Here is a 43,278-nt window from a genome sequence, read left to right on the forward strand (position 1 = left end):
GTCCCTCTCCCGAACGGGAGAGGGGACCCGCGCCCGGCCCGTGAATGTCGCGCCGTGCCCCGAGAGCCAGGCGGAGTTCGGAGAGCCAGGCGGAGCTCAGGTCGAGCGCCCGAGGCGCGCCTCGATCGCGTCCCAGACCGCGACCGCGAGGTCGGGCCCGCCGAGCCGCCGGATCGCCCGCAGGCCGGTGGGCGAGGTCACGTTGATCTCGGTCAGGTGCCCGTCGATCACGTCGATGCCGACGAGGATCAGGCCGCGCCGCCGGAGCTCCGGGCCGATCGTCGCGCAGATCTCGCGCTCCCGCTCGGTCAGGTCGGAGGCCGCCGCCGCCCCGCCCCGCACCATGTTGGAGCGGATGTCGTTCAGCGCCGGCACCCGGTTGATCGCGCCCATCGGCTCGCCGTCGACGAGGATGATGCGCTTGTCGCCCTCGGTGATCTTCTCCAGGAAGCGCTGCACCACCCACTGCTCGCGGAAGGTCGCGGCGAAGAGGTCGTACATCGAGCCGAAGTTCGGGTCGGTCTCCGAGACCCGGAACACCGCCGCGCCCCCGTGCCCGTGCAGGGGCTTCATGGCGACGGTGCCGTGCTCGCGCCGGAACGCCTCGATCTCCGCCTTGTCGCGGGTGATCAGGGTCGGCGGCATCAGTTCGGGGAAGTCGAGGACGAACAGCTTCTCGGGGGCGTTGCGCACCTCGGCCGGGTTGTTGACCACGAGGGTGCGCGGGTTCAGCCGCTCCAGGATGTGGGTGGCCGTGATGTAGGCCATGTCGAAGGGCGGGTCCTGGCGCATCAGCACCACGTCGGCCTCGGCGAGGTCGATCCGCTCGATGTCCCCGAGGCTCGCGTGCGCGCCCTCAACGTCGCGCACGGTGAGCGGCTCGACCCGCGCCGTCACGAGGCGGCCCTGCAGGGAGAGCCGGTCCGGCGTGTAGTAGAGGAGCCTGTGCCCGCGCGCCTGGGCCTCCAGGAGCAGCGCGAAGGTGGTGTCCCCGGCGATGCGGATCGCCTGGATCGGGTCCATCTGGACCGCCACGGTGAGGGCCATGTTCGTCGTCGATGCTCCGCGGTGCCGGGCTCACGGGGGACCGCCCCCTCCACGTCCCCCGGGACGCGGGGATATGTCAGTTCTCGGGCATCGATTTGCTACCCGTGCGCCGGTCGTAATCGCCGATGGCGGCGCGGCACTCGGGGGAGAGGCGCTTGCGGTTGCGCGTCATGCAGCGCTCGGCGTCGTCGCTGTTCGGGTCGACGCCCGCGCAGAGGCGGAAGTAGTCGTTGGCGCAGCCGAGCTGCAGGCCCTGGTCCTCGCGCTGCGCCTGGGCGGGGCCGGCCGCCAGCATCGCGAGGACGAGCGGGGCGACCCAGAGGGCGGCCGAACGGCCCGCGGAGAGGCGGTCTCGGACGGGGGTCCGGGAGTGCATCAGTCGTGGCATGTCCAGTCGCATCCAGCGGTGTCCTTCGCTGTGGATAGAGGGGACGGCATATCGGGCAATCCGTCGGCTAGGCAAGCCGCAGCCCGAGGCCGCGGTTCCGTGCGGCCGCACCTGAAACAAAAAGGCCTCGCTCGATGCGCGAGCGAGGCCGAGTACAAGGGAGGAAACGCCCGCCATGGGCGATGAGGAGCGATGCAAGTCACGAGCCACACCGCCCCGGCCCTCCGGTCGGGCGGCGCCGGGCGCGGGTGAAACGGACCGTTAACCATGCCGTGCTGATCTGTCCCCGCGCGGCCGAGCCCCGTCCGGATCCAGCGGAACGGGCACGCGGTCGAGGAGGCCGCGAGGTTTTGGGACACCCGTCAGGAATCGAGCCATGAAGCCCGACACCACGCAGACCGCGCCGAGCGTCGGCAACATCCTGGCCTTCCCGCCCGCCGGCGCGCGGCGGGCCCGCCGGGAGACGGCCGGCGAGGCGCGGGGCGAGATCCTGCTCTTCCTCGGCGTGCGCTACGAGCGCCTGCCCGAGCCCGAGGCGGTCCCGGCCCCGCGCCGCCGCCGCTCCTGAGGCCGCAGCCTCCCGTTTTCCCCGAGCGCCGGGATGCCGGCCCGCCCGGATGCCGAGAGCCGTTGCCGGATGCGAAAAGTCCCGAGATCCGCGCCCGCGCCGATGCGGGAACGCCCGCTGCCGGCCCCCGCCCGCCCCCGCCCGCTCGCGCTGCTGGCCTGCCTCGCGCTGCCGGCCTCCCTCGCGCTGCTGGGCGCCTGCGCGCAGGAGGGCGATTTCGGGCGGCCCAGGGCCGGTGCCTGGAACAGCCTCGTCGACGCGACCGGCACGCTGGCCGCCCGCGAGCGCGGCGAGCCGGCCTCCGCCTACCCCCTCACCGACGAGGAGCGCACCCTGCGCGACCGGGCCTGGCGCTTCCTGATGCCGGCGGCGGGCCGCGACGCCTTCCTCGACGCGCTCGCCAACCTCACCCGGGCCCGCGTGCTGCCGCCCGCCTGGCGCCCGGTGGACGTCGCGGCCTACCACGACACCCTCATCGCCGAGCCGTTCCGCTCGCCGGTCTCGCGCTACCGCCGCCTGTCCGAGGACGCGACGGCCGACGCGCGCCTGATCCCGCCCTTCGCGGCGGTGGCCGCCCGCGTCAACGACGCCGACGCCCTGCGCCTGCGCAGCCTGCCCTTCGTGAAGGTGCTCGACGACGCGGACGTGCGCCACGCCGCGATGCGGGTGGCCGAGAACCGCTGCCTGATCGCCTGGGTCCGCCTGGAGGCGGGGGCGCGCGCCGCGGGCTACCGCTACGCCCTGGAGCACCTGCTGATCGAGGTGCCCGGCCCCGAGGCGCTGCCCGTCGAGCGGACGCTCGCCGCCCTCGACGGGCGCCGCGCCCTCCTCGACCCGCTCCTGCCGCCCGACGCGGCCCTGCGCTGCGGGCTCGCCGGGCCGGAGGGGCCGGTGGCCGCGCTTCCCATCGTGACCAAGGACTGACGGCAGGACCGTCCCTGCGGGGGCGGGCCGGCGTCCGGCCGGCCTACTTGCCCGGCCTACTTGCCCGGCTCCTCGCTCGGGCTGTCGATCGTGCAGGAGACGGCCTGGACCGCCTCGTTCGCCGCCGCCCGCTGGCTCGGGAGCGCCGCGATCACCCGCACCGTGACGAAGCCCTGGCGCTCGGGCGCCACGATGCGCACATCGCGGCTCGGCTCGTTCTCGTCCTCGTTGGCGAGCGCCTCGTCGTACTGGGTGCGGGTCAGGATCACGAGGTCGAGGGCGCCGCGCACGGCTGCCTGGTCGGTCACCGCGTAGAAGGCGCCCCGGCGCCCGTGCGCGGCGAGCGAGAGCATCTGCGCGCCGGTGCGGGCCGAGACGCGCATCGGCCCGTCGTCGAGGTCGTAGGCGCAGACGCCGAGCGCCACGGCGGGGTCGGGGGTCGGCAGCCACGCCTCGGCCGGCGCCGGCTCGTCGGCCGTCGAGAGCGTGTAGAGGCGCTGCGGGTGGTCGAGGGTCTCGCTGCCGCGGGCCCGCGAGAGCGCGTCCGCCTCCGACAGGAGCGGGATCGCCAGCACCGTGACGATGTGGACGAGGCCGGCGAGCACGAGGCCGCACAAGGTCGCGTAGAGGAAGCGGAGTCTCATGCGCCGCAGCCCAGGCGGGTGATGGCGGGAAGCGTCTCGGGGTCGAGCGAGCCGGTGCCGGCGGCCACCGGCGTGTCGTAGAGGCGCAGCGCCAGACGGAGCGCCCCCGAACGGCCCGGGCTCGGCAGCCAGTTGCCGGCCTGCGCCTCGGGCGCGAGCAGGATCGCGAAGCGGCCGTCGCGCTCGCGCAGGATCTCGGTCGAGGTGAAGCCGCTGCGCAGGCTCGGCCGGGCAGGGTCGGGCGCGCCGCGGCCGGTGACCGTCAGCGTCCAGGCCCGGGCCGGCGGGGTGTGGCCGGCGATGCTGTAGCGGCAGCCGGCCTCGAGGCCGCGCCCGGTGTCGTCGGTCGTCGCGGAGAGCAACAGCCCCTCGCCGACCGCCAGCGGGATCTCGCCCCGGCGGGCGTTGACGGCGCGGGCGTAGGGGTCGGCGTTGGAGGCGCCGGCCCGCGGCCAAGCCGTCCACGGCCCCACCGTGACGCCGCCGAACGGGTAGCGGCCCCGCGTCGCCCAGTCGGCGCTGACGAGGCCGAGGCCGGCCCCGAGCCCGAGGGCGTAGACCACGAGGCCGACCCGCGAGGTCTTGCGCAGGAAGGCGCGCACGCGCCTCGCCAGCCCGGCGGCCGGGACCGGCATCCGGGTCCCCGTCCGGGGCGGGCGCGCGGGCGCCCGAATCGCGTCTGTCTCCGCCACGCTCGTCACCGTCGGTTCCTCAGCGGGTCTCGACGCGGCCGCCGGCGGGGCGGCTGCCCTCGGCGAGGCTGCCCGAGGCGGCCGGCTCCGCCGCCGCGGCGGGCCGGAAGCCGGTCTTCGGCTGGCCGGGGCCCGCCACCGCGGGCTCGACCGAGCGGAACAGGCCGTTGAGGCCGCCGATCACCTCGAAGGAGCGGCGCGAGAGCTTGCCCGCCGCCGTGGCCCCGCCGCCCGCGGGAGCGGCCGGGCCGCTCGTCGCCTGGGCGGCCGGGCGGCCGCCGTCCTTGAGGCCGGGCATCACCCTCAGCTCGATGCCCTGGTGGGCGCTCTCCATCACGTCGTGCCAGAGCATGGCGGGCAGCGAGCCGCCGGTCATCTTGTTGGAGGGGCTGTGGTCGTCGTTGCCGACCCAGACCGCCCCGACGTAGTTGCCCGTGTAGCCGACGAACCACGCGTCGCGGTAGGCGTTGGTGGTGCCGGTCTTGCCCGCCACCTTGACGCCCTCGATCTGGGCGCGCCGGGCCGTGCCCTCCTCCACCACCTTGTTGAGCATGAAGTTCATGTCGGCCACGACCTGGGTCGAGAGCACCTGCTCGGGCTTCTCGTCGTCGTGGCGGTAGATCACCTCGCCGGCGGAGTTCCGCACCTCCACGGCCGCGTAGGGCTTGGCCCGCCGCCCGCCGTTGGCGAACACCGCGTAGGCCGCCGCCTGGTCGATCACGGTGACCTCGGCCGAGCCGATCGGCAGGGAGACCGAGTCGGTGAGCGGCGTGGTGATGCCCATCCGGTGCGCCGTCTCGATGATCTTGGCGCGGCCCGCCTTCGCCGCCCGGGCCTCGTGGGTGATGCCCGTCGCCTTGCCGAGCGCGATCGAGATCTGGATCGGGATCGTGTTGATCGACTTCGTCACCGCGACCGTCAGGTTCGTGGCGCCCGCGAAGGAGCGCCCGTAATTCTGCGGGCACCAGTTGCCGATGCAGACGGCGCGGTCCACCACCTTGGTCTCCGGCCGGTACTGGCCCGAGGCGAGCGCCGCCGCGTAGACGTAGGGCTTGAACGAGGAGCCGGGCTGGCGCAGCGCGTCGGTGGCGCGGTTGAACTGGCTCTCGCCGTAATCGGCACCGCCCACCATGGCGCGCAGCGCCCCGTCGGGATCGAGGATCACCATGGCGGTCTCGTCGACCTCGTACTGGTCGCCGTACTGGCGCAGCACGTTCTCGACCACCTGGTCGGCCCGCTTCTGGATGCCGATGTCGAGGGGCGTCTTCACGGTCAGAACGCGGTCGTTGCGCAGGCGGCCCGCATCCGCCAGGCCCTTGATCTCGTTGAAGGCCCAGTCGAGGTAGTAGTCGGCGGTGATGTCGCGCTGGCGCGTCACCGGGGTGGCGGGGTTGCGAAGCGCCGTCTGGATCTGCCCCTCCGTGACGAAGCCCGCCTCCACCATGTTGTGCAGCACGTCCGCCGCGCGGGCGCGGGCGGCCGGCAGGTTGACGTGGGGCGCGTACTTCGTCGGCGCCTTGAACAGGCCCGCCAGCATGGCCGCCTCGGCGAGGCTGATGTCCTTCAGCGGCTTGCCGAAATAGTAGTCGGCCGCGGCCACCGCGCCGAACGTGCCGCCGCCCATGTAGGCGCGGTCGAGATAGAGCTTCAGGATCTCGTTCTTGGTGAGGTGGCTCTCGAGCCACAGGGCCAGGAACGCCTCGTTGACCTTGCGCTCGATCGAGCGCTCGTTCGTCAGGAACAGGTTCTTGGCGAGCTGCTGCGTGATGGAGGAGCCGCCCTGCGTGCCGCCGCCGCCGCGCGAGTTGTTGACCAGTGCGCGGGCCGTGCCGATCGGGTCGATGCCCCAGTGCTCGTAGAAGCGCCGGTCCTCCGTCGAGACCAGCGCCTTGATCATGATGTCGGGGAAGTCGTCGAGCTTGAGCGAATCGTCGTGCTTGATGCCGCGGCGCCCGACCTCGGTGCCGTAGCGGTCGAGGAAGGTGACCGCGAGGTCCTGGGCCTTCAGCCAGTTGTCGCTCGTCAGGTTGAAGGCGGGCTGGGCGAGCGCCAGCATCAGCACCGCGCCGGCGGTGCCGATCGTGACGCCCTCGCTCGTGAGGTCGAGCGCGACGCGCTTCCAGCCGCGCACCGAGAACACGCTCATGCGCTCCTGGAAGCGCTCGTAGGCCTCGCCCGTGGAGCGGCCGCTGTCGTAGAGGCCCGCGTTGACCCAGGCGTCGAAGGCGAGGGCCGCGTGCTTCACGCGCGTCAGGAGCGTCTTGGCATTCGGCAGGCGCACGGCGTGGTCCGGTTCCTCGGGCACCGCAGCGCCCTACTCTCTCTACCAAGCCCCGCGCCCGTCCGCGAGGCTTCAGGGCGCGTGTCGGTTGATATCCGCAGGCCCTCAACGCGCGGAGCGGCCGGACCGCCGCACGCGGCGCTCCTGAAGGGTCGCGTTAACCTTGATGCCGGATTGGGGCGCCGCGGTGGCAGCCGGCGCCGCGCCTTCCGGCCTCGCTTGCTCCGGCCGGAGGCTTGCGGCAGAGGAGCCCGAGGGGCCGGCCCGCGCGGTGCGGGCGGTCCTCCAGACCGACACGAGGACGAACCCGATGGGGGAGAGCCGGGCCCCGCGCCGCGTCCGCGCGGACGCCGCAGAGCCGTTCTGGCGCAGGAAGTCCCTCGACGCGATGACGCAGGCCGAGTGGGAGAGCCTGTGCGACGGCTGCGGGCGCTGCTGCCTGATCAAGCTGGAGGACGAGGACACCGGCGTCGTGCACCACACCGACATCGGCTGCACCCTCCTCGACGGGATCGGCTGCCGCTGCCGCGACTACGCGCGGCGCCAGAAGCGGGTGCCGGACTGCGTGCGCCTGACGCCGGAGGCGGTGCGCACGATCCCCTGGCTGCCGCCGACCTGCGCCTACCGCCTCGTGCGCGACGGGCTCGACCTCTACGACTGGCATCCCCTCGTCTCGGGCCGGGCCGCGAGCGTCCACGAGGCCGGCATCTCGGTGCGCGGGAGGCTCTCCGGCAACGAGGAGGAGTTCAGCGAGGAGGAGTTCCCGGAGCGGATCGTCGCCTGGCCCGGGCTGCGGCCGGGCGAGGAGGAGGAGACGGAGTGAGGGCGGGACGACAGCGCGGCCCGAGCGTCAAGTCGAACTCAAGTCAAGCTCAGGAACCTGCCCGGCCGCCCTTCGTTCCTCTGCCAAGTTGGCGGGCACGCTGAGATCAGCTCCCGTCAAGCTCAAGCAATGCAGGAGACGCGCGATGGGCCTCTTCACGACACCGATCAAGACGATGGATGACCTGTTCACGCATATGCTGCAGGACATCTACTATGCCGAGCAGCAGATCACCAAAGCTCTGCCGAAGATGATCGAGAAGGCGGGCGAGCCGCAGCTTAAGCAGGGCTTCGAGAAGCACCTGCGCGAGACCGAGGGGCAGGTGCAGCGCCTGGAGCAGGTGTTCCAGCAGCTCGGCAAGCCGGCCAAGGGCGTCGAGTGCGCGGCGATCAACGGCATCATCTCCGAGACCAAGGAGATCATGAGCGACGTCGGCGACCAGCAGGTGCTCGACGCCGCCCTGATCGCCGGCGCGCAGGCGGTGGAGCACTACGAGATCACCCGCTACGGCACCCTCATCGCCTACGCCAAGCAGCTCGGCCACAACAACGTGGTGAACCTCCTGGAGCAGACGCTCGGCGAGGAGAAGGCGACCGACAAGACCCTGACGGCGCTGGCGGAGGCCAACGTCAACCGCAAGGCGGCCTGAGCCGCCCGGACCGGGGCCGCGCGGTCAGAGCCGGGCGGCCCCGAGGATGCGCCCGTCCGCGGCCTGGACGATGACCGCCGCCTCCGACCCCGCCGCCGGGGACTCGCTGAGGCTCTGCGCGGCGCCGGTCCAGGCGCCGAGGTCGCGCACGGAGCGCACGACGTTGGCCTGCACGACCGTACGCCCCGCGTTCTCGCCGCGGGCGACGGCCGTCTCGTGCCGCGGATCGAACTCGATGAGGACGATGCGCCCGGCGCCGGTGCCGGCGCCGAGGCGGATGTCGAGCCGGCTACCGTCGCGGATCACGCTCACGGGCGCCCCCTCCTGGCGCTCGGCCCGGGCCTGCCCGATCGCCGCCGCGACCGCCTCGCGGCGCGAGCCGACGACGCTGCGGCGCCCGTCCACCACGAGTTGTGGCGTGAAGGGCGTGTCGCCGAGGCGCTCGGCGTAGGCCCGCTGGCGCTCGGTCGCCTCCGGCAGGGAGAAGGTGTCGCGCCAGTTCAGCCGGTTCCAGTAGGTGACGTGGAAGGCGAGCGGCAGCAGGTCTCGGCCCTCCCCGGCGAGTTCGCCCAGGAGCGCCTCGGCGGGCGGGCAGGACGAGCAGCTCTGCGAGGTGAAGAGCTCGACGACGACCGGCCGCGGCGCGGCCGCGACCAGCGCGGGCAGGAGCGCGGGCAGGAGCGCGGCGGCGAGGAGGACGAGGCGGGACAGGGCGGGCATGGCGCATGGCTCCCGGACGAGAGGGCACGCCTCCCCTTCGTATCGCGACCATCACGGTTACGCCGGTGATGGTCGGCGATCATCCGTGAGGCGGGCTCAGAGCGCGAAACGGTCGACGTCGCGCAGCAGCGCGACGAAGGCCCGCGCCCCGTGGTCGAGGGCTGCGCGCCCCGCCGCCTCCGTGCCGAGGCGGGCGTCGCCGACGGCGCCGGACGGGTGGAGGTCGCCCGCCTTCCAGGCGAAGGCGGCCGGGCGCCCGGCGCGCAGATGCGCGAAGTCGCGCTCCATCGCCACCGTGCGGGGGGTGAAATCCGCGACTGCCTCCCGCCGCACGAGGTCCGGCCGCAGGGCCAGCATCAGCGCCGTCTCGATGCCGCCGGCATGGATGCCGTGGCGGATCTCGGCGTCCGGGAACAACCCGGCCGGGTAGCCGAGCCGGCTCCAGGAGGTCGTCACGGCGACCATGCCGCAGCGCCCGCGCAACGCGCCCGCCACGAGGTCGATCAGCGCGCTGTTGCCCCCGTGCGAGGTGACGAGGACGAGCTTGCCGATGCTCGCCCGGTGCAGGCTCAGCCCGATCTCGGTCCAGGCCCGCAGCGCCGTCTCGGCCGTCAGCGTCAGGGTGCCGGGGAAGGCGTCGTGCTCGTCGGACTTGCCCACCGCCTGCACCGGCAGGGCCAGCACGTCGAGGTCCTCCGGCACGAGGCCGGCGACGCGGGCGAGGTAGCCCTCCGCGATGATCAGGTCGGTGGCGAGCGGCAGGTGGGGGCCGTGCTGCTCGATCGCGGCGACCGGCAGGACGGCGATGCTCCGGCCCCCGGTCGCGGCCGAGAAATCCTGCGTCGTCAGGTCGCCCCAGTGGCGGAAGGGCATGGCTCGGGCTCCCCGGTCCGGCGGCGGACGCTCCGCCCGCCGCTCCCGACGCCTCTAAGGGATCGGCGCCCCTGACAAAAGGCGCCCGAGAGAGCGCTCTCGCGCCGGGAGGCCCCGCCGGCCCTGTCGGCCCGGACCCTCAGCCCGCGCGGCGGGTGAGCCAGCCGAGGCTGAAGGCGGCGGCCGCCACGAGCAGGAGCGTGGCCGTCCTGTTGTCCTCGGCCCGGCGCGCGACGGCGCGGCCGCGGTGCAGGGCCTCGTCCCGGTAGTGCCTCCCGCGGGAGCCGAGATCCTCCGCGAGATCGCGCCCGCGGGTGCGGGCCTCCGTCACGAGGCGCTCGCCGTCCCGGCGCAGGCCCTGGGCGGTGTCGCGGGCCTCGCCGTAGGCGTACTGGGCGGCGCCGGCCACCTGATCGATCGCGCCCTCGACCTGCGGCACAGGGCGCCCGGCCACGGCGCCGACGGCCGTCTTCGCGCGGCCGCGCAGGTGGCGGATGCCGCCCTCGACCCGATCCCTGTTCATGTCGTCAACCTCGTCTCATGGGGGCGAGGGCCGGCGAGCCGGCCCTCCGGTCGTGTCGCGCGGGCGGCTCGGCGCCCGCCCCGCATCGTCCGTCAGATCTTCTTGACGGCGTCGGCGGCGCTCTGGGCCGCGCTCTTCACGCCGTCCTTGGCGTCGCCCACCGTCTTCTGGGCCTCGCCCTTCAGTTCCTGGGCCTTGCCCTCGGCCTGAAGCTTCTCGTTGCCGGTGACGCTGCCGACGCCCTGCTTCACGTTGCCGATCGCCTCGTTGGCGAGGCCCTTGATCTTGTCGGTGGTGCTGCTCATCGCGAAAGCTCCCTTGTCCGCGTTACGGGGCCGGCGATCCGCCTGCGCGGCCCGGGCTCCGGTCGAAGCCCGAGGCCGCAAGCGTGACCGCCGGCTCTCGGGGGGTCAGAACGGGCCCTGCTCCCGGATGTTCCATCACGAACCCGAGCGCACGGGTCATCTCCCTGACGCGGCACGGATCTGTCGCGCCGAAATACAACTCAGGCGCGAAGTCTCGGCGGTTGACGCAAATTTTTCCTGCGGCCGTCCCAAAAATTTTGCGCACGACTTCGGGGCCCGACTTCGGCGATGCTTGTGGAATGCAAAATGCGGTCGACCAGAAGGGTCGGCCGGACACGAAGCGACCCGAGGATGACGCCCCGAGGCCGGATCCGGCCGCCGCTGCCGCTCGCGCGGGAGCCGGCGCCGCTGCGGCCGCGGCGGGAGAGGAAGCCCGATCATGGCACGCTGGCTGCGCTACCGACACGCGGGAACGGAAGGCTTCGGACGCCTCGAGGGCGAGACGGTGCACGTCCACGCGGGCGACCTGTTCGGCGAGGCACGCCCCACGGGGCAGACCCTGCCGCTTCCCGAGGTCACGCCGGACCTGCCCTGCCGCCCCGCCAAGCTCATCGCCCTGTGGAACAACTTCCGCGCGATGGCCGAGAAGCAGGGCCTGTCCCACCCGGAGACGCCGCTCTTCTTCATCAAGCCGCAGAACTCCTACGCGGCGCACGGCGAGACGATCGCGATGCCGCCGGTCGCCGGCCGCGTGATCTACGAGGGCGAGCTCGGCATCGTCATCGGCAAGCGCGGGCGCGACCTGAGCCCCGAGGCGGCGGCCGGCCACATCTTCGGCTACACCTGCCTCAACGACGTGACCTCCCTCGACATCCTGCGGGCCGACCCGAGCTTCCTGCAATGGACCCGCTCGAAGGGTCTCGACGGGTTTGCGCCCTTCGGCCCGGTCGTCGCCACCGGCATCGAGCCCCTCGAGGCCAGCGTCGTGGTGCGCGTCGACGGGCGCGAGCGCCAGAACTACCCGCTCTCCGACATGCTGATGCCCCCGAACGAGATCGTCGCGATGATCTCGCAGGGGCTGACGCTGGAGCCCGGCGACGTGATCGCCTGCGGCACCTCGGTCGGGGCCGGCACGATCCCGCGGGGCGCGACCGTCGAGGTCGAGATCGCCGGGATCGGCGTGCTCTCGAACCGCTTCGTCTGAGGCCCCCTCCGCGAGGGCGGGGCGCCGCGGCGGCCCTCCTCACCGACACCCGAGGCCGCCGCCGCGCGGCTTCAACGACCGTCAGGAAGATCCCATGAGTATCGCGATCGTCGGCGCCGGCGCCATCGGCGGCCAACTCGGTGTGAAGCTCGCGCAGGCGGGCGAGAAGGTCACCTTCATCGCCCGCGGCGCCAATCTGGCGGCCATCCGGGAGAACGGCATGCGCCTCATCGACGAGGACGGCACCGAGATCCACGCGCGCGACGTGCGGGCGACGCAGTCGATGGCGGAGTCCGGCATCCACGAGGTCGTGCTGCTGACCGTCAAGGCGCACCAGGTCGGCCCGATCGCCGGGGAGCTGCGCCACATGATCGGCCCCGACACCGTGGTGGTCACCCTGCAGAACGGCATCCCGTGGTGGTACTTCGCGGGCGGCCACGGCGGCGACTATGCGGGCACGCACATCGAGTCCGCCGATCCGGGCGGCCTCATCGCCCGCAACCTCGACCCGGCCCAGGTGATCGGCTCCGTCGTCTACCCGGCCGCGATCCTGACCGAGCCGGGAGTCGTCAAGGTGGTGGAGGGCCAGCGCTACGGCCTCGGCGAGCTCGACGGCTCGAAGAGCGCGCGGGTGCTCGACCTCGCCGAGCGCTTCACCCGCGCGGGCTTCAAGGCGCCGGTCTTCGAGGACATCCGGTCCGAGATCTGGCTGAAGCTCTGGGGCAACCTCAGCTTCAACCCGATCTCCGCGCTGACGCACGCGACCCTCGTCGACATCTGCCAGTTTGCCGACACGCGGGCGCTGGCGCGGGCGATGATGGAGGAGGCCGAGACCATCGCGAACAAGCTCGGCGTCGGCTTCCGGGTCGGCATCGACCGGCGCATCGCGGGGGCCGAGAAGGTCGGCGCGCACAAGACCTCGATGCTGCAGGACGTGGAGAACGGCCGCGGGATCGAGCTCGAGGCCCTCGTCGGCTCCGTGATCGAGCTCGGCCGGCTGACGGACACGGCGACCCCGCACATCGACACGGTCTACGCCCTGCTGCGGCTCCTCGCCCGCAGCCTGGAGAGCGCGAACGGCCGCCTGTCGATCCAGCCGGCCTGACCTACTCCCGGCGCAGCAGGAACACCCCCTGCGCGCCGATCAGGTTCCAGACCCACCACGGCATCGAGAAGCGCATGCGGTGGCCCCGCGCGTCGAGCGCCGTGGCCTTCTCGATGTGCGCGCCGACGAGCCGGCACAGGCCGACGAAGTCGCGGATCGTGCAGTGGTGGATGTTCGGGGTCTCGTACCACGCCTCCGGCAGCATGGCGGTGACGGGCATGCGCCCGCGGAAGGCGAGCTCGGCCCGCACCCGCCAGTGCCCGAAATTCGGGAAGGAGATGATCACCTGCCGGCCGATGCGCAGCAGGTGCTCCAGCACGATGCGCGGGTTGCGCGTCGCCTGGATGGTCTGGGACAGGACCACCACGTCGAAGGCGCCGTCGGGATAGTTCGCGAGGTCCGTGTCGGCGTCCCCCTGGATCACCGAGAGGCCGCGGGCGAGGCAGGCGTTCACGCCCTCGCGCGACAGCTCAATGCCGCGCCCGTCGACCCCGCGCCGGTCGCGCAGGAGCGCCAGCAGGGTCCCGTCGCCGCAGCCGATGTCGAGGACGCGCGCGCCCGGCTGGACGAGGCCCAGCACCACGAGATGGTCGACGCGGGCGCCCCCGACCTCGCCGGAGCGCGGCAGCGCCTCGGCCGCGTCCCAGGGGGCGCCGGCATCCCCCATCGCCTCGGGCCGGGCGCTCACAGGCCGCGGGCCCGCGCGGCGGCGTCGATGAAGCCCTTGGCGGCCGAGAACATGGCGGGCTCGTCGAGGAGGAAGGCGTCGTGGCCCTTGTCGCTCTCGACCTCGACGAAGGCGACCGGCGCCGAGGCCGCGTTCAGCGCGTGCACGATGGCGCGGGAATCGGCCGTGGGGAACAGCCAGTCGGAGGTGAAGGACATCGCGCAGAACCGGGTCTTCGTGCCGCGGAAGGCGTTGGCGAGCACGCCGCCATGGTCCTCGGCGAGGTCGAAATAGTCCATCGCCCGGGTGAGGTAGAGGTAGGCGTTGGCGTCGAAGCGCTCGACGAAGCTGAGGCCCTGGTGGCGCAGGTAGCTCTCGATCTGGAAGTCGGCGTTGAACGAGAAGGTGGGCGCCGAGCCCGCCTGGAAGCGGCGGCCGAACTTCCGGTGGAGCGCGGCCTCCGACAGGTAGGTGATGTGCGCGCCCATGCGGGCGACGCCGAGCCCCTTGGCGGGGCGCGTGCCGGCCTCGAGGTAGCGCCCGTCCGCCCAGGCAGGGTCGGCCATGATCGCCTGCCGGCCGACCTCGTGGAAGGCGATGTTCTGGGCCGAGTGCCGGGCGCCGGTGGCGATCGGCATCGCCGCGAAGACCCGCTCGGGGTAGAGCGCGGCCCATTGCAGCACCTGCATGCCGCCCATCGAGCCGCCGATGCAGAGGAACAGGTCGCCGATCCCGAGATGGTCGAGCAGCATCGCCTGCGCCCGGACCATGTCGCGGATCGTCACCAGGGGGAAGTCGAGCCCGTAGGGCCGGCCGGTCTCCGGGTTGAGGGAGGCCGGGCCCGTCGAGCCCATGCAGGAGCCGATCACGTTCGAGCAGACGACGAAGAACCGGTCGGTGTCGACGGGCTTGCCGGGCCCGACCAGCGTCTCCCACCAACCCGGCTTGCCGGTGACGGGGTGGGTGTGGGCGAAGTGCTGGTCGCCGGTGAGCGCGTGGCAGATCAGCACCGCGTTCGAGCGGTCGGCGTTCAGCCGGCCCGCCGTCTGGTAGGCGATCTGGAAGGGCGCGAGCATCACGCCCGAATCCATCGGCAGCGGCGCGTCCGCGCCGAAGCGGGCGACCGGGCTCTTCGGGTCGAGGGCCTGCGAGGGCTCGCGGGCCGTCTCGCGGAGGACGCCCGGATCCGTGCGGGTGTCCAGGCAGCTGTCGGGGGAAGTGTCCATGACGCGTCTTGAGGGATGCCGTCGCCGTCGTGAAGCCCGCGGCGCCGGGCCCGCCGCGGCCCGCGAGGCGAACCGTCTCGACGCCTGCCCCCCGCTCCGTGCAGTTAGTATCTGCGCCCGCGAGCGTCAACGAAGGGCGGGCCGCGCGTTCCGGCCGGCCCGGTCTGTCACGCCCGCGCCGCGGGGAGGCGCTGGCCCTCCGGCCCGGCGGGTCGTAAACACGGGCGGACGTCTCCCCGGCCCCACGCGATCCCGACCCCGCATGCGCTTCCCGAAACGAGCCGCGCCGCCGCTCGACAACCTCGCGGACCTCCGCGCGGAGATCGACCGGATCGACGCCGAGATGCATGCCCTGCTGATCCAGCGCGGCTCGATCATCGACCGGCTGATCGCCGTCAAGGGCACCTCCGCCTCGGGCTCCGCCTTCCGGCCCGGCCGCGAGGCGGCGATGATGCGGCGCGTGGCCGAGCGCCACCGCGGCCTCCTGCCGCTCGACACCGTGGAGGGGATCTGGCGCGTCATCATCGCGACCTTCACCTACGTGCAGGCGCCCTTCTCGGTGCACGCGGACATCTCGGGCGGGGACGCGGCGATGCGCGACTCCGCCCGCTTCCATTTCGGCTTCACGGTGCCCTACCGGCCCCACCCCACCTGCGCGGCGGTGATCGAGGCGGTGGCGGCTTCCCGCGGCGACCTCGGCATCTTCCGCTTCGACCCGCGCGGCGCCAAGGCGCCGCGGGCGGGCGAGGCGTGGTGGGACGGGCTGGTGGGCGAGGGCCGGCCCAAGGTGATCGCCCGGCTGCCCTTCATCGAGCGCCCGCAGCACCCGGCCGGCACCCCGGTCTTCGTGGTGGCCAAGCCCCTCGACGACCCCTCCGCCGCCCAGCGCGACTGGGTGCTGCACGCCGCCCGCGTCTCGGGCTGGAGCCCGGAGGCCGAGCGGGCCCTGCAGGACCTCTACGGCGAGGTGGTGGCCCGCGCGGGCGCGCTCGCGGGCGAGGCGCGCCTGCTCATCGCGGTGCCGGGCGGCGTGGGGACGCGCCAGCTCCGGGAGGCCCTGGAGCGGGCGGGCGCGGCGGTCGCCGCCCTCGACGAGACCGGCAGCCACGCGGCCCGCTTCCGGGTCTAGGGCGGCGCATTTTCCGGACGACCGGTGTCCAAGGCGGCGCGAAAGCTGTAGAGGGCGGACCCGACCCCTCGTTCTCGCGCCCTCCCGTCCCGCCATGACCGCCGCCCCCCGAGATCCGGACCCCGCCCGCCCGACGCCGCGCCCGGGCGTGCTCGCCATCGAGGCCTACGTGCCGGGCAAGAGCGGGGCGCCGGGCGCCGGCAAGGTCTACAAGCTCTCCTCGAACGAGACCCCGCTCGGGCCGAGCCCGGCCGCGGTGGCGGCCCTGCGCGAGACGGCGGGCGGCCTCGCCCTCTACCCGGACGGCAGCTCCACCGCCCTGCGCGCGGCCATCGCCCGCAAGTTCGGCCTCGACCCGGAGCGGATCGTCTGCGGCGCGGGCTCGGACGAGCTGCTCTCGCTTCTCGCCTACGCCTATGTCGGGCCCGGCGACGAGGGCATCTACGCCGAGCACGGCTTCCTCGTGTACCGGATCGCGATCCTGGCGGCGGGCGGCACGCCCGTGGTGGCGCCCGAGCGCGACCTCACGGCGGACGTCGACGCGATCCTCGCCGCGGTCACGCCGCGCACGCGGATCGTCTACGTCGCCAACCCCAACAACCCGACCGGCACCTACCTGCCCTTCCCGGAGGTGCGCCGGCTCCATGCCGGTTTGCCGGCAAACGTCCTCCTCGTCCTCGACGGCGCCTATGCCGAGTACGTCCGCGCGAACGACTACTCGGCGGGGCTCGAGCTCGTGCTCGGCTCCGAGAACGTGGTGATGACCCGCACCTTCTCGAAGATCCACGGGCTCGCCGCGCTGCGGATCGGCTGGATGGTCGGGCCGGCGGCGGTGGTCGACGCGGTCAACCGCATCCGGGGACCCTTCAACCTGTCCTCCGCCGGCATCGCGGCGGGGGCCGCGGCCATCGCCGATGAGGCGCACGTGGCGGCCGCGGCCGCGCACAACGCCGACTGGCTGCCGCGGCTCACCGAGGCCGTGCGCGGGATCGGCCTCACGGTGACGCCGAGCGTCGGCAACTTCATCCTCGTGCACTTCCCCGACGAGGCGGGCCGCGACGCCGCCGCCGCGGACGCCTTCCTGACGGGGCGCGGCGTCATCACCCGGCGCGTCGCCTCCTACGGCCTGCCGAACGCGCTGCGCGTCACCGTGGGCAGCGCGGAGGCGAACGAGGCCTTCCTCGCCGCGCTCGGCGACTTCCTGCGGGGGCCGGCCCATGGCTGAAGCCGGAGCGGCCGAGCCGGTGGTGGACCGCCTCGCCATCGTCGGGCTCGGGCTGATCGGCTCCTCGATCGCCCGCGGCGCCCGGCGGTTCGGCCTGTGCCGGACGATCGTCGCGGTCGACGCCGACGAGTCCGTCTGCGCGCGGGTGCGCGAGCTCGGGCTCGCCGACGCGGCGACGACCGACGCCGCCGAGGGCGTGGCGGGCGCCGACCTCGTGATCCTGTGCGTGCCGGTGGGTGCCGCCGGCGCGGTGGCGCAGGCGATCCGCGGACACATGAAGCCCGGCTCCGTGCTCTCCGACGTCGGCTCGGTGAAGGGCGCGGTCGTGGCGGCGGTGACGCCGCACCTCGATGCGGGCGTCACCTTCGTGCCGGCCCATCCCGTAGCCGGCACCGAGTATTCGGGGCCGGACGCCGGCTTCGCGACCCTGTTCTCGGGCCGCTGGTGCATCCTCACCCCGCCGGAGGGCGCCGACGAGACGGCGGTGGCGCGGGTGCGGGGGCTCTGGGAGGGGCTCGGCGCCATCGTCGAGACCATGAGCGCGGAGCACCACGACCTCGTGCTCGCCATCACCAGCCACGTGCCGCACCTGATCGCCTACAACATCGTGGGCACGGCCGCCGACCTCGAGACGGTGACGCAATCCGAGGTGATCAAGTTCTCGGCCGGCGGCTTCCGGGACTTCACCCGCATCGCCGCCTCCGACCCGACCATGTGGCGCGACGTGTTCCTGAACAACAAGGACGCGGTGCTGGAGATGCTCGGGCGCTTCAACGAGGACCTCGCGGCCCTCGCCCGCGCCATCCGCTGGGGCGACGGCGAGGCTCTGCACGACCTCTTCACCCGCACCCGCGCGATCCGCCGCGGCATCGTCGCGATGGGGCAGGAGACGGCCGAGCCCGATTTCGGCCGCGCCCGCCCCTCTCCCGAACAGACGGCCGAGCCGCAGGAACCCCGCTAGGATGCCCCAGCACGCGCCGGGCCCCGCGCCCGCCCCGCCGGGCGAGCCCCGGACCACCCGCGCGCTCGCGCTCGCGGGCATCGCGGTTGTCGCCTTCGCGGCCCTCCTCGCGCTGGCCTGGATCTCGGTGGCGACCCTGCTCCTGATCTTCGCGGGCGCCCTGTTCGGGGTGTTCCTCGACGGGCTGACGCGGGGGCTGGGGCACGTCCTGCCCCTGCCGCGCTCGGTGCGGCTCGGGATCGCGAGCCTCGCCCTCGGCGCCTGCACGGTCGCCCTCGTGGCCTTCGGCGGCGCCACGGTGGCGCAGCAGGGCCGCGACCTCGGCCAGACCATCCGCCAGCAATCGGGCACGGTCAGCGACTGGCTGAAGGCGCGCGGGCTCGACGTGCCGCTCCTCAACGCCGTCGAGGGGACGGGCGGGGGCGGTCAGGGCGGCGGCCAAGCGGGCGGGCAAGGAAGTGGGCAAGGGTCCGGGCCGAGTCCCGGGCAGAGTGCCGAGCCGGGCCCCGGCGCCCCCGCCGGCCACGCCGAGAAGAAGGATCGGCCGGAGGACGAGGAGGCGCGCAAGCCCGGCGGGCTCGCGGGCCTCGCCTCCGGCGCGCTGAAGAGCCCCGGCACCTTCCTGTCGGACGCGGGCAGCGTGCTCGGCCCCGCGGCCTCGGTGATCTTCGGCCTGTTCAACGCGCTCGGCAACGTGCTCGTGATCCTGTTCCTCGGCGTCGCCTTCGCGGCCGACCCGGCGAGCTACCGGGACGGCGCCCTGCGCTTCGTGCCGCCGCGCCACCGCGGGCGGGGAGCGAAGGTGCTCGACGGCATGGGCGAGACCCTGCGCCACTGGCTGTTCGGCCAGCTCGTGACCATGGCGGTGATCTTCCTGTGCACCTGGGCGGGCCTCTGGCTCCTCGGCGTCGGCGGCTCGCTGATCCTCGGCCTGCAGGCGGGGCTCCTCGCCTTCATCCCGACGATCGGGCCGCTGGTGGCCGGCCTCGTCATCCTCCTGGCGAGCCTCGCCTCGGGCCTCACGGCCGTGCTCGGCGCGCTCGGCGTCTACCTCGCGGTGCAGACGCTGGAGAGCTACGTGCTGACCCCCGTCATCCAGAAGCGGGCCCTCGACATCCCGCCCGCCACGATCTTCGCGGGCCAGCTCGTCCTCGGCGTCCTGTTCGGGCTCTGGGGCATCGCCCTGGCGCTGCCGATGCTCGCCGTGATGAAGGTGCTCCTGGAGCAGCTCTACGTCGAGGAGACGCTGGGCGAGGAAGCGAGCTGAAGCCTATCGTCGCTCAAGCCGCGCCGCCTTCAGGGAGCGGCCCGTCAGCGAGAGTGATCAGGAGTATGGTGCAGATCAGAAACGATCGTGACGCTGGATCCACATGAAGGTTGCCGTACCGACCATGAAGATCGGTCCCAGAACCGTCCAGACGTAGATTGCCGCCCAGAAATCCCAGGCGTCGACGGCGAGCAGTCGGTCGCCGCTGTGACGCCCCGGATAGAATACAACACCCCATGCTGCCGCTCGGAACAACTGCCAAGCGGAGAAGCTCCAGATAGCCAGGAGCCCCAGCACGAAGTTCCGAGCGCTCTTGGTCCGAGTGCCGAGGCCGTTCACGAGCGCTTGTCCTTGAGGCACGGACTCGGTCGTCTACGTGCAATCTCAAAAGATTGAGTTGCCGGACCGGATCAAATCTCCGCCAAGCCCCGCTCGATCATCCGGGCGGCGGCGAGCGCCCGGCCGTCGTCGCCGAAGCGGGCGATGAGCTGCACGCCGACGGGCGGTCCCTCGCCCGGCACCGGCAGGTTCACGCAAGGCACGCCCATCAGCGTCCAGAGCTTGTTGAAGCGCGGGTCCCCCGTCGAGCCGTGGCCCTCCGGCGCCGGGCCGGGTGCCGCGTAGGTCAGCAGCACGTCGATCTCGCCGAACAGGTCCTTGAGGACGCGCCGGGCCCGGTGGGCGTGGCGGCGGGCGTCGTCGTAGGCCGCGGCCGTGATCGCCTGCGCCCGGTCGAGCTGGCCGCCGAGCTTCTCCGAGAGCGCGGCGCGGTGCGCGGCATACTCCCAGGCGAGCGCCTGGCGCGCCTCGAAATCCTGGATGATCCCGTGGCGGGCCCAGGCGCCCGGCAGCGGCTCGGGCAGCGCGATCTCGCGCAGGCGGGCGCCCGCCCGCTCGGCGGCGCGGACCGCCCGGTCGAGGGCCGCCTCGGCCTCCGGCTCGGCGGCGCCCGCGAAATCCTGCCGGACGAGGCCGATGCGCGGGGTGCCCGCCTCGGACGCGCCGAGGTCGATCGCCGGCCGGTCGGCGACGAGCGCCAGCGCGTGGGCGACGTCCCGGACGCCGGCGCCGAACAGGCCGAGCGTGTCGAGCGCCCAGGAGAAGGTCTTGACCCCCACCATCGGCAGCAGCCGGAAGGAGGGCTTGATCGCCCCGACCCCGCAGAAGGAGGCCGGCCGGATCACCGAGCCGCCGGTCTGCGTGCCGAGCGCCAGCGGCAGCATCCCGGCCGCGACCGCGGCGGCCGAGCCCGCCGATGAGCCGCCGGGCGTGCGGCCGGGCGCGCGCGGGTTCCGCGTCGCGGTGGGGTCGAGGCTCGCGAAGGGCGAGGTCGTCGTCTTGGCGAGCGGCACCGCGCCGAGGCTCTTGAGCCGGCTCACGATCGCGGCGTCCGCTTTCGGCCGCCAGTCCGCGTAGAGGGGCGAGCCCATCTGCGTCGGCAGGTGGGCGGTGTCGATGATGTCCTTGATGCCGACCGCGATGCCGGCGAGCGCCCCGTCCGCGGGCACGGCCGGCGCCGGATCGCGGGCGGCGAGCGCCCCGACGCCCGGCTCGCGCTCGGCGATCCGCTCCTCGACGAGACGCACGGCGCCCTCGGGCGTCAGCGTGCCGGCTTCGATGCGGGTGCGGAGATCGACCAGGGAGAGCATGGGGCGGGAGTTCGGCCGAACGGCGCCTCTCTGTCAACGCGGCCGTCCACAGCCCCGCCCACAACCCCGCTCAGGCGAACGTCGTTGACGGACCCTTTACACAACCCACCGCATCCTAGGGTCATGTGGCGTAGCGTCTTCGCGTTATCCGCCCTGGCGCTCGTCGGCGCGGGGCTCACCGGCTGTGCGCTCAACAGGTTCGAGCGGCGGGAGCCGTGGCGCGACCAGGCGGAGCAGGTCTGCCTCTCGCGCAAGCTCGTGCAGCAGACCGAGTTCGTCACCCCCGCCAAGGAGATCGACGGGCCGGGCCCCTGCGGCATGCAGCAGCCCTTCCGGGTGACGCGGCTCGGCAACGGCTCCGTCCTGCTCAAGCAGCGCATGACGCTGGCCTGCCCGGCGCTCTCCGAGGCGGAGGCGTGGCTCGCCGAGACGATCCAGCCGGCGGCGAACCTCTATTTCGGCCAGCCCGTGGCCGAGATCAACGCGGGCTCCTACGCCTGCCGCGGCCGCAACAACCAGGCCGGCGCCAAGCTCTCCGAGCATTCCTTCGGCAACGCCGTCGACATCATGTCCTTCAAGCTCGCGGACGGCTCCGTGATCACCGTGAAGGGCGGCTGGCGCGGCACCGAGGCCGAGCAGGGCTTCCTGCGCGAGGTCTTCCTCGGGGCCTGCCAGCGCTTCACCACGGTGCTGGCGCCGGGCTCGAACGTGTTCCACTACGACCACATCCACGTGGACCTCGCCCGGCACGACCCGCGCGGGCTCAAGCGCATCTGCCAGCCGCTGATCAAGTTCCAGCCCCAGCTCGGGGCGGAGGGCGCCCGCTCCTCCTACCCGCGCCCGCCCGCCCGCCAGCCCGCGCCGCCGCAGGCTCCGATCGACGTCGAGGAGGACGATCCCTACGGCCTCACCCCGATGTCGGCGCGCGGCGGCCCGACCAAGGTCGCCCGCGCGCCTGCCGCCGCGCCGCCCTCGGCCTACACCGCCGCGCCCGCGCCCCGCACCTATCGCCCGCAGGCCCCGGCCCCGCGCCTCGCGGCGGCCCCCGCCTACGAGGAGCCGGCCTTCGAGGACGAGCCCCTCGCCCTCACCGCCCCCGGCCTCGGGAGCGGCCCGATCTACTGACGGGCGCGGGAGCGGGGCGAGGTGTGCCCCGCATACCCCACTGCCCCGGGAAAGCGTGGCCGCGGGAGCGTGCCGGGTTGACTCCGCGGGGCCGCCGTTCAAGCGTCGAAGGCTCAGGTATTTCCAGCGGAAGACGCCGGCATGCGCCCGAACCGAACCCTCGCCGCCCTGTGCCTCGGCCTCGCCTTCGCGGGCGCCATCGAGCCCGCCCTCGCCCGGTCCGCCCGCGAGGAGATCGAGCCCGCCGAGGAGCGGACCTTCCCGTTCGACGCCAACATCCCGGGCTGCCAGGACCCGGACGTGCTGGAGAAGGTCGCGAGCCAGTTCGCCGAGAAGGAGGCGAAGTTCTGGAACTCGTCGCTGACGATCGTCTCCTACGACCGGATCGAGCGCACCGCGTGGCGCCCCTGGGGCCTCGACTACTATCCGCGCCGCTACTGCACGGCGACCGCCACGACCTCGGATGGCATCCGCCGGAAGGTCGACTACTCGGTGCGCGAGAGCCTCGGCATCATCGGCTCGACCTGGGGCGTCGAGTTCTGCGTGCACGGGCTCGACCGCAACCTCGCCTACGCCTACGCCACCGCCTGCCGGATGGCCCGCCCGTAGGAACGGCGCCGGCTCGCTTCTGCCTCGGGGGAGGGTGATGAAGCAGGTGTTCTGGGGAATCGCGGCGCTCGGCGCGCTGCTGGCCGCGCCCGCGTCCGCGCAGGACGAGGGCGGCTTCGGGCGCGGGCGGCCCGGCGACTTCGACTTCTACGTGCTCGCCCTGTCCTGGTCGCCCACCTATTGCGAGGGCGCGGGAGCCGGGCGCGACGAGCGCCAGTGCGCGCCCGGGCGCGGGCTCGGCTTCGTGGTGCACGGGCTCTGGCCGCAATACACCCGCGGCTACCCGACGAACTGCTCCGCCTTCGAGCGTTCCCCCACCCGCCAGGCCATGGAGGTGGCCGGCGAGGTCTTCTCGAGCGAGGGGCTCGCCCGCTACGAGTGGCGCAAGCACGGCACCTGCTCGGGGCTCGACCCGGCCGCCTATTTCCGGGCCGCCCGCGAGGCGCGCGCGGCGGTGACGATCCCCGACGACCTCAGGAACGCGGGCAGCGACCGGCGCCTCGCGCCGATCGAGATCGCGCGGCAGTTCGTGCTGGCGAACAAGGGGCTGCGGCCCGACATGATGGCGGTGGCCTGCGCCCGCGGCCGCTTGCAGGAGGTGCGCATCTGCTTCACCAAGGACCTGCGCGGCTTCGCCGCCTGTCCGGAGGTGGCGCGCCAGAACTGCCGCGCGCCCGAGGTCACCCTGGAGGCCGCCCGCTAGATGGGTCGATGAACTACCGCCACGCCTTCCACGCCGGCAACTTCGCCGACGTCCTGAAGCACCTCGTCCTCGTGCGGGTGCTCGCACACCTGCAGCGCAAGCCCGCCCCCTTCCGGGCGATCGACGCCTTCGCGGGCCTCGGCTTCTACGATCTGGCGGGGGAGGAGGCCGGACGGACGGCGGAGTGGCAGGACGGCTGGGGCCGCCTCGACGAGCCCTTCCCGGCCGAGATCGAGGCCCTGCTCGAACCCTACCGCGCGGCGGTGGCGGCCGTGCGGGAGCGCCACGGCGAGAGCGTCTACCCGGGCTCCCCGGCCCTCATCCGCGAGGCCCTGCGCCCGACCGACCAGGGCGTGTTCGTGGAGCTGCACCCGGCCGACGCCGAGGTGCTGCGCGACCGCTACAACCAGGATCCGCGCACCAAGGTGCTGCATCTCGACGGCTGGACGGCCCTCAACAGCCTGATCCCGCCCCCGGAGCGGCGCGGCCTCGTCCTGATCGATCCGCCCTACGAGGTGCCGGGCGAGATCGAGCGCCTGGGCAGCCGCCTCGCCAGGGCGGTGGCGAAGTGGCCGACCGGCCTCTTCCTCGCCTGGTACCCGATCAAGGACGTGGCGGCCGTCGACCGCATGGTCGCGGGGCTCGACGCCGCCCTGAAGCGGCCGGCGCTGCGCCTCGACCTGATGATCGACCGCCCGGACCCGACCCGCCTCACCAGCACCGGCCTCGTCGTCGTCAATCCGCCCTGGACGCTCGCCGAGGAGGCCGGCCTGTTCCTGCCCGCGCTCGCCGAGCGCCTGGCCCGCGCCGATTACGGCGCCTTCCGCTGCGAGGCGCTGGGCGCGCCGGGCTGAGCGGACACGCGGCGTACCGCCCGCCGCCGCGGCCGGCCCCGGTCCGAGAACCGCAAGGTTCTCACGGCCCTGCGCCTCGATCCGGACGTGCTCGCCGCTTTCAAGGCGTCGGGCCCGGGCTGGCAGACCCGGATCAACGACGTCCTGCGGCGCGAGGCCGGAACCCTGCGCACTTCGGGCGATCCGGCGGGAGGCCGAAGGCGCGGCCGGTGAGACCATCCGGCCGAGGTTCGCGTTTCGGCCGCACTTCCCGTATATGCGTCGGGAACCCCTCTCCGAAGGCCCCGAGACGATCATGGCGACGGCGTCGTTCGACACCGCCCGGCGCGCAGGCAGCGCCGTTCCCGCAATCGAGAAGACGCCCGAGTTCCGGCCCGAGGCGGACGCCCCCCTGCCGGGGCGGCGCACCTCCCTGGTCGGGCTCACCCGCGCGGACCTGAAGGCCCGCCTCCTCGCGGTCGGCGTGCCGGAGCGCGAGGGCCGCATGCGCTCGGGCCAGATCTGGCACTGGCTGAACGTCCGCGGCGCCCGCGCCTTCGACGAGATGACGAACGTCGGCAAGGGGCTCAAGGCCCTGCTCGCCGAGCACTACACGCTCGACCGGCCGGAGGTGGTGAGCCAGCAGGTCTCCCGGGACGGCACCCGCAAGTGGCTGCTGCGCATGGCGCCGACCGGCGCCCACGACCACAACCGCGGTGCCGAGATCGAGTGCGTCTACATCCCGGGCCCGGACCGGGGCACGCTCTGCGTCTCCTCGCAGGTCGGCTGCACGCTGACCTGCTCGTTCTGCCACACCGGCACGCAGCGCCTCGTGCGCAACCTCTCGGCCGCGGAGATCGTCTCCCAGCTGATCGTGGCCCGCGACGAGCTCGGCGACTTCGTCGGCCAGATGCCCTCGCGCGACGCGAACGGCGAGGCGGGCCGCCTCGTCACGAACATCGTGTTCATGGGCATGGGCGAGCCCCTCTACAACCTCGACAACGTGATCGACGCGGTCGGCGTGATGTCCGACCAGGAGGGCCTCGGCCTGTCGCGCCGCCGCATCACGGTCTCGACCTCGGGCGTGGTGCCGCAGATGCGGCGCCTCGGCGAGGAGGCGCACGCCATGCTCGCCATCTCGCTCCACGCGGTGCGGGACGACCTGCGGGACGAGCTGGTGCCCCTCAACCGCAAGTATCCGATCGCGGATCTCCTCGACGCCTGCCGCCGCTACCCGGGCCTCAATAACGCGCGCCGCATCACCTTCGAGTACGTGATGCTGAAGGGCGTCAACGACTCGGACGCGGATGCCCGCGAGCTGGTGCGGCTGCTCAAGGGGATCCCGGCCAAGATCAACCTGATCCCGTTCAACCCCTGGCCCGGCAGCCGCTACGAATGCTCGGACTGGGAGCGGATCGAGCGCTTCTCCGAGATCGTGTTCAACGCCGGCTACGCGTCGCCCGTGCGCACCCCGCGCGGCCGCGACATCCTGGCCGCCTGCGGCCAGCTCAAGAGCGAGACCGAGAAGCTGCGTGCCCGCGCCCGGCTGATGCTGGAGGAGGGCATGGCCGAGCGGATGTACGCGGGCGGCGACGAGGACTGAGCGGCTAAGTCTGCCACGCGACCGGCGCGAGGCCCCGCGCCTCGAGCCAGGCATTCGCCCGCGCGAACGGGGCGGAACCGGGAAAGTCCCGGGCCCGGTTCAGGGGCGAGGGATGGCCCGTCTCGATGACGCCGTGGCGCGCGCGGTCGATCAGGGCCGCCCGTGAGCGGGCCTGCGCGCCCCAGAGCAGGAACACGGCGGGCCGGTCCCGCTCGGAGACCGCCGCCACCGCCTCGTCGGTGAGCCGCGCCCAGCCGTAGCGCAGGTGCGCGCCGGCCTTGCCCGCCTCCACCGTCAGCGCGCTGTTGAGGAGGAGCACGCCCTGCTCCGCCCAGGGCGTGAGGTCGCCGCGCGCGGGGCGGCCGGGCGCCACTTCCGCCAGGATCACCCTGAGCGAGGCCGGCAGGCGGCCGGGGCCCACGTAGGAGAAGGCGAGCCCGTGGGCGTCGCCCGGGGTCGGGTAGGGGTCCTGGCCGAGGATCACGACCTTGACGGCCTCCGGCGGCGTCAGGGCGAGCGCCCGGAAGATGTTCTCCGGCTCGGGCAGCACCCGGGCGCCCGCCGCGATGCGGGCGTCGACCCGCGCCGCCACCCGGTCCGCGCCGCCGTCCGCGAAGAAGGGGAGTTCGGCCCAGGGCGAGCCGGAGGCGCGGAAGCGGGCGAGCGCCGCGGCGACGGGCGTGTCTGTCATCAGCGGACCAGGATGCGGCGCCCGGACTCGACGTCGAGGGGGGCGTTCGCCCGGATGTAGGCCATCACCTCGTTGGCGACGAGCTTGCCGTCCGTCGCGCCGATGAGCGTGCGGCCCCTGGCGAGCACCCCGTAGCCGTTGCCGCCGTCGTACAGGAAGCTGTTCGAGGCGACCCGGTAGGTGCGGGCGGGGTCGAGGGGCTCCGACCCCACCAGCACCGAGGCGACCCGGGAGCCCGGCGCCGCCGCGGGGTCGACCGTCACGGTGAGCCCGGAGACCTGCAGCATCCGGCCGGCCGTGCGCCCGAAATCCGAGAGCCCGTTCTCGATCGCGGCGCGCAGCTGCGCGCCCGAGATCGCCACGAGCACCGTCGTGTTGCCGAAGGGCAGCTCGGTCAGGATGTCGCGCCGCGTCAGCACGCTGCCGGCCGGGTAGAGGCGGTTCCCCCGGATGCCGCCGCCGTTCATGATCGCGGCCTCGGCGCCGGTGGCGGCGCGCAGGGCGTCCGCGACGAGGTCGCCGAAGCTCGATTCGCGCGCCCGCACCGTGGCGACGCGGCTGTCGAGGGCGGTGCGCGTCGTGCCGAGCGCCGCGTCGAGCTCGCGCGAGAGCTCGCCCTCCAGGCGCCGGACGATCGCCAGCGTCTCGGGGTCCGGCGTCACGGTGGCGGTGTCGTGGATGCGGAAGCGCGGGTGCCAGGCGACGCGCCGGGCCTGCCCCTCGCCCGTCACCGTCACGGTGACGTCGACGGAGGTGACGTAGTGGGCGTCGACGCTCGACTCCACCAGAGCGCGCTGCCCGTCGTAGTGGACGAGGAGATCGTGGTCGTGGCCGGACAGCAGGATGTCGACGAGGCCCGCCGCCACGATCGCCCGGTCGGTGGGGCGGGCGGTGTGGGCGACGCCGACGACGAGGTCCGCCCCCTCGCGGCGCAGGGCCTCGGCCTGGTCGGCGAGCGTCTCCATCTCGGGGCCGAAGCGGAGGTCGCCGCTCTGGGACTTCTCCGGCGTGCTCGCGAGCGCGATGCCGACGATGCCGATCCGGATGCCGCCGAGCGTGACCAGAGTGCGGTCCTGCACGCCCTCCAGGGGCTTGCCCGCGCCGTCCCGGAGATTGGCCGCGAAGACCGGGAAGGCCGCCTCCCGCATCCGCTGCAGGAACACCGCCGGCCCGAAATCGAACTCGTGGTTGCCCGGCACGAACACGTCGGGGGGCGCGCGGTCGAGGAGCTCGACGATGTGCGCGCCCCGGTCGATGCCCGACATCAGCGAGGGGGACAGGGTGTCGCCCGCGTGGGCGTAGAGCATCGGCACGCCGCGCGCCCGCTCCGCCTTCACCACCGCGTTGAGCCGCGCGAAGCCGCCCCAGCCGTCCACCTCGGCCATCTGGTAGACGTCGTTGACGAGGAGCAGGCTGAAGGTGGCCTCGGGGGCGGGGGCGCCCTCCTCCGCCGCGGCGGCCGGCAGGCTCGCGGCGAGCCCCGCGCCGAGGCCGAGGCCGAGGGTCTGGCGGCGGCTGGGACGGGGCATCGGGCTCGACTCTCCGGAGGTGATCCGCCCTAGCGCCTCAACGCGACACGAACGTGTCGCGCACGGCCTTGGCGTTCCGGCGCACCATCGGCCAGATCCAGGCGCCGGAGGCGAGGTAGGCGCCCGGCGCCATCGGCTTCAGTTCCCCGGCGAGGCGCTGGGCGAGGCCCGGCACCGCGAGGCGGCCGGCCGGCTGGTCGGTCTTGCGGTACACCACCGTGGTGTCCTCCCGGCGGTAGCCCGTATCGGGCACGAGGCCGGCCCGGCGCGCCATGAGGTCGAAGGTCTCGCGCACGAAGCCGTGGACGTGGGCGAAGTGGAAGCGCTCGTGCGGGGGCTTGGCGGTGGCCGCCATGTTGGGCACCGCCGCGTACAGCACCCCGTCCGGCTTCAGCCAGCGGGCGAGGCGCTCCATCACGTCGGCGGGGTCGCGCAGGTGCTCCAGCACGTGGTGCGTCGTGATGACGTCGAAGTGACCCGCCTCGAAGCGGTCGTCGCCCGCATCGTCCAGCACCTCGATCCCGTGGGTCCGCCGGGCGTAGGCCGCGTAGTCGCGGCCGGGCTCGACGCCGATCGCCTCGCAGCCCCGGGCCCGCGCCGCGGCGAGGAACTCGCCGGAGCCGCAGCCGAAATCGAGGACGCGGGCGCCGGGCCGGAGCTTCGGGGCGAGGAGGTCCGCCCGCAGGGCCGCCTCCCGGGCGGAGCGGTTGAGGTGGTGGCGCGGCGGGCCGCCCGCGAAGGCGAGCTGGTAGTCGGCGCGGTAGGCGTGGGCGTAGTAGTCCGCGAGCTCGGCCGGCGTCGGCATCGGGTCGGTGCGAATCAGGCCGCACTCCGCGCAGGCGATGGAGCGCAGGGTCTTGAGCCGACGGTCCGTCTCCGCCACCGTGACGGCCTCCTGCGAGCCGCACAGATTGCAGGCCGTGGGCGCCCCCGTGTAGGGGTAGCCCGTGAAGGGCATGAAGTGGTTGATGAAGTAGCGGGGAGACGGCATGTCGCGGTCTGTCCTGTCGAATCTTCGCTGGCCGGCTCCGTGCTCTAGATAGATATGTCCGCGCGGACAACCGCGGCGTGTTCGCCCGCAGGTCCGCCTCCATCTCACGAAACCGTCGTCGCGGGCCGTCGTTGCGGCCACGGCGGGAAGCGCCCCCGGGGCCGAAAGCCGATGAACGAACGCGTCGAACCCGCCTCGCTCCAGACCGGTCAGGCCGTCCGGCCGCAGGCTGCGGCCGGGAGCGCGGCGCCCCAGGGCGCGCCGCTCCCCGCCGAGCACCCGCCGGTGCGCTGGGGCCGGGTGGGCGTGCTGCTGATGAACCTCGGCACGCCCGAGGGCACGAGCTACTGGCCGATGCGGCGCTACCTGAAGGAGTTCCTCTCCGACCGGCGCGTCATCGAGGTGCCGCGCCTGATCTGGTGGCCGCTCCTCAACCTCGTCATCCTGACGAAGCGCCCGGGCCCGAAGGGGCGCGACTACGCCAGCGTCTGGAACACGGAGCTCGACGAGGGCCCGCTCAAGACCATCACCCGCGGCCAGTGCGAGAAGCTGCAGGCGGCGATGGGCGACTCGGTCGTGGTCGACTGGGCGATGCGCTACGGCAAGCCGGAGGTGTCCCTGCGCATCCAGGCGCTGCTCGACCGGGGCTGCGACCGCATCCTGCTGGTGCCGCTCTACCCCCAGTACGCCGGCGCGACCTCGGCCACCGCCTGCGACCAGGCCTTCAAGGCCCTGATGCAGATGCGCTGGCAGCCGACCGTGCGGGTCTCGCCGCCCTACCACGACGATCCCGTCTACATCGAGGCGGTGGCCCAATCGATCCGCGAGGGGCTCTCCCGGCTCGACTTCGAGCCGGAGGTGATCCTCACCTCGTTCCACGGCGTGCCGAAGAGCTACCTCCTCAAGGGCGACCCCTACCATTGCCAGTGCGTGAAGACCGGCCGCCTCATCCGCGAGGCTCTGGGCTTCTCGCCCGAGCGGATGCGCGTCACCTTCCAGTCCCGCTTCGGCAACGAGGAGTGGCTGAAGCCCTACACCGACGAGACGGTGCAGGACCTCGCCAGGAGCGGCGTGAAGCGGCTGGCCATCGTGGCGCCGGGCTTCACCGCCGACTGCCTGGAGACCCTGGAGGAGCTCGACGGCGAGAACCGCCACTATTTCGAGGAGAACGGCGGGGAGCACTTCGCCTACATCCCCTGCCTCAACGATTCGGATCTCGGCATGCAGGTGATCGAGCACGTCGTTCGCCGTGAGCTTCAGGGCTGGGTCTGAGATTCCGATCCGGTTCTTCTTGGGCCGCCCCGGTCGGGCGCGGGAATGACCGGTCGGGACAACTTTTCTGTTGCAGTGCGACGGAGGAGTCTCGACTAAGAGTGGTGCGGACAAGATTCCGCGCGCGACGGCGCGCGGTCCGCGCCGGAGGTTCGATGCACCTCGACGACGACAGCCTGCGCGGCATCGAGGAGATGCTGGTCTCGGCGGCCGTCCGGCCCGAGGCGTGGCCGGAGGCGGTCTCCCGGATCGTCGAGGCGACGGGCGCACGCGGCGCCGGGGCCATCCCCATCCTCGGCCGCGTGCCCGGCGTGCCCTCCAGCGACTCGATCGAGGAGCTGATGGCGGCCTATTTCCGCACCGGATGGGCCGAGCGCGACTACCGGGCGAACGGCATCCCGACGCTGATGCGCACCGGCCTCCTCGTCGACCAGGACATCACCACGCCCGACGCGATGCGGGGAAACCCGTTCTACAGCGACTTCCTGCGCGCCTACGGGTTCCAGTGGTTCGCGGGCCTCCTCGTCACGGTGGGCGACGACGTCTGGTGCTTCACCCTGCAGCGGACGATCGGGCAGGGAGCGTTCACGCCGGACGAGCAGGCCGCCCTGCGCCGGCTGATCGCCCCGCTCGGGCGGGCGGCCGCGCTCGCCCGCGACGTCGGCGAGGCCCGCCTCGACGGGATCGCCGACACCCTGGAGACGCTGCGCCGGCCCGCCCTCCTCCTCGACCGGACGGGCTGCGTGCTGCGCACCGGCAGCGCCGCGGAGCGGTTCCTCGGCGGCGCGCTCGACCTGCGCCGGGGCCGCCTGACCGTGCCCGGGAACCTGCGGGCGAGCGCCGCCCTGCAGGCGCACGTGGCAGCCGCGATCTGGTCCGAGCTGAAGCCCGACAGCCCGGCGCTGGCGCCGGTGGTGGTGGAGCGGACAGGCCGCCGGCCCCTCCTCCTGCGGGCCCAGCCCCTGCGCAAGGCGGGCTTCCAGTACTTCGACGGCGCCCGGGCGATCCTGACGATCACCGACCTCGACGGGACTGCGCTGCCGGAGGCCGGGCTCCTCAGGGCGCTCTACGGCCTGACGCCGCGCGAGATCGCGTTCTGCGAGGCGCTGCTCTCGGGCCGCGGCGTGGCGGAGTGCGCGGCCGGCCTCGGCGTGTCGATGCCGACCGCCCGCTCGCACCTCAAGGCGATCTTCGCCAAGACCGGGACGACGGGCCAGGGCGGCCTCCTGCTCCTGCTCTGCCGGCAAGCCGCGGCTTAAGGCCGGTTTCCGCGCGCCGAAGGTGCCCCGGTACGGCGTTTCCGACTTGCTGAGGCGGCGCACCGACCTATCCTTCTCCAGCCAGGGCCGGTCAGGCTTATCGCTCACGAGGGATCAGATGGGCTTCTTCATCGGAATCGGCGGCCCCTGGCTCGTCCTCGCCATCCTCGAGCTGATGTCGCAGCGGCGCGCGCGGGAACTGAGCCCGGTCGAGCCGACGCCGGCCTCGCACTCCTCCTACCTGACCCCCGACGTCGCCTGACCGCCCGCGCGGGCCCGCCCTCAGGCGAGCGCGACCGCGAGGAGGAGCGTGGCCGCGAGGCCGAGGGCGGTGCGCACCGCGTGCAGCCGCGCCCAGCGCCCGATCAGGCGCCGGCTCTCCGCGCCGGCCTCGGCCGGCCGCGTGGCCATCAGAGGCCGGTTCGTCGGCAGGATGGCCAGGAGCGTGTAGGGCCAGTTGGCGAGGAGCACGAGGCCGCCGAGCAGGAAGGCGGGGCGGCCGGTCTGCCACCACGCCGCGGCCGCGCACAGGAAGCCGACGATCGCGAGCGTCGCCTGCAGGGCGAAGCCGCGCCGGTAGGCGACCTGCCACTGCGCGAGCAGCGCCCGGTCGTCGAGCCTCAGCCGGGCGGGCTGCTCCGCGACGTTGATGTAGAGCGCCGCGCCCGAGAACAGCGCGGCGACGGCGAGGGCTGCCAATCCGGCGAGCATGCCGAGCCTCCCGGCGATCGGGCGGGGTGCGCGCCCCGCGCCTCAGGGCTTCTTCGTCTCGGGCGGCGGCGGGGCCACCGGCGGGGCGGCGTCGGTGCGCTCGACCTTGGCCCCCTCGCGCAGCTTCAGGATGAGGTCCTGCTGCGCCTTGCGGGTCAGGTACTGGTCGACCTGCTCGCGCATCTCCTCGAAGCCCGGGATCGGCTTCGTGCGCTTCTCCTCGACCTTGATGACGTGCCAGCCGAACTGCGTCTTGACCGGGTCGGAGACCTGGCCGACCGGCAGCTTGAAGGCGGCCTCGGCGAAGGGCGCCACCATGCGCTCCTTGGTGAACCAGCCGAGATCGCCCCCTTCGGTCTTCGAGCCCGGGTCCTTCGACATCTCGGCGGCGACCTTGGCGAAGTCCTCGCCGCCCTTGATGCGCTCGGAGATCTTCTTGGCGTCGCCCTCGTTGTCGACGAGGATGTGCCGGGCGTGGACCTCCTCCTCGGGCTTCATCGCCTTGACGGTCTGGTCGTAGAGGGCGCGGGCCGCCTCCGGGGTCGCCGCCTTCTTGGCCTCGCGGTCGAGGTACTCGTCGAGGAGCAGCTTGTCGCGGAAATAGGCGAGCTTGCGCTTGAACTCCGGCATCTCGCCGATCTTGGCGGCCTCCGCCGCCTGCGCGCCGACCTTGAGGTCGATCATGTAGTCGACGAGCAGGTTCTTCTTCTGCGCCTCGTCGACGCCGGGCAGCGAGAGGGCCGGGTCCTCGCCCGCCACGTTCAGGTCGCCCTGCGTGATCGGGGCGCCGTTCACCTTGGCCACCACCGTCTCGGGGGCCGGGGCGGGGGCGGACTGCGCGGCCGGCGTCGCCGTCGACTGCGCCCAGGCGGCGGCCGGCAGGCTCAGGACGAGCGCGAGGGCGCTGGCGCAGCGCAGGGTTCGGGAGATCGGCATCGGGTCGGCGTCCTCGGGCACTCGGCCCCGGACCGCGGCGGGCGGACCGTCGCGGTCTCGTCGCGGGGCATCGGAAGCGGCGCGGCGGCCGCGGGAATCGGCGACACAGGTGGAATGGCTCGGCCCCGAACGCAAGCTCCGCCGCGCCGCCCGGGGTCCCGGGCACACCCGATCGTGAGGAACGATTCGGCAAGCTCGGCCGTTCTCGCGGATCGCTCGCCGGCCGCCCCCGGGAGGCCGCGAAGCGGGGCCTCTTTTAGATGCGCCCCCCGATATTTACCTCTATAAGCCCGCCCAATTCGCCTTTTGACGGCTCGCACGACCGCAGGTTCACGATGCTCGGTGCCCTCGCCAAGAAGATTTTCGGCTCGTCCAACGACCGTCGCGTCAAGGGCTACCGTCCGCGTGTCGCCGCGATCAATGCCCTGGAGCCGGAGATCGCGGCCCTCCCGGACGAGGCCTTGCGCGCCCGCACCGACGCGCTGAAGGCCGAGCTCGCCGCCGGCAAGAGCCTCGACGACATCCTGGTCCCCGCCTTCGCCACGGTCCGCGAGGCGGCCAAGCGCGTGCTCGGGCAGCGCCACTTCGACGTGCAGCTCATCGGCGGCATGGTGCTGCACGAGAGCGGCATCGCCGAGATGAAGACCGGCGAGGGCAAGACGCTCGTGGCGACGCTGCCCGTCTACCTCAACGCCCTCTCGGGCAAGGGCGTGCACGTCGTCACGGTCAACGACTATCTCGCCTCGCGCGACGCCGAGTGGATGGGCCGGATCTACCGCTTCCTCGGCATGTCGGTCGGCATCATCGTGCACGGGCTCGACGACGAGCAGCGCAAGGCGAGCTACGCCTGCGACATCACCTACGGCACGAACAACGAGTTCGGCTTCGACTACCTGCGCGACAACATGAAGTACGAGATGTCCCAGCTCTCGCAGCGGGGGCACAACTTCGCCATCGTCGACGAGGTGGACTCGATCCTGATCGACGAGGCGCGCACGCCGCTCATCATCTCGGGCCCCGTGGACGATCGCTCCGAGCTCTACGTCGCCGTCGACGCGATCATGCCCCGCCTCGTGAAGGCCCATTACGACCTCGACGAGAAGCAGCGCACCGTCTCGCTCACCGAGGAGGGCAACGAGTTCGTCGAGGAGGCGATGCGCGAGGCGGGCCTCCTCAAGGAGGGCGACCTCTACGACGCGCACAACGTCACCCTCGTCCACCACGTGAACCAGGCGCTGCGGGCCCACACCCTGTTCACCCGGGACAAGGACTACATCGTCCGCAACGACGAGGTGGTGATCATCGACGAGTTCACCGGCCGCATGATGCAGGGCCGGCGCTACTCGGAAGGGCTGCACCAGGCGCTCGAGGCCAAGGAGCGGGTGACCATCCAGCCGGAGAACCAGACGCTGGCCTCCATCACCTTCCAGAACTACTTCCGCCTCTACAAGAAGCTCGCCGGCATGACCGGCACGGCCGCCACCGAGGCCGACGAGTTCGCCGAGATCTACAAGCTCGAGGTCGTCGAGATCCCGACCAACAAGGAGGTCGAGCGCGTCGACGAGGACGACGAGGTCTACCGCACGGTCGAGGAGAAGTACGCCGGGATCATCGCGGAGATCGACAAGGCGCATGCCCGCCACCAGCCGATCCTCGTCGGCACGGGCTCGATCGAGAAGTCCGAGTACCTCGCCGAGCTCCTGAAGAAGCACGGCTACACGCTCCTCGACTACTCGGACCCGAACGCGCTCACCGACGTCTACAAGGCCGCCCGCGAGGGCCGGGTGACGAAGCGCTTCGCGGTGCTGAACGCCCGCTTCCACGAGCAGGAAGCCTACATCGTGGCCGAGGCCGGCGTGCCCGGCGCCATCACCATCGCCACGAACATGGCCGGCCGCGGCACCGACATCAAGCTCGGCGGCAACCTGGAGATGCGCATCGAGAAGGAGCTCGCGCATCTGGAGGAAGGTTCGGAGCGCGACGCCGCGATCGAGCGGATCAAGTCCGAGATCGAGGAGAATCGGGCCAAGGTGCTCGCCGCGGGCGAGCCCGCCGACCCGGCCGCCGGCCGCAAGCGAGACCTGCCGGGGGGCCTCTACATCATCGGCACCGAGCGCCACGAGTCCCGGCGCATCGACAACCAGCTCCGCGGCCGCTCCGGCCGCCAGGGCGATCCGGGGCGCTCGAAGTTCTACCTGTCGCTGCAGGACGACCTGATGCGCATCTTCGGCTCCGACCGCATGGACGGGATGCTGCAGAAGCTCGGCCTGGAGCAGGGCGAGGCGATCATCCACCCCTGGATCAACAAGGCCATCGAGAAGGCGCAGCAGAAGGTCGAGGCGCGCAACTTCGACATGCGCAAGAACGTGCTCAAGTACGACAACGTGATGAACGACCAGCGCAAGGTCGTCTTCGAGCAGCGCCGCGACTTCATGGGCCAGGAGAGCGTGCGCGACACGGTGGACGAGATGCGCCACGGCGTGATCGACGACCTCGTGACCGTGCACATCCCCGAGAACGCCTACGCCGAGCAGTGGGACGTGGCGGGCCTGCGCGAGCGCGTGCAGGGCGTGCTCAACCTCGACGTGCCGGTGGAGGAGTGGGCCAAGGAGGAGGGCATCGCCGACGAGGAGATGCGCGAGCGCCTGCGCAAGGCCGCCGACGAGGCCTACGCCGAGCGCGTGGAGAAGAACACGCCCGAGGTGATGACCTACATCGAGAAGCAGGTCCTCCTGCAGACCCTCGACCATCTCTGGCGCGAGCACCTCGTGACCCTCGACCACCTGCGGCAGGTGATCGGCTGGCGCGGCTTCGCCCAGCGCGACCCGCTCAACGAGTACAAGTCGGAGGCCTTCGACCTCTTCAACGGCCTCGTGGCGAACCTGCGCGAGCAGGTCACCGCCCAGCTCGCCCGCATCGAGATCGTCTACCAGGAGCCGGAGGGCCAGGGCGCCGGGCCGTTCGGCGGCCTGGAGAGCCCGGAACTGCCGCCGATGTTCGCCCAGCACCTCGACCCGGCGACGGGCGAGAACGAGATGGACTACGCCGGCCGCGGCACGGGCAGCGCCGGCGGCGCGGGGCCGGCCTACGGCTACGCGGCGCAGGGCCTCTCGGCGGACGCGGCCGTGCTGGAGCGCGACCCGTCCGACGCCACGACCTGGGGCCGGGTCGGCCGCAACGAGCCCTGCCCCTGCGGCTCGGGCAAGAAGTACAAGCACTGCCACGGCAGCTACTCGGGCTGAGCCCGTGACGGCCGGCTCCCCGACGCCCGGTATCGCCTACGGCGTCGAGCCGGCCCTGAGCGCGGCGGAGTTCCGCCGCGTGCTCGCCGCCTCCGGGCTCGACGCGCGGCGCCCCGGCGACGCGGCGCGCCTCGCCCGGATGCTTCGCGGCGCGAACCTGATCGTGACGGCCCGGGCCCTGGTGCCGGAGCGCACGCTCGTCGGCGTCGCCCGCGTCCTCACCGACTTCGCGTGGTGCGCCTACGTCTCGGACCTCGCGGTCGACCGCAATTTCCAGGGGCGCGGCGTCGGCCGCCGCCTCCTCGAGGTGGTGCGCGAGACGGCGGGCCCCGAGGTCGCCGTGATGCTCACCGCGGCGCCCGGCGCCGACGCCTTCTACGAGCGCATCGGCATGCCGCGCCTGACGAACGCCTTCCGGTTCGACCGGGAATCCTGAAAGGTTCGCCGCTCAGACGAGTTCGACGCTCGCCTCGATGCGGTCGGCGACGACCACCAGGGACCGGTCCGGTCTGCGCTCGATCAGCCCTGCGTCGGCCAGAGCGACCACGTCGTCGTGAACGCGCCGGTAGGGACGGTCGAGCTTGCGCGCGAGGTCCTGGATCGAGGAGGCGGGCTCCGCGCGGAGACCGCGCAGGAGCTTGAGGCGTGCCGGCGTGAGCGTGGCGGCGAGTGCGTCCCAGCTCTCGAACGTCAGGATGCGGCGGGCGGTCGTGTCGCCGCCCGCGCCGCGCCGCCAAGCGTCGAGGAAGGCGTCGGCGACGCCCTGCAGATCGGCACCGACCCGGATCTCGACCGTCCCTTTCATCCCGTGCTCTCCCGAAGGCTGGCGACCTTCGCGAGGAACGCCTCGATCAGGTCGGCCGGGGTTGTGAAGGCGTAGGGCATCTCGACCTCGCCCCGGTGAACATGGTCGCCCTTCCCGGCCTCGTTGTCGTAGGCCAGCAGGCGCAGCCCGGCCCGGCCGTAGAACAGCGAGTACTTGAACGGGTGCACCGACCCGCGAACGACGTCGCCCTCCGCGAGACGCCAGAGCTTCACCTCCAGGATGGCGCCGTCCGCGAAGATGGTCTTGTCGTGGAGGAGGAGGATCGCGCTCGCCATCTCACTATGACATCATCCGTCATATTTTGCCATGCCGCCTGTCGGCGCGCCAGACGAAGGATGCCCGCGGCTGCTACGCGGCCACCTCGCCCCCCACCAGTTCCCGCACCTCCCGCGCCAGGTCCGCGAGGCTCAGCGTGCCCTTGGCGATGACCCGGTCGGCCCGGCCCGCGAGGCGGCGGCGGTCCTCGGCAGTGATGTCCTTGGCGGTGAGCACCACCACCGGTATGTCGCGCCAGTCGGTCCGGGCGCGCAGGCGGCGCAGGAAGGTGAAGCCGTCCACCTCCGGCATCATCAGGTCGAGGAGGATCAGGCCGGGCCGCTCCGCCGCCACCGCGGTGAGGGCGGCGCCCCCGTGCTCGGCGGTGCGCACCGGCAGGCCCTCGCGCCCGAGATAGGCGGCGAGGCGCTCGCGGGCGTCCGCGTCGTCCTCCACGACGAGGATCGGCCCCCCGCCCGGTCCCGGCCGGAACCGGTCCGTGACCGCCTTCAGGTGGTCCCACTCGATCGGCTTGTGCAGGTAGTCGGTCGCCCCGAGGGAGAAGGCGAGCGTCTCCTCGTCGAGCACCGTCACCATCACGATCGGCGTTCCCCCGAGATCCGGGTCGGCGCGCAGCGCCCGCAGCACCGACCAGCCGTCCATGTGAGGCATGGTGACGTCGAGGAGGATGGCGCGCGGGCGCAGGCTCCTGGCCCGCTCCAGCCCGATCCGCCCGTCGCTCGCCGTCGCCACCCGGAAGCCGTCGCGCTCCAGGAAGCGGGCGAGGAGATCGCGGGTCGCCGCGTCGTCGTCGATGACCAGGATGGTGACGCCCTCCTCCCCCTCCCCGGCGGGGCTCGGCGCGGGCGGCGGCTCCTCGGCGGGCGCGCGGTAGCGGGCGGGCAGGCGCAGGGTGAAGGTGGTCCCCTCCCGGCTCTCCACCCCGATGTCGCCGCCGAGCATGTGCGCGAAGGCGCGGGTGATGGAGAGGCCGAGCCCGGTCCCGCCGAAGCGGCGCGTCGTCGAGGCGTCGGCCTGGGTGAAGCGCTCGAACAGGCGCCCGACCTGCTCGGGGTTCATGCCGATGCCGGTGTCGGAGACGGAGAAGCGCAGGGTCCCGTCCGGCTCCCGCGCGGCGCAGAGCGTGATCCGGCCGTTCTCGGTGAATTTCGCAGCGTTGCTGAGCAGGTTGATGAGGCACTGGCGCAGCTTCGTCACGTCGGTGTGGGCCGAGCCGAGATCCGGGGCGAGCGCGAGGGCGAGCGCGTTGCCCTTCTTGGCGACGAGGCCCTCGACGGTGGCGGCGACCTCCTCGACCACCTCCGAGACGCGGAAATCCTCCGCGAAGATCTCGACGCGCTCGGCCTCGATCTTCGAGAGGTCGAGGACGTCGTTGATGAGGCCGAGGAGGTGGCGCGCGTTCGACTCGATCTTGCGCATGTCGGCGGTCAGCGCCGGCTCACCGAGATCCTCCAGTTCCTCCTGCAGCATCTCGGAATAGCCGATCACCGCCGAGAGCGGCGTGCGAAGTTCGTGGCTCATGTTGGCCAGGAACTGGCTTTTCGCCCGGTTCGCCTCCTCGGCGGCCTCCTTGGCGGCGGCGATCTGCGCCTCGGCCTCCTTGCGCTCGGTGATGTCGCTGTGGGTGCCGACCCACTCGCGCAGGCGCCCGTCCGCGTCGAGGAGCGGCACGGCGCGCACGCCCATGTAGCGGTAGGCGCCGTCCCGGCGCAGCAGCCGGTGCTCGGTCTCGTAGGGGGTCAGGGTGCGCACCGCGTGGGCCCAGGCGGCGCGGGTGTGGCCGCGGTCGTCCGGGTGGACGGCGTCGAGGAAGCCGAGGCCCGCGTAGGCCCCCTCCTCCTGCCCCGTGAAGCGGGTCCAGGCACTCTGGCGCGGGTGCAGGGCGCCGTCCGGGTCGGCGGTCCAGACGATCGCGGCCGAGGCCTCGATCAGGGAGCGGAAGCGCTCCTCGCTGCGGGCGAGGCGGTCCTGGGCCATCCGCCGGATCGTCTCGTCGAGGACGACGAGGCCGACGCCCTCGACGTCGCGCTCCCCGGCCTCGCCGCGCAGGGGGTAGAAGCTCATCGAGAAGTGGCGCACGCCGCCCGGCGCGCTCGGGGCCGGCACCGCCACCGGCACGTCCGGCGTGACGAGCCCCTCGCGGAGCGCGGCGGCGAGCTTCGGAGCGAGTTCCTCCCGCAGCGTCGGCAGCATCGCCCAGATCGGCGCCCCGAGATCGGCCCCGAACCCGCGCTCGCTCATCGTCGCGAGCGCCCGGTTCATGTGGCGGATCTTGAGGTCGCGGTCGAGGAAGCCGAGCCCGACGGGGGCGTTGGCCAGAACCCCGTCGAGGAGGCGCGTCATGCGCAGGGACTCGCGGCGGCGCACCAGGGCGAGGCGGGCGAGCAGGACGATCGCCGCCAGCGCCGACAGGCCGCTGATCAGGGAGAGGATGAGGGCTCGGGCGCGGTCCTGCGCCTGGACCGCGTCGATGCGGCGGCCGGTCTCGGCCTGGATCGCGGCGGACTCGGCCCGGATCGCGTCCATGATCCGCTTGCCCTCCTCGGTGCGCACGAGGGCGGTGGCGGCCTCGAAGCCCTGCTCGCGGCGCGCGGCCACGACCCGGGCGGCGAAGTCGCGCTTCTCGGCGATCAGGGTCGCGAGCGACTTGCCGCCCGTGGCCGCGTCCCGCCCCGGCACAGCCGCGACGCCCCCGAGCGCGCCGAGGCGCGCGTCGATGGCCCCAAGCGAGTCCGTGTAGGTGGCGAGGTAGCGCTCACCCCCGACGATGACGTAGCCGCGCTCGCCGGTCTCCAGGTCCTTCACGGAGGAGAGCAGGCGCTCGACGCCCGCGATGATGCCGGTGTCGCGGGCGACCTCGGCCCGGCGCGCCTCCCCGGCGAGATAGTTCCAGAAGCCCGAGGCGAGGGCGAGCGCGAGCAGGCCGAAGGCCGTGGGCGACCCGAGCCGGCCGCTCCGGCCGGGCGTCCCGCGCCAGTTCCAGCGGCGTAGCGCGGAGATCGACACGCTCATCGGGGACTTTCGGGTTCCGGCCGGGACGGGCTCATCGCGCGGTTACGGGTAAATGCGCCGCCGGCCCGCGTTGCCAAGCCCTCGGCCAAGCCCTCGGCCAAGCCCTCGGCCAAGCCCGCGTTGCCAAGCCCTCCGCCAAGCCCTCGCCGGGTGCCCGCCCGTCTCGGTCCTCGCCTCACATCGTCGTGATCAAGCCCGCTCAGGTCTCCACGAGGCCGGTGCTCGCCCCCGTCGCCTCGGAGTCGCCGCGGCCGTGCGGCAGGGCGAGATACTCCGAGGAGCGCATCTCGATGAGGCGGGAGACCGTTCGGTCGAACTCGAACGCCTCGCGGCCCTCCTTCACCGGGTAGAGGTCCTGCGCCTCGGCCTCGGCGGAGGCCACGAGCTTCACGTGCGCGTCGTAGAGGGTGTCGACGAGGGTGATGAAGCGCTTGGCCTCGTTGCGCTGCGCCTCGCCCATCACCGGGATGGCATCGACGATCAGGGTGTGGAAGGTGCCGGCCAGCGCCATGTAGTCCGAGGCGCCGAGGGGCTGCGCGCAGAGGTCGGCGAAGGCGAAGCGGGCGACGCCCGCCGCCTCCTCCGGCACCGCGACGTCGCGGCCCTTCACGCGGATCGTGGCGGGCCGCCCCTTCGCCTTGCCGGTCAGCCCCTTGAAGGCGCGGTCGAGGGCGGCGCGGGCGGCCGCGTCCGCGGGCACGTGGTAGACCGAGGCGCCGCCGAGCTTCTCCAGGCGGAAATCGGTGCGCGAGTCGAGGCGCAGCACCGTCACGCGCTCCTTCAGCTCCGCCACGAAGGGCAGGAACAGCGCGCGGTTGAGGCCGCCCTCGTAGAGCCGGTCGGGCTCGACGTTCGAAGTCGCCACCACCGTGACGCCCTGGCGGAACAGGGCGCCGAACAGGCGGCCGAGGATCATCGCGTCGGCGATGTCCGTCACCGTGAACTCGTCGAAGCAGAGGAGCTTCGCCTCCGCGGCCAGCGCCTCGGCGACGGGCGGGATCGGGTCGTCGCCCTTCACCTCGCCGCGCTTGAGGGCCTGCCGGTAGGCGTGGATGCGCTCGTGCGCGTCCGCGAGGAAGCCGTGGAAGTGGACGCGCCGCTTGGGCGCCGGGGCGGCCTCGTGGAACAGGTCCATCAGCATGGTCTTGCCGCGCCCGACCGAGCCCCAGATGTAGAGCCCCTTCGGTGGACCGCCCGCATCGTCCTTGCGGCCGAACAGCCAGCCGAGCGCGCTCCCCTTCTTCGCTCGCCGGCGCCGGTCGAGGTCCTGCGCCAGCGCGTCGAGGGCGCGCACGAGGCGCAGCTGCGCCGGGTCGCGCTCGATGCTGCCGGAGGTCACCAGCCCCTCGTAGCGCGCGTGGACGGGGCCGAGGGGCTGAGCCCCCGCGTGGGCCTCGGGGGAGCGGGCCGGGCCCGATGTCGGATGGGAGCCTGTCACCTCGGCCGTCACCTCGCGCGTCTGAGCCGGTGCCTCACCTCACGGATCGATGGAGGGCGCGAGATGAACGGGAGCCGTCAGGGCTGTGCCGCGCGGCAGCGCCCGGATCAAGCCCGCCTCCCCCAGGATCGGTGACAGCCGGCCTCCGGTTCCATCACGCCGGCGCATGGCCGACCCGGCAGGGACGGGGTACGTCTTTTTGCTGCATTGCACAACAAAACCGGCCGTGCGAGATCGCCGCCCGCCAGATGCAGCTTGGCCGGGATCGGCCGGCGCGCGCCTGACGGGAGGTTTCGTCCGGGACTCGCTGCGCGCGACGCGCAACACGACCGGAGACCGGCATGGCACTGCCCAGACTGAACCAGACCGGACCGACCCCCTGGCGGGGTCAGATCCGGCGCCTCTGGCCGAGCGACCGCCCGGCCATCGTCGACTACTTCCTGCGGCTCGACCCGGAGACCCGCGCCGGGCGCTTCATGGGCGCGGTCAGCGAGGCGGGCGTGCGCGCCTACGCCGAGCGGGCGGTGAGTGCGGAGGGCCTCGTGTTCGGCGCCTTCGTCGACGGGACGCTGCGGGGCTTGGGCGAGTTGCGGCCGATGGGCCCCTGCCCGCCCGGCCCGCTGCTCGGGCCGGAGGCCGAGGCCGCCTTCGCCGTCGAGCGGGACTTCCGCCGCCTGGGCCTCGGCTCGGCCCTGTTCGCGCGGATCGCCGACGCGGCCCGCAACCGCGGCGTCAGCGACCTGCACGTCCGCTGCCTCACCCGGAACGGCCCGATGCGCGGCCTCGCGGCCAAGCTCGGCGCGAACCTGCGCCCGGCCGGCCCGGAGACGGAGGGCGCCCTGCACCTCGCGCTCCCGACCCCGGTCTCGCTCTGGCACGAGAGCGTCGCGGAAGCCTTCGACCTGACGCTCGCCGTCGCGGCGGCGGGCCGGGGCGCGTGGCGCGCGGCATCGTGAGCCGGCCACGGCCAAGCTGCCTTCTTCCGGCCGCCGCTTCCCGCGACAGTGGCTCCGGGCCGCCCCGCCAGAGGGTGCCCGCACAAAGGGCTGAACATCCGATGCGCGACACCGATGCCTCGGCGGCCGTGGGCCGCCTGGAGCGCTCCGTCGACGCGACGCTGCGCGTCATCGCGGCCGCCTGCACCGAGCGGCAGGCGCCTCCCGTCAGCGCGGCGCGCCGCCGGCTCGCCGAAGCCTACGGCGCGAGCCGCCTGCGCAAGCGCCTGGAGCGCGAGCGCCGCGGCGCCTGAGGGGATCAGGCCACCGCGTCCCAGGTCTCGCTGATCCGGGCGCCCGCCCGCACGAGGTGGGCGCGCAGGATCACGTCGCCCGGCGGCATCTCGGCGGGCGGCC

Annotated in this window: 44 protein-coding genes and 1 pseudogene; 23 read left to right on the forward strand and 22 right to left on the reverse strand. The window is 73.1% G+C overall.

All coding sequences use genetic code 11. The features are described 5' to 3' along the window. Nucleotides 1-96: 96 nt before the first annotated feature. Nucleotides 97-1,047: a glutathione synthase gene (gene gshB / locus MOX02_RS04075; protein ID WP_147024454.1), complete on the reverse strand. Its 951-nt coding sequence runs from the start codon at nucleotides 1,045-1,047 to the stop codon at nucleotides 97-99. Nucleotides 1,048-1,123: 76 nt separating this feature from the next. Then, the gene (locus MOX02_RS04080) at nucleotides 1,124-1,435 is read right to left on the reverse strand and encodes a hypothetical protein (protein ID WP_373866714.1); all 312 of its coding nucleotides are present in this window, start codon (nucleotides 1,433-1,435) and stop codon (nucleotides 1,124-1,126) included. Nucleotides 1,436-1,811: 376 nt separating this feature from the next. Between MOX02_RS04080 and MOX02_RS04085 the strand changes: the two genes are divergently transcribed. Together MOX02_RS04085 and MOX02_RS04090 are read left to right on the forward strand one after the other, a co-directional pair. Next, nucleotides 1,812-2,003: a hypothetical protein gene (locus MOX02_RS04085; protein ID WP_147024455.1), complete on the forward strand. Its 192-nt coding sequence runs from the start codon at nucleotides 1,812-1,814 to the stop codon at nucleotides 2,001-2,003. A 102-nt stretch (nucleotides 2,004-2,105) separates the two neighbouring features. Beyond that, the gene (locus MOX02_RS04090) at nucleotides 2,106-2,927 is read left to right on the forward strand and encodes a hypothetical protein (RefSeq protein WP_238179579.1); all 822 of its coding nucleotides are present in this window, start codon (nucleotides 2,106-2,108) and stop codon (nucleotides 2,925-2,927) included. Between the two features lie 56 nt (nucleotides 2,928-2,983). Here MOX02_RS04090 and MOX02_RS04095 read toward each other — a convergent pair whose 3' ends face one another. The 3 genes from MOX02_RS04095 to MOX02_RS04105 all read right to left on the reverse strand — a co-directional run bounded on the left by MOX02_RS04095 (nucleotide 2,984) and on the right by MOX02_RS04105 (nucleotide 6,544). Next, on the reverse strand, nucleotides 2,984-3,571 hold the full coding sequence (locus MOX02_RS04095; protein ID WP_147024456.1) for a DUF1254 domain-containing protein: 588 nt from the start codon (nucleotides 3,569-3,571) through the stop codon (nucleotides 2,984-2,986). Next, nucleotides 3,568-4,206, reverse strand: a complete 639-nt coding sequence (locus tag MOX02_RS04100) for a DUF1214 domain-containing protein (protein WP_147024457.1) — start codon at nucleotides 4,204-4,206, stop codon at nucleotides 3,568-3,570. Before MOX02_RS04100 ends, MOX02_RS04095 begins: the two co-directional genes overlap by 4 nt. Before the next feature lie 76 nt (nucleotides 4,207-4,282). Then, nucleotides 4,283-6,544, reverse strand: coding sequence for a transglycosylase domain-containing protein (locus MOX02_RS04105; RefSeq protein WP_147024515.1), 2,262 nt, complete (start codon nucleotides 6,542-6,544; stop codon nucleotides 4,283-4,285). A 310-nt stretch (nucleotides 6,545-6,854) separates the two neighbouring features. Here MOX02_RS04105 and MOX02_RS04110 point away from each other — a divergent pair, with 310 nt between their 5' ends. Together MOX02_RS04110 and MOX02_RS04115 are read left to right on the forward strand one after the other, a co-directional pair. Next, on the forward strand, nucleotides 6,855-7,367 hold the full coding sequence (locus MOX02_RS04110) for a YcgN family cysteine cluster protein (protein WP_147024458.1): 513 nt from the start codon (nucleotides 6,855-6,857) through the stop codon (nucleotides 7,365-7,367). Nucleotides 7,368-7,512: 145 nt separating this feature from the next. Continuing rightward, entirely contained in the window at nucleotides 7,513-8,016 is a 504-nt protein-coding gene (locus MOX02_RS04115; RefSeq protein ID WP_147024459.1) for a YciE/YciF ferroxidase family protein, read from the forward strand. Between the two features lie 24 nt (nucleotides 8,017-8,040). Here the strand turns inward: MOX02_RS04115 and MOX02_RS04120 are convergent, their stop codons facing one another. The 4 genes from MOX02_RS04120 to MOX02_RS04135 all read right to left on the reverse strand — a co-directional run bounded on the left by MOX02_RS04120 (nucleotide 8,041) and on the right by MOX02_RS04135 (nucleotide 10,437). Beyond that, nucleotides 8,041-8,736: a DUF1223 domain-containing protein gene (locus MOX02_RS04120; RefSeq protein WP_306424524.1), complete on the reverse strand. Its 696-nt coding sequence runs from the start codon at nucleotides 8,734-8,736 to the stop codon at nucleotides 8,041-8,043. A gap of 96 nt (nucleotides 8,737-8,832) precedes the next feature. After that, nucleotides 8,833-9,609 (reverse strand): creatininase family protein, encoded by a 777-nt coding sequence (locus tag MOX02_RS04125; protein ID WP_147024460.1) that lies wholly within the window; start codon nucleotides 9,607-9,609, stop codon nucleotides 8,833-8,835. Between the two features lie 139 nt (nucleotides 9,610-9,748). Continuing rightward, nucleotides 9,749-10,132, reverse strand: a complete 384-nt coding sequence (locus tag MOX02_RS04130; protein ID WP_147024461.1) for a CsbD family protein — start codon at nucleotides 10,130-10,132, stop codon at nucleotides 9,749-9,751. Between the two features lie 92 nt (nucleotides 10,133-10,224). Continuing rightward, nucleotides 10,225-10,437, reverse strand: a complete 213-nt coding sequence (locus tag MOX02_RS04135; RefSeq protein WP_147024462.1) for a CsbD family protein — start codon at nucleotides 10,435-10,437, stop codon at nucleotides 10,225-10,227. A 439-nt stretch (nucleotides 10,438-10,876) separates the two neighbouring features. Here MOX02_RS04135 and MOX02_RS04140 point away from each other — a divergent pair, with 439 nt between their 5' ends. After that, a complete protein-coding gene (locus MOX02_RS04140) occupies nucleotides 10,877-11,641 on the forward strand; it encodes a fumarylacetoacetate hydrolase family protein (protein ID WP_147024463.1) in 765 nt (254 codons plus the stop codon). 94 nt (nucleotides 11,642-11,735) lie between these two features. After that, the gene (locus tag MOX02_RS04145) at nucleotides 11,736-12,746 is read left to right on the forward strand and encodes a 2-dehydropantoate 2-reductase (protein ID WP_147024464.1); all 1,011 of its coding nucleotides are present in this window, start codon (nucleotides 11,736-11,738) and stop codon (nucleotides 12,744-12,746) included. A 1-nt stretch (nucleotide 12,747) separates the two neighbouring features. Here MOX02_RS04145 and metW read toward each other — a convergent pair whose 3' ends face one another. Both metW and metX read right to left on the reverse strand, forming a co-directional pair. After that, nucleotides 12,748-13,413 carry a methionine biosynthesis protein MetW gene (metW, locus tag MOX02_RS04150; protein WP_147024519.1) on the reverse strand — a complete coding sequence of 222 codons (666 nt, stop codon included), beginning with the start codon at nucleotides 13,411-13,413 and terminating at the stop codon, nucleotides 12,748-12,750. A gap of 17 nt (nucleotides 13,414-13,430) precedes the next feature. Further along, entirely contained in the window at nucleotides 13,431-14,639 is a 1,209-nt protein-coding gene (metX, locus tag MOX02_RS04155) for a homoserine O-acetyltransferase MetX (protein ID WP_147024465.1), read from the reverse strand. Nucleotides 14,640-14,901: 262 nt separating this feature from the next. Between metX and MOX02_RS04160 the strand changes: the two genes are divergently transcribed. The 4 genes from MOX02_RS04160 to MOX02_RS04175 all read left to right on the forward strand — a co-directional run bounded on the left by MOX02_RS04160 (nucleotide 14,902) and on the right by MOX02_RS04175 (nucleotide 19,221). Further along, complete coding sequence (locus MOX02_RS04160; RefSeq protein WP_147024466.1) at nucleotides 14,902-15,768, forward strand: chorismate mutase; 867 nt, start codon at nucleotides 14,902-14,904, stop codon at nucleotides 15,766-15,768. A gap of 94 nt (nucleotides 15,769-15,862) precedes the next feature. Further along, nucleotides 15,863-16,993, forward strand: a complete 1,131-nt coding sequence (locus MOX02_RS04165) for a pyridoxal phosphate-dependent aminotransferase (protein ID WP_147024467.1) — start codon at nucleotides 15,863-15,865, stop codon at nucleotides 16,991-16,993. Further along, nucleotides 16,986-17,954, forward strand: a complete 969-nt coding sequence (locus MOX02_RS04170) for a prephenate/arogenate dehydrogenase family protein (protein WP_147024468.1) — start codon at nucleotides 16,986-16,988, stop codon at nucleotides 17,952-17,954. The genes MOX02_RS04165 and MOX02_RS04170 overlap by 8 nt, the downstream gene beginning before the upstream one ends. 1 nt (nucleotide 17,955) lies before the next feature. Continuing rightward, entirely contained in the window at nucleotides 17,956-19,221 is a 1,266-nt protein-coding gene (locus MOX02_RS04175; protein ID WP_147024470.1) for an AI-2E family transporter, read from the forward strand. A gap of 75 nt (nucleotides 19,222-19,296) precedes the next feature. Here MOX02_RS04175 and MOX02_RS04180 read toward each other — a convergent pair whose 3' ends face one another. Next, nucleotides 19,297-19,560, reverse strand: coding sequence for a hypothetical protein (locus MOX02_RS04180; protein WP_147024471.1), 264 nt, complete (start codon nucleotides 19,558-19,560; stop codon nucleotides 19,297-19,299). A gap of 71 nt (nucleotides 19,561-19,631) precedes the next feature. Then, on the reverse strand, nucleotides 19,632-20,870 hold the full coding sequence (locus MOX02_RS04185) for an amidase (protein WP_147024472.1): 1,239 nt from the start codon (nucleotides 20,868-20,870) through the stop codon (nucleotides 19,632-19,634). A gap of 123 nt (nucleotides 20,871-20,993) precedes the next feature. On the opposite strand from MOX02_RS04185, the gene MOX02_RS04190 reads away from it, so the two are divergent. From MOX02_RS04190 to rlmN, 6 genes and pseudogenes are all read left to right on the forward strand, one after another. Further along, nucleotides 20,994-21,995: an extensin-like domain-containing protein gene (locus MOX02_RS04190; RefSeq protein WP_147024474.1), complete on the forward strand. Its 1,002-nt coding sequence runs from the start codon at nucleotides 20,994-20,996 to the stop codon at nucleotides 21,993-21,995. 141 nt (nucleotides 21,996-22,136) lie between these two features. Further along, complete coding sequence (locus MOX02_RS04195) at nucleotides 22,137-22,604, forward strand: hypothetical protein (RefSeq protein WP_147024475.1); 468 nt, start codon at nucleotides 22,137-22,139, stop codon at nucleotides 22,602-22,604. 37 nt (nucleotides 22,605-22,641) lie between these two features. Further along, complete coding sequence (locus MOX02_RS04200; protein ID WP_147024476.1) at nucleotides 22,642-23,307, forward strand: ribonuclease T2 family protein; 666 nt, start codon at nucleotides 22,642-22,644, stop codon at nucleotides 23,305-23,307. An 8-nt stretch (nucleotides 23,308-23,315) separates the two neighbouring features. Next, entirely contained in the window at nucleotides 23,316-24,161 is an 846-nt protein-coding gene (locus tag MOX02_RS04205) for a 23S rRNA (adenine(2030)-N(6))-methyltransferase RlmJ (RefSeq protein ID WP_147024477.1), read from the forward strand. 30 nt (nucleotides 24,162-24,191) lie between these two features. Continuing rightward, nucleotides 24,192-24,374: pseudogene (locus MOX02_RS04210) on the forward strand (BrnA antitoxin family protein); the annotation flags it as partial. 82 nt (nucleotides 24,375-24,456) lie between these two features. After that, complete coding sequence (gene rlmN, locus MOX02_RS04215) at nucleotides 24,457-25,743, forward strand: dual-specificity RNA methyltransferase RlmN (RefSeq protein ID WP_147024478.1); 1,287 nt, start codon at nucleotides 24,457-24,459, stop codon at nucleotides 25,741-25,743. A 4-nt stretch (nucleotides 25,744-25,747) separates the two neighbouring features. Here rlmN and MOX02_RS04220 read toward each other — a convergent pair whose 3' ends face one another. The 3 genes from MOX02_RS04220 to MOX02_RS04230 are packed head-to-tail and all read right to left on the reverse strand — an operon-like array spanning nucleotide 25,748 to nucleotide 28,954. Continuing rightward, nucleotides 25,748-26,434 carry a uracil-DNA glycosylase gene (locus tag MOX02_RS04220; RefSeq protein ID WP_147024479.1) on the reverse strand — a complete coding sequence of 229 codons (687 nt, stop codon included), beginning with the start codon at nucleotides 26,432-26,434 and terminating at the stop codon, nucleotides 25,748-25,750. Further along, nucleotides 26,434-27,963 (reverse strand): bifunctional metallophosphatase/5'-nucleotidase, encoded by a 1,530-nt coding sequence (locus MOX02_RS04225; RefSeq protein WP_147024480.1) that lies wholly within the window; start codon nucleotides 27,961-27,963, stop codon nucleotides 26,434-26,436. The genes MOX02_RS04220 and MOX02_RS04225 overlap by 1 nt, the downstream gene beginning before the upstream one ends. 37 nt (nucleotides 27,964-28,000) lie before the next feature. Then, nucleotides 28,001-28,954: a class I SAM-dependent methyltransferase gene (locus MOX02_RS04230; protein WP_147024481.1), complete on the reverse strand. Its 954-nt coding sequence runs from the start codon at nucleotides 28,952-28,954 to the stop codon at nucleotides 28,001-28,003. 171 nt (nucleotides 28,955-29,125) lie between these two features. Here MOX02_RS04230 and hemH point away from each other — a divergent pair, with 171 nt between their 5' ends. From hemH to MOX02_RS30985, 3 genes are all read left to right on the forward strand, one after another. Next, complete coding sequence (hemH, locus tag MOX02_RS04235) at nucleotides 29,126-30,226, forward strand: ferrochelatase (protein ID WP_147024482.1); 1,101 nt, start codon at nucleotides 29,126-29,128, stop codon at nucleotides 30,224-30,226. A 155-nt stretch (nucleotides 30,227-30,381) separates the two neighbouring features. Continuing rightward, on the forward strand, nucleotides 30,382-31,485 hold the full coding sequence (locus tag MOX02_RS04240; protein WP_147024483.1) for a helix-turn-helix transcriptional regulator: 1,104 nt from the start codon (nucleotides 30,382-30,384) through the stop codon (nucleotides 31,483-31,485). Nucleotides 31,486-31,603: 118 nt separating this feature from the next. After that, nucleotides 31,604-31,747: a hypothetical protein gene (locus tag MOX02_RS30985; protein ID WP_170267658.1), complete on the forward strand. Its 144-nt coding sequence runs from the start codon at nucleotides 31,604-31,606 to the stop codon at nucleotides 31,745-31,747. Nucleotides 31,748-31,767: 20 nt separating this feature from the next. Here MOX02_RS30985 and MOX02_RS04245 read toward each other — a convergent pair whose 3' ends face one another. Continuing rightward, complete coding sequence (locus MOX02_RS04245) at nucleotides 31,768-32,196, reverse strand: anthrone oxygenase family protein (RefSeq protein ID WP_147024485.1); 429 nt, start codon at nucleotides 32,194-32,196, stop codon at nucleotides 31,768-31,770. A 42-nt stretch (nucleotides 32,197-32,238) separates the two neighbouring features. Further along, nucleotides 32,239-33,132 (reverse strand): peptidylprolyl isomerase, encoded by an 894-nt coding sequence (locus tag MOX02_RS04250; RefSeq protein ID WP_147024487.1) that lies wholly within the window; start codon nucleotides 33,130-33,132, stop codon nucleotides 32,239-32,241. A 335-nt stretch (nucleotides 33,133-33,467) separates the two neighbouring features. Between MOX02_RS04250 and secA the strand changes: the two genes are divergently transcribed. After that, entirely contained in the window at nucleotides 33,468-36,374 is a 2,907-nt protein-coding gene (secA, locus tag MOX02_RS04255; protein WP_147024489.1) for a preprotein translocase subunit SecA, read from the forward strand. Between the two features lie 4 nt (nucleotides 36,375-36,378). Next, nucleotides 36,379-36,810 carry a GNAT family N-acetyltransferase gene (locus MOX02_RS04260; protein ID WP_238179581.1) on the forward strand — a complete coding sequence of 144 codons (432 nt, stop codon included), beginning with the start codon at nucleotides 36,379-36,381 and terminating at the stop codon, nucleotides 36,808-36,810. Between the two features lie 12 nt (nucleotides 36,811-36,822). Here MOX02_RS04260 and MOX02_RS04265 read toward each other — a convergent pair whose 3' ends face one another. The 4 genes from MOX02_RS04265 to zapE form a co-directional block, all read right to left on the reverse strand. Then, complete coding sequence (locus MOX02_RS04265) at nucleotides 36,823-37,179, reverse strand: HVO_A0114 family putative DNA-binding protein (RefSeq protein WP_147024490.1); 357 nt, start codon at nucleotides 37,177-37,179, stop codon at nucleotides 36,823-36,825. Further along, nucleotides 37,176-37,475 carry a toxin-antitoxin system TumE family protein gene (locus MOX02_RS04270; RefSeq protein ID WP_147024492.1) on the reverse strand — a complete coding sequence of 100 codons (300 nt, stop codon included), beginning with the start codon at nucleotides 37,473-37,475 and terminating at the stop codon, nucleotides 37,176-37,178. The genes MOX02_RS04265 and MOX02_RS04270 overlap by 4 nt, the downstream gene beginning before the upstream one ends. A gap of 73 nt (nucleotides 37,476-37,548) precedes the next feature. Beyond that, a complete protein-coding gene (locus tag MOX02_RS04275) occupies nucleotides 37,549-40,488 on the reverse strand; it encodes a response regulator (RefSeq protein ID WP_147024494.1) in 2,940 nt (979 codons plus the stop codon). A 199-nt stretch (nucleotides 40,489-40,687) separates the two neighbouring features. After that, nucleotides 40,688-41,926, reverse strand: coding sequence for a cell division protein ZapE (gene zapE / locus MOX02_RS04280; protein ID WP_147024496.1), 1,239 nt, complete (start codon nucleotides 41,924-41,926; stop codon nucleotides 40,688-40,690). A 341-nt stretch (nucleotides 41,927-42,267) separates the two neighbouring features. On the opposite strand from zapE, the gene MOX02_RS04285 reads away from it, so the two are divergent. Next, nucleotides 42,268-42,882 carry a GNAT family N-acetyltransferase gene (locus MOX02_RS04285; RefSeq protein WP_147024498.1) on the forward strand — a complete coding sequence of 205 codons (615 nt, stop codon included), beginning with the start codon at nucleotides 42,268-42,270 and terminating at the stop codon, nucleotides 42,880-42,882. 101 nt (nucleotides 42,883-42,983) lie between these two features. After that, a complete protein-coding gene (locus MOX02_RS04290; RefSeq protein WP_147024500.1) occupies nucleotides 42,984-43,175 on the forward strand; it encodes a hypothetical protein in 192 nt (63 codons plus the stop codon). Nucleotides 43,176-43,278 lie beyond the last annotated feature (103 nt).

The organism is Methylobacterium oxalidis, from assembly GCF_007992195.1.
Lineage (GTDB): Bacteria > Pseudomonadota > Alphaproteobacteria > Rhizobiales > Beijerinckiaceae > Methylobacterium > Methylobacterium oxalidis.

What these genes read in the sequence shown, in the direction of transcription:
- gshB (WP_147024454.1), bottom strand. Translation starts at nt 1,047, where the DNA reads ATGGCCCTCACCGTGGCGGTCCAGATGGACCCGATCCAGGCGATCCGC.
- MOX02_RS04080 (WP_373866714.1), bottom strand. Translation starts at nt 1,435, where the DNA reads ATGCCACGACTGATGCACTCCCGGACCCCCGTCCGAGACCGCCTCTCC.
- MOX02_RS04085 (WP_147024455.1), top strand. Translation starts at nt 1,812, where the DNA reads ATGAAGCCCGACACCACGCAGACCGCGCCGAGCGTCGGCAACATCCTG.
- MOX02_RS04090 (WP_238179579.1), top strand. Translation starts at nt 2,106, where the DNA reads ATGCGGGAACGCCCGCTGCCGGCCCCCGCCCGCCCCCGCCCGCTCGCG.
- MOX02_RS04095 (WP_147024456.1), bottom strand. Translation starts at nt 3,571, where the DNA reads ATGAGACTCCGCTTCCTCTACGCGACCTTGTGCGGCCTCGTGCTCGCC.
- MOX02_RS04100 (WP_147024457.1), bottom strand. Translation starts at nt 4,206, where the DNA reads ATGCCGGTCCCGGCCGCCGGGCTGGCGAGGCGCGTGCGCGCCTTCCTG.
- MOX02_RS04110 (WP_147024458.1), top strand. Translation starts at nt 6,855, where the DNA reads ATGGGGGAGAGCCGGGCCCCGCGCCGCGTCCGCGCGGACGCCGCAGAG.
- MOX02_RS04115 (WP_147024459.1), top strand. Translation starts at nt 7,513, where the DNA reads ATGGGCCTCTTCACGACACCGATCAAGACGATGGATGACCTGTTCACG.
- MOX02_RS04120 (WP_306424524.1), bottom strand. Translation starts at nt 8,736, where the DNA reads ATGCCCGCCCTGTCCCGCCTCGTCCTCCTCGCCGCCGCGCTCCTGCCC.
- MOX02_RS04125 (WP_147024460.1), bottom strand. Translation starts at nt 9,609, where the DNA reads ATGCCCTTCCGCCACTGGGGCGACCTGACGACGCAGGATTTCTCGGCC.
- MOX02_RS04130 (WP_147024461.1), bottom strand. Translation starts at nt 10,132, where the DNA reads ATGAACAGGGATCGGGTCGAGGGCGGCATCCGCCACCTGCGCGGCCGC.
- MOX02_RS04135 (WP_147024462.1), bottom strand. Translation starts at nt 10,437, where the DNA reads ATGAGCAGCACCACCGACAAGATCAAGGGCCTCGCCAACGAGGCGATC.
- MOX02_RS04140 (WP_147024463.1), top strand. Translation starts at nt 10,877, where the DNA reads ATGGCACGCTGGCTGCGCTACCGACACGCGGGAACGGAAGGCTTCGGA.
- MOX02_RS04145 (WP_147024464.1), top strand. Translation starts at nt 11,736, where the DNA reads ATGAGTATCGCGATCGTCGGCGCCGGCGCCATCGGCGGCCAACTCGGT.
- metW (WP_147024519.1), bottom strand. Translation starts at nt 13,413, where the DNA reads ATGGGGGATGCCGGCGCCCCCTGGGACGCGGCCGAGGCGCTGCCGCGC.
- metX (WP_147024465.1), bottom strand. Translation starts at nt 14,639, where the DNA reads ATGGACACTTCCCCCGACAGCTGCCTGGACACCCGCACGGATCCGGGC.
- MOX02_RS04160 (WP_147024466.1), top strand. Translation starts at nt 14,902, where the DNA reads ATGCGCTTCCCGAAACGAGCCGCGCCGCCGCTCGACAACCTCGCGGAC.
- MOX02_RS04165 (WP_147024467.1), top strand. Translation starts at nt 15,863, where the DNA reads ATGACCGCCGCCCCCCGAGATCCGGACCCCGCCCGCCCGACGCCGCGC.
- MOX02_RS04170 (WP_147024468.1), top strand. Translation starts at nt 16,986, where the DNA reads ATGGCTGAAGCCGGAGCGGCCGAGCCGGTGGTGGACCGCCTCGCCATC.
- MOX02_RS04175 (WP_147024470.1), top strand. Translation starts at nt 17,956, where the DNA reads ATGCCCCAGCACGCGCCGGGCCCCGCGCCCGCCCCGCCGGGCGAGCCC.
- MOX02_RS04185 (WP_147024472.1), bottom strand. Translation starts at nt 20,870, where the DNA reads ATGCTCTCCCTGGTCGATCTCCGCACCCGCATCGAAGCCGGCACGCTG.
- MOX02_RS04190 (WP_147024474.1), top strand. Translation starts at nt 20,994, where the DNA reads ATGTGGCGTAGCGTCTTCGCGTTATCCGCCCTGGCGCTCGTCGGCGCG.
- MOX02_RS04195 (WP_147024475.1), top strand. Translation starts at nt 22,137, where the DNA reads ATGCGCCCGAACCGAACCCTCGCCGCCCTGTGCCTCGGCCTCGCCTTC.
- MOX02_RS04200 (WP_147024476.1), top strand. Translation starts at nt 22,642, where the DNA reads ATGAAGCAGGTGTTCTGGGGAATCGCGGCGCTCGGCGCGCTGCTGGCC.
- MOX02_RS04205 (WP_147024477.1), top strand. Translation starts at nt 23,316, where the DNA reads ATGAACTACCGCCACGCCTTCCACGCCGGCAACTTCGCCGACGTCCTG.
- rlmN (WP_147024478.1), top strand. Translation starts at nt 24,457, where the DNA reads ATGGCGACGGCGTCGTTCGACACCGCCCGGCGCGCAGGCAGCGCCGTT.
- MOX02_RS04220 (WP_147024479.1), bottom strand. Translation starts at nt 26,434, where the DNA reads ATGACAGACACGCCCGTCGCCGCGGCGCTCGCCCGCTTCCGCGCCTCC.
- MOX02_RS04225 (WP_147024480.1), bottom strand. Translation starts at nt 27,963, where the DNA reads ATGCCCCGTCCCAGCCGCCGCCAGACCCTCGGCCTCGGCCTCGGCGCG.
- MOX02_RS04230 (WP_147024481.1), bottom strand. Translation starts at nt 28,954, where the DNA reads ATGCCGTCTCCCCGCTACTTCATCAACCACTTCATGCCCTTCACGGGC.
- hemH (WP_147024482.1), top strand. Translation starts at nt 29,126, where the DNA reads ATGAACGAACGCGTCGAACCCGCCTCGCTCCAGACCGGTCAGGCCGTC.
- MOX02_RS04240 (WP_147024483.1), top strand. Translation starts at nt 30,382, where the DNA reads ATGCACCTCGACGACGACAGCCTGCGCGGCATCGAGGAGATGCTGGTC.
- MOX02_RS30985 (WP_170267658.1), top strand. Translation starts at nt 31,604, where the DNA reads ATGGGCTTCTTCATCGGAATCGGCGGCCCCTGGCTCGTCCTCGCCATC.
- MOX02_RS04245 (WP_147024485.1), bottom strand. Translation starts at nt 32,196, where the DNA reads ATGCTCGCCGGATTGGCAGCCCTCGCCGTCGCCGCGCTGTTCTCGGGC.
- MOX02_RS04250 (WP_147024487.1), bottom strand. Translation starts at nt 33,132, where the DNA reads ATGCCGATCTCCCGAACCCTGCGCTGCGCCAGCGCCCTCGCGCTCGTC.
- secA (WP_147024489.1), top strand. Translation starts at nt 33,468, where the DNA reads ATGCTCGGTGCCCTCGCCAAGAAGATTTTCGGCTCGTCCAACGACCGT.
- MOX02_RS04265 (WP_147024490.1), bottom strand. Translation starts at nt 37,179, where the DNA reads ATGAAAGGGACGGTCGAGATCCGGGTCGGTGCCGATCTGCAGGGCGTC.
- MOX02_RS04270 (WP_147024492.1), bottom strand. Translation starts at nt 37,475, where the DNA reads ATGGCGAGCGCGATCCTCCTCCTCCACGACAAGACCATCTTCGCGGAC.
- MOX02_RS04275 (WP_147024494.1), bottom strand. Translation starts at nt 40,488, where the DNA reads ATGAGCGTGTCGATCTCCGCGCTACGCCGCTGGAACTGGCGCGGGACG.
- MOX02_RS04285 (WP_147024498.1), top strand. Translation starts at nt 42,268, where the DNA reads ATGGCACTGCCCAGACTGAACCAGACCGGACCGACCCCCTGGCGGGGT.
- MOX02_RS04290 (WP_147024500.1), top strand. Translation starts at nt 42,984, where the DNA reads ATGCGCGACACCGATGCCTCGGCGGCCGTGGGCCGCCTGGAGCGCTCC.